Annotated in this window: 51 protein-coding genes (2 of these 51 only partly in view); 27 read left to right on the top strand and 24 right to left on the bottom strand. The window is 67.2% G+C overall.

The genetic code is table 11. From position 1 onward, the window contains the following. The 13 genes from FEK34_RS25355 to FEK34_RS25300 form a co-directional block, all read right to left on the bottom strand. Positions 1 to 969 carry the 5' portion of a glycosyltransferase gene (locus FEK34_RS25355; protein WP_138451725.1) on the bottom strand. It extends 63 nt beyond the left edge of the window, so only the first 969 of its 1,032 coding nucleotides appear in the window; the start codon lies at positions 967 to 969; its stop codon lies beyond the left edge, outside the window. Continuing rightward, positions 969 to 1,634 carry an FkbM family methyltransferase gene (locus tag FEK34_RS25350; RefSeq protein ID WP_138451723.1) on the bottom strand — a complete coding sequence of 222 codons (666 nt, stop codon included), beginning with the start codon at positions 1,632 to 1,634 and terminating at the stop codon, positions 969 to 971. The genes FEK34_RS25355 and FEK34_RS25350 overlap by 1 nt, the downstream gene beginning before the upstream one ends. Continuing rightward, positions 1,631 to 2,560 carry a glycosyltransferase gene (locus FEK34_RS25345; RefSeq protein ID WP_138451721.1) on the bottom strand — a complete coding sequence of 310 codons (930 nt, stop codon included), beginning with the start codon at positions 2,558 to 2,560 and terminating at the stop codon, positions 1,631 to 1,633. The genes FEK34_RS25350 and FEK34_RS25345 overlap by 4 nt, the downstream gene beginning before the upstream one ends. A gap of 92 nt (positions 2,561 to 2,652) precedes the next feature. After that, positions 2,653 to 3,495 carry a hypothetical protein gene (locus FEK34_RS25340; protein WP_138451719.1) on the bottom strand — a complete coding sequence of 281 codons (843 nt, stop codon included), beginning with the start codon at positions 3,493 to 3,495 and terminating at the stop codon, positions 2,653 to 2,655. A gap of 194 nt (positions 3,496 to 3,689) precedes the next feature. Continuing rightward, positions 3,690 to 4,067 (bottom strand): hypothetical protein, encoded by a 378-nt coding sequence (locus FEK34_RS25335; protein WP_138451717.1) that lies wholly within the window; start codon positions 4,065 to 4,067, stop codon positions 3,690 to 3,692. Positions 4,068 to 4,073: 6 nt separating this feature from the next. Beyond that, the gene (locus FEK34_RS25330; RefSeq protein WP_138451715.1) at positions 4,074 to 4,301 is read right to left on the bottom strand and encodes a holin; all 228 of its coding nucleotides are present in this window, start codon (positions 4,299 to 4,301) and stop codon (positions 4,074 to 4,076) included. After that, entirely contained in the window at positions 4,298 to 4,765 is a 468-nt protein-coding gene (locus tag FEK34_RS25325) for a hypothetical protein (protein ID WP_138451713.1), read from the bottom strand. Before FEK34_RS25325 ends, FEK34_RS25330 begins: the two co-directional genes overlap by 4 nt. Further along, the gene (locus FEK34_RS30190) at positions 4,765 to 5,526 is read right to left on the bottom strand and encodes a hypothetical protein (protein WP_171048384.1); all 762 of its coding nucleotides are present in this window, start codon (positions 5,524 to 5,526) and stop codon (positions 4,765 to 4,767) included. Before FEK34_RS30190 ends, FEK34_RS25325 begins: the two co-directional genes overlap by 1 nt. Before the next feature lie 75 nt (positions 5,527 to 5,601). Further along, the gene (locus FEK34_RS25315) at positions 5,602 to 7,302 is read right to left on the bottom strand and encodes a major capsid protein (protein WP_138451711.1); all 1,701 of its coding nucleotides are present in this window, start codon (positions 7,300 to 7,302) and stop codon (positions 5,602 to 5,604) included. Between the two features lie 158 nt (positions 7,303 to 7,460). Beyond that, entirely contained in the window at positions 7,461 to 7,637 is a 177-nt protein-coding gene (locus tag FEK34_RS30185; RefSeq protein WP_171048383.1) for a DUF7196 family protein, read from the bottom strand. Positions 7,638 to 7,643: 6 nt separating this feature from the next. Next, positions 7,644 to 10,088 (bottom strand): phage minor head protein, encoded by a 2,445-nt coding sequence (locus FEK34_RS25310; RefSeq protein WP_138451709.1) that lies wholly within the window; start codon positions 10,086 to 10,088, stop codon positions 7,644 to 7,646. After that, positions 10,085 to 11,959 carry a phage portal protein gene (locus tag FEK34_RS25305; protein ID WP_138451707.1) on the bottom strand — a complete coding sequence of 625 codons (1,875 nt, stop codon included), beginning with the start codon at positions 11,957 to 11,959 and terminating at the stop codon, positions 10,085 to 10,087. The genes FEK34_RS25310 and FEK34_RS25305 overlap by 4 nt, the downstream gene beginning before the upstream one ends. A gap of 42 nt (positions 11,960 to 12,001) precedes the next feature. Further along, on the bottom strand, positions 12,002 to 12,292 hold the full coding sequence (locus tag FEK34_RS25300) for a hypothetical protein (protein ID WP_138451705.1): 291 nt from the start codon (positions 12,290 to 12,292) through the stop codon (positions 12,002 to 12,004). A 49-nt stretch (positions 12,293 to 12,341) separates the two neighbouring features. On the opposite strand from FEK34_RS25300, the gene FEK34_RS25295 reads away from it, so the two are divergent. From FEK34_RS25295 to FEK34_RS25285, 3 genes are all read left to right on the top strand, one after another. Further along, a complete protein-coding gene (locus FEK34_RS25295; protein WP_138451703.1) occupies positions 12,342 to 13,139 on the top strand; it encodes a hypothetical protein in 798 nt (265 codons plus the stop codon). A 66-nt stretch (positions 13,140 to 13,205) separates the two neighbouring features. After that, entirely contained in the window at positions 13,206 to 13,961 is a 756-nt protein-coding gene (locus tag FEK34_RS25290; RefSeq protein WP_138451701.1) for a hypothetical protein, read from the top strand. A 68-nt stretch (positions 13,962 to 14,029) separates the two neighbouring features. Further along, on the top strand, positions 14,030 to 14,959 hold the full coding sequence (locus FEK34_RS25285) for a hypothetical protein (protein ID WP_138451699.1): 930 nt from the start codon (positions 14,030 to 14,032) through the stop codon (positions 14,957 to 14,959). Between the two features lie 31 nt (positions 14,960 to 14,990). Here the strand turns inward: FEK34_RS25285 and FEK34_RS25280 are convergent, their stop codons facing one another. Together FEK34_RS25280 and FEK34_RS25275 are read right to left on the bottom strand one after the other, a co-directional pair. Then, the gene (locus FEK34_RS25280) at positions 14,991 to 16,511 is read right to left on the bottom strand and encodes a hypothetical protein (RefSeq protein ID WP_138451697.1); all 1,521 of its coding nucleotides are present in this window, start codon (positions 16,509 to 16,511) and stop codon (positions 14,991 to 14,993) included. Then, positions 16,511 to 17,023, bottom strand: a complete 513-nt coding sequence (locus FEK34_RS25275) for a hypothetical protein (RefSeq protein ID WP_138451695.1) — start codon at positions 17,021 to 17,023, stop codon at positions 16,511 to 16,513. Before FEK34_RS25275 ends, FEK34_RS25280 begins: the two co-directional genes overlap by 1 nt. Positions 17,024 to 17,151: 128 nt before the next feature. Between FEK34_RS25275 and FEK34_RS25270 the strand changes: the two genes are divergently transcribed. Beyond that, positions 17,152 to 17,538 carry a hypothetical protein gene (locus FEK34_RS25270; protein ID WP_138451693.1) on the top strand — a complete coding sequence of 129 codons (387 nt, stop codon included), beginning with the start codon at positions 17,152 to 17,154 and terminating at the stop codon, positions 17,536 to 17,538. Between the two features lie 44 nt (positions 17,539 to 17,582). Here FEK34_RS25270 and FEK34_RS25265 read toward each other — a convergent pair whose 3' ends face one another. From FEK34_RS25265 to FEK34_RS25235, 6 genes are all read right to left on the bottom strand, one after another. After that, on the bottom strand, positions 17,583 to 18,320 hold the full coding sequence (locus FEK34_RS25265; RefSeq protein WP_212748822.1) for a DNA-methyltransferase: 738 nt from the start codon (positions 18,318 to 18,320) through the stop codon (positions 17,583 to 17,585). Positions 18,321 to 18,540: 220 nt separating this feature from the next. Beyond that, the gene (locus FEK34_RS25260) at positions 18,541 to 18,891 is read right to left on the bottom strand and encodes a hypothetical protein (RefSeq protein ID WP_138451691.1); all 351 of its coding nucleotides are present in this window, start codon (positions 18,889 to 18,891) and stop codon (positions 18,541 to 18,543) included. Between the two features lie 40 nt (positions 18,892 to 18,931). Beyond that, positions 18,932 to 19,225 carry a DUF4234 domain-containing protein gene (locus FEK34_RS25255; RefSeq protein ID WP_138451689.1) on the bottom strand — a complete coding sequence of 98 codons (294 nt, stop codon included), beginning with the start codon at positions 19,223 to 19,225 and terminating at the stop codon, positions 18,932 to 18,934. A 137-nt stretch (positions 19,226 to 19,362) separates the two neighbouring features. Next, a complete protein-coding gene (locus FEK34_RS25250; protein WP_138451687.1) occupies positions 19,363 to 20,364 on the bottom strand; it encodes an alpha/beta hydrolase family protein in 1,002 nt (333 codons plus the stop codon). After that, positions 20,361 to 20,543 (bottom strand): hypothetical protein, encoded by a 183-nt coding sequence (locus tag FEK34_RS25245; RefSeq protein ID WP_138451685.1) that lies wholly within the window; start codon positions 20,541 to 20,543, stop codon positions 20,361 to 20,363. Before FEK34_RS25245 ends, FEK34_RS25250 begins: the two co-directional genes overlap by 4 nt. Positions 20,544 to 20,729: 186 nt before the next feature. Then, positions 20,730 to 21,446 (bottom strand): MerR family transcriptional regulator, encoded by a 717-nt coding sequence (locus FEK34_RS25235; protein ID WP_138451683.1) that lies wholly within the window; start codon positions 21,444 to 21,446, stop codon positions 20,730 to 20,732. Between the two features lie 273 nt (positions 21,447 to 21,719). On the opposite strand from FEK34_RS25235, the gene FEK34_RS25230 reads away from it, so the two are divergent. The 9 genes from FEK34_RS25230 to FEK34_RS25190 all read left to right on the top strand — a co-directional run bounded on the left by FEK34_RS25230 (position 21,720) and on the right by FEK34_RS25190 (position 32,326). Next, entirely contained in the window at positions 21,720 to 22,172 is a 453-nt protein-coding gene (locus FEK34_RS25230; RefSeq protein WP_138451681.1) for a hypothetical protein, read from the top strand. Positions 22,173 to 22,222: 50 nt separating this feature from the next. Beyond that, positions 22,223 to 23,113: an ROK family protein gene (locus tag FEK34_RS25225; RefSeq protein WP_138451679.1), complete on the top strand. Its 891-nt coding sequence runs from the start codon at positions 22,223 to 22,225 to the stop codon at positions 23,111 to 23,113. A 288-nt stretch (positions 23,114 to 23,401) separates the two neighbouring features. Further along, positions 23,402 to 24,538: a GAF domain-containing protein gene (locus tag FEK34_RS25220; protein WP_138451677.1), complete on the top strand. Its 1,137-nt coding sequence runs from the start codon at positions 23,402 to 23,404 to the stop codon at positions 24,536 to 24,538. 74 nt (positions 24,539 to 24,612) lie between these two features. Beyond that, positions 24,613 to 25,602, top strand: coding sequence for a conjugal transfer protein (locus tag FEK34_RS25215; RefSeq protein ID WP_249359607.1), 990 nt, complete (start codon positions 24,613 to 24,615; stop codon positions 25,600 to 25,602). A gap of 19 nt (positions 25,603 to 25,621) precedes the next feature. Then, the gene (locus FEK34_RS25210; RefSeq protein ID WP_014349609.1) at positions 25,622 to 25,882 is read left to right on the top strand and encodes a hypothetical protein; all 261 of its coding nucleotides are present in this window, start codon (positions 25,622 to 25,624) and stop codon (positions 25,880 to 25,882) included. A 44-nt stretch (positions 25,883 to 25,926) separates the two neighbouring features. After that, positions 25,927 to 26,388, top strand: a complete 462-nt coding sequence (locus tag FEK34_RS25205; protein WP_249359596.1) for a hypothetical protein — start codon at positions 25,927 to 25,929, stop codon at positions 26,386 to 26,388. A 62-nt stretch (positions 26,389 to 26,450) separates the two neighbouring features. After that, entirely contained in the window at positions 26,451 to 28,913 is a 2,463-nt protein-coding gene (locus tag FEK34_RS25200; RefSeq protein ID WP_138451673.1) for an ATP-binding protein, read from the top strand. Beyond that, positions 28,910 to 31,366 (top strand): hypothetical protein, encoded by a 2,457-nt coding sequence (locus tag FEK34_RS25195; RefSeq protein ID WP_138451672.1) that lies wholly within the window; start codon positions 28,910 to 28,912, stop codon positions 31,364 to 31,366. The genes FEK34_RS25200 and FEK34_RS25195 overlap by 4 nt, the downstream gene beginning before the upstream one ends. A 57-nt stretch (positions 31,367 to 31,423) precedes the next feature. Further along, the gene (locus tag FEK34_RS25190) at positions 31,424 to 32,326 is read left to right on the top strand and encodes a hypothetical protein (RefSeq protein WP_138451670.1); all 903 of its coding nucleotides are present in this window, start codon (positions 31,424 to 31,426) and stop codon (positions 32,324 to 32,326) included. A gap of 16 nt (positions 32,327 to 32,342) precedes the next feature. Here the strand turns inward: FEK34_RS25190 and FEK34_RS25185 are convergent, their stop codons facing one another. Further along, positions 32,343 to 33,353 carry a transglycosylase SLT domain-containing protein gene (locus FEK34_RS25185; protein WP_249359594.1) on the bottom strand — a complete coding sequence of 337 codons (1,011 nt, stop codon included), beginning with the start codon at positions 33,351 to 33,353 and terminating at the stop codon, positions 32,343 to 32,345. A 221-nt stretch (positions 33,354 to 33,574) separates the two neighbouring features. Then, positions 33,575 to 35,131, bottom strand: a complete 1,557-nt coding sequence (locus FEK34_RS25180) for a DUF4226 domain-containing protein (RefSeq protein WP_138451668.1) — start codon at positions 35,129 to 35,131, stop codon at positions 33,575 to 33,577. 893 nt (positions 35,132 to 36,024) lie between these two features. Here FEK34_RS25180 and FEK34_RS25175 point away from each other — a divergent pair. From FEK34_RS25175 to FEK34_RS25130, 10 genes are all read left to right on the top strand, one after another. Then, positions 36,025 to 36,330 (top strand): hypothetical protein, encoded by a 306-nt coding sequence (locus tag FEK34_RS25175; protein ID WP_138451666.1) that lies wholly within the window; start codon positions 36,025 to 36,027, stop codon positions 36,328 to 36,330. 28 nt (positions 36,331 to 36,358) lie between these two features. Further along, positions 36,359 to 38,053 carry a hypothetical protein gene (locus FEK34_RS25170; RefSeq protein WP_138451663.1) on the top strand — a complete coding sequence of 565 codons (1,695 nt, stop codon included), beginning with the start codon at positions 36,359 to 36,361 and terminating at the stop codon, positions 38,051 to 38,053. 31 nt (positions 38,054 to 38,084) lie between these two features. Next, positions 38,085 to 39,626 carry a PPE domain-containing protein gene (locus FEK34_RS25165; protein WP_138451661.1) on the top strand — a complete coding sequence of 514 codons (1,542 nt, stop codon included), beginning with the start codon at positions 38,085 to 38,087 and terminating at the stop codon, positions 39,624 to 39,626. Next, complete coding sequence (locus tag FEK34_RS25160) at positions 39,623 to 39,967, top strand: hypothetical protein (RefSeq protein ID WP_138451659.1); 345 nt, start codon at positions 39,623 to 39,625, stop codon at positions 39,965 to 39,967. Before FEK34_RS25165 ends, FEK34_RS25160 begins: the two co-directional genes overlap by 4 nt. Beyond that, positions 39,964 to 40,704, top strand: coding sequence for a hypothetical protein (locus FEK34_RS25155; protein WP_138451657.1), 741 nt, complete (start codon positions 39,964 to 39,966; stop codon positions 40,702 to 40,704). The genes FEK34_RS25160 and FEK34_RS25155 overlap by 4 nt, the downstream gene beginning before the upstream one ends. Beyond that, positions 40,701 to 41,084 (top strand): hypothetical protein, encoded by a 384-nt coding sequence (locus FEK34_RS25150; protein WP_138451655.1) that lies wholly within the window; start codon positions 40,701 to 40,703, stop codon positions 41,082 to 41,084. The genes FEK34_RS25155 and FEK34_RS25150 overlap by 4 nt, the downstream gene beginning before the upstream one ends. Before the next feature lie 27 nt (positions 41,085 to 41,111). Beyond that, positions 41,112 to 41,420: a hypothetical protein gene (locus FEK34_RS25145; protein WP_138451653.1), complete on the top strand. Its 309-nt coding sequence runs from the start codon at positions 41,112 to 41,114 to the stop codon at positions 41,418 to 41,420. A 22-nt stretch (positions 41,421 to 41,442) separates the two neighbouring features. Continuing rightward, positions 41,443 to 44,154: a hypothetical protein gene (locus FEK34_RS25140; protein WP_138451651.1), complete on the top strand. Its 2,712-nt coding sequence runs from the start codon at positions 41,443 to 41,445 to the stop codon at positions 44,152 to 44,154. A 71-nt stretch (positions 44,155 to 44,225) separates the two neighbouring features. After that, the gene (locus FEK34_RS25135) at positions 44,226 to 46,259 is read left to right on the top strand and encodes a type VII secretion target (RefSeq protein ID WP_138451649.1); all 2,034 of its coding nucleotides are present in this window, start codon (positions 44,226 to 44,228) and stop codon (positions 46,257 to 46,259) included. Between the two features lie 138 nt (positions 46,260 to 46,397). Further along, positions 46,398 to 49,064: a hypothetical protein gene (locus tag FEK34_RS25130; protein WP_138451647.1), complete on the top strand. Its 2,667-nt coding sequence runs from the start codon at positions 46,398 to 46,400 to the stop codon at positions 49,062 to 49,064. A gap of 370 nt (positions 49,065 to 49,434) precedes the next feature. Here the strand turns inward: FEK34_RS25130 and FEK34_RS30180 are convergent, their stop codons facing one another. After that, on the bottom strand, positions 49,435 to 50,643 hold the full coding sequence (locus FEK34_RS30180) for a hypothetical protein (RefSeq protein ID WP_171048381.1): 1,209 nt from the start codon (positions 50,641 to 50,643) through the stop codon (positions 49,435 to 49,437). A gap of 186 nt (positions 50,644 to 50,829) precedes the next feature. Between FEK34_RS30180 and FEK34_RS25125 the strand changes: the two genes are divergently transcribed. From FEK34_RS25125 to eccCa, 4 genes are all read left to right on the top strand, one after another. Beyond that, positions 50,830 to 51,792 carry a C40 family peptidase gene (locus FEK34_RS25125; protein ID WP_138451645.1) on the top strand — a complete coding sequence of 321 codons (963 nt, stop codon included), beginning with the start codon at positions 50,830 to 50,832 and terminating at the stop codon, positions 51,790 to 51,792. Positions 51,793 to 51,899: 107 nt separating this feature from the next. Continuing rightward, a complete protein-coding gene (gene eccA, locus FEK34_RS25120) occupies positions 51,900 to 53,654 on the top strand; it encodes a type VII secretion AAA-ATPase EccA (RefSeq protein WP_138451643.1) in 1,755 nt (584 codons plus the stop codon). A 4-nt stretch (positions 53,655 to 53,658) separates the two neighbouring features. Continuing rightward, a complete protein-coding gene (gene eccB, locus FEK34_RS25115; protein ID WP_138451641.1) occupies positions 53,659 to 55,209 on the top strand; it encodes a type VII secretion protein EccB in 1,551 nt (516 codons plus the stop codon). Positions 55,210 to 55,268: 59 nt separating this feature from the next. Beyond that, a protein-coding gene (gene eccCa / locus FEK34_RS25110) for a type VII secretion protein EccCa (protein WP_249359592.1) crosses the window boundary here: on the top strand, positions 55,269 to 57,671 show its 5' portion. Its footprint extends 1,548 nt past the window's final position; 2,403 of the gene's 3,951 nt are visible here — the first part of the coding sequence; the start codon lies at positions 55,269 to 55,271; its stop codon lies beyond the right edge, outside the window.

Below are 57,671 nucleotides of genomic sequence, written 5' to 3'. Positions count from 1 at the left end.
TCGTTGCTCGGCTATCCACCGCGCCCGCTTCTGCGCGTCGACGAAAAACGCGTCGTCGCTGGCGAACTGGTCAATCTTGGCCGCCAACGCCCGGTGATCCACGGTGTACAGGTCGATCATGGAGCGGGCCCGGAATTCGCCGACCCGCCGCGCGGGCACCAGCCACTCGTGAGGCAGCCACGTGTTGTTGGGGCTGATGTCGGGCATGATCGTCGGCATGCCCGCAGCCAGGGCCTCGTTGATGGGCAGGAACAGGCCGCCGAAGCGGCGCGGCATCACCAAAACATCGGCGTGGTAGTTGTCCCAGTAGTTCGGGGTGTCGCTGACATCGACGGTCAGGGTGACGTTGTCGGGCACGAGGCCGAGCGGGAGCCGGGTCACGTAGGCGGGATCCTGGCATTTGATCGTGACCGTGATCGTCGAGCGCACGTACCGCAAGGCCTCGACGAAGTCGGCGGTGCCGTTTCGATCGTGGATCGCGGGGCGCCCGACGAGATGCAGGAACCGCGTTGCGTGGCCGGAGCGCTTGCGGGGCGGGAACCGCTCGAGGTCGACCGGTACCGGCAGCGGGACCGCGCCGTCGACGTCATCGATGTGCCACGGGCTGGGCGCGGCGAGGATGGTCGGGCGCGGGAGGTCGCGGCGTTGCAGGTAGTCGAGGAACTCGAAGTTGTACTGCAGCACGCTGCCCACACCCGCGGCGCGCGTGAGAGTGAACAGGTCGTAGTTGTACGGGGTCTCACATGTGAAGACCACGTCGAGGCCGTCGACGAACTCTTCTAAGTGAGCGCGGTCCGGTAATCCCTGAACAATTTTCGCGCCCGGGAATCGTTGCGGATACAGTTGGCGGCCCCGGCTGGTAGCGAGGTCGACGACCAGCGTCTTGGTGGGGTGCATGTGGCGGGCGAATTCCCAGGTCTGGGTGCCGAGTCCGGTGTTTTCGGCGCGGGCGATGAGTCCGATGCGCATCAGTACCGTCGCCCGTAGATGTAGCCGCCGCGCTCCGGTGAGCCGAGGATCTCGATGCCGAACACCTTGGCGAGCTTCGCGATCATCGGCCCGAACACGTGGTCGGCTGCGGCGTCGAATTCGAGGGCGATCGCCTTGATGCGCCACAGGGTGGCGAGGTCGGTGCCGGCGATGATGTCGTACTCGGCGCCCTCGACGTCGATCTTGAGGAAGTCGGCCTCGCGGACGCCGTGCTCGTCGAACAGCTCGGCCAGCGTCACGATGTGAACTCGGGTGCTGCCGGGCTCTTCGACGTCGGTGAGAGCGCTGTTGCCGTGTCGGGCGGCGATCCAGCCGGCGCCTGCCGCAGCGGACACGGCGACCGGGACCACGTACACCTGGCCGCCGACCTCGTTGGTGGCCAGGTTGCGCCGCAGGTAGCCGAGGTTGTCCGGTTCGGGTTCGACGGCGATGACGCGGGCCCGCGGGTTCCGTGATGCCGCGTAGACGGTGACGGCGCCGATGTTGGCGCCGATGTCGACGAATGTGGCGCCGTCGTGGGCGATGTCGCTGTCGTGGATGCGGTAGACGTTCTCGACCCACGTCTCGCGGATGACGGCCTCGTCGGAGGGGGAGCCGTCGCGGGTGTGGAAACGATAGCGCTGGTTTGGGGTGAGCACGATCATCGGCCCAGCACCTCCAGAATGGTTGCCCACCGGTCGAGGTAGGTGTGGTGGGTGCGCACCAGGTCGTGGCCGGCCTGCCGGATCTGCTCTCGCTCGTCGGCGCGGTCGAGGTAGTAGTCGACCTGTTCGGCGAGCTGATCGAATCGGCCGAAGTCGTAGAAGACGAGGTGTTTGCGGTCGGTGAATGTGCGGTCCATGCCGGGCACGCGGGGGTGGATGAGGAATCCTCCGCGGCCGAGGGTTTCGTAGACGCGGTCGGACCAGTAGTCCGGGTACTGGAATTGGAGGCACAGAGAGTCGCCGACGACGACGCGGGCGTCGGCGTAGACCTGGTTGAGCGCTGTGCCGCGGACGATGCCGCGCGGGCTGCCGCCGCCGTAGTGGCGGAACCGGTCCCCGTAGGTGTCCTGCAGCCAGCGGATGAGCTGCTGCCGGTACGGCCACTCTGGGTGGTATTGGCGGGATCCGACGAACGCCACATCGAACCGGTCACCCGGCACCGCTGGCACGCACTCCTGGTCGAATACCGCGGCCGGGAGGTAGTGGCCGCGGACCGCGGTGTTGTCGGTGAGCCACTCGGCCATCAGCCGGTCCGCGGTGAAGAAGTGCCCGATCTTCCAGTAGGGGTCGCGGCGCATGTCCCGCTGCCGCTGTAGCCCGCGCCAGAGGTCGAGATGGTAGGTGACGGTGGGGATATCGCGGCGTTTCAGCTCATAGAGAACACGGTCGATGCCGGGGGTCGACCAGCCGTGGGTGTGCACCCACACGAACACATCGGACTGCAGTGCGGTGTCGAGGATCTCGGCGGCCGAGGCCTCCGACTCCTGCAGCCGGTCGACGGTGTGGCCGAGGGCTTCGAGGCTGAGGGCGTGGTGGGTCTCGGAGGTGTAGTCGACCCGGAAGTTACCGAGGAACGTCAGGCGCATAACCGGGACGGTATGAATCCGGGGTGCACGCGAAACCGCACCCAGCCATGCGCCGAGCTGGGTGCGGTTCCGCGGCCCCGGGAGCCGGTTGATCAGCTACCCGGCAGCACCGCATCGCACGCGGGCTGGGCCGGTGCGATGTCGACGGCGACCTGGTCGGGGCCGTCGTAGTAGAAGTTCGGGTCGGTGAAAATGCTCTGCACAGCCAGGGTGCAGCAGCCGTCAGTCGGCTCCGGCGGCTTGATCGGCGTCACCTCGAAGTGGATATCGGAGATGCCGTCGACCAGCGAACCCACCGGCGCGATGAGACGACCCGCGGTGAGGTTGGCGTCGATCGGGACCACGTTGTACGGGCCGCGACCCCAACCCGAGATGTCCATGGTGATACCGGACATCGTGAACGTCGACACCTGCCGGCCGATTTCCAGCCCGCCGGTGAGCTGCCACTCCTTCACACCCATGAGGAAGTAACCGAACTCTTCGCCGGTGACGGCGTCGGACTGACCGAAGACATCGTCGCTGGTCGGGGTTGCGCAGGTGTCCGACGAGCTGGTGCCCGACCACAACTCCATCACCACACCGGAATCGGTGACCACCTTGCGGGAGGTCTCGAAACCGACCGGGTTACCGGCGTAGTCGACGACCGGCGCCCAACCGCCGAGCATCGTCCAGATGCAGGTGTTCACACCGCAGAACTCCAGCTGGACTTCGAACCACTTGATCTCGGGTGCGGTTCGGTCCTGGCCGCAGATCTCGCCGTCGGCGTTCTGCTGCTCGAGCTCTTCCGCGTCCTTGAGGACCGGGGTGACCGTCGCGGTCACGTAGCCCTTGGTGACGGCGTAGTGGCCTTCACCTTCGATGGGTACACCACACCGGTTTGCCTTGGTCAGCCGCAGCGATTTGCCGCGGACGATGCTGACTTCCTTACCAGCCATTTTGTTGCCTTCCTGCTACTCGCGCGCACGAGTGCTGGCAGGCCGTTTCCCTGGGCTCGGACGCTAGACGCCCGGGGTGCACGCAGGATTGGGGATGCTGGCCGGTCGGTGGCGTAGCGGGGGAAACGGCCACCAGCAGGGGTCGTGCTACATCACCGACCGGCCAGCTACTCGAGCACCGGCACGAAGGCCGGCTACTCGAGGGCAGGGGGAGGACCGACCGGTTGGCCGAGTTCGTCTAGTCGGCGTGCGACGTCGCGATCCCAGTCGGCGTGGCGCGCAGCGGCTTCACGGCGCCGCATCTCGCGCTTGAGGTCGCGCTGCTGATGTTCGAGCAGCTTGGTTTCGACGTTCTGCACTCGCTGCTCGGCGTCGGCGACCCGCCGGTCGGCCTGTTCCATGGCGCGGTCGGCGATCCGGCCGGCAATCGTTTCGAGTTTGTCGACGACGTCGGCGCGGGTGCTGCGCCGTAGAAACAGCCTGTCGACGATCCCGGTGACCACGCCGCCACCGAGGGCGGCGGTGGCGATCTGTTCCCAGGTCATGTCGCCCTCTCTGATGCTCGTGGTCATGGTCGGTTACTCCTCGCGGTGGCGGGCGAGGCTGGGATCGGTGTGATCCCCGAACTGGGCTGAGGTGATCGATGTCAGGACCGACACCAGCGCGGCGGTCCCGGAGATCGATGCCGCTGTACTCCAGTCGATGTCGGTGAGGGTGGCACCGATCGTGATCAGGGCCAGCATCGACTGCGCGAACGTCTTCGTCGCCCGCTCGGCGGTCTGGATCCAGAACTTCTTGGTGGTCATGTGTCACCTCGTTCGGCGTCCCAGCGCGCGATGAGCTCGGCGCGCTTGTCGTCTGGGTCGAAGGCGATCCCGAAGCGGCGCAAATGGTCCCGCCACACCTCGGTGCCGGATCCCGCGCCGGTGCGCGGCGGCTCCGTGCGCGCGAGAATCTCGGTGATCGGCGGGGACGACGCTGCGATGGCTTCGGCGGACAGGACGCCCTCGTCGGGCTTGAGCATGTAGAGGCGGTCAGCGATGCCGCCCTCGTCGAACGGGTGCGCCTCGTCGAGGAGCCCGGCCGCGCGCACGACGTCGACCGGGGCCCGGAACACCTTCGCGCCACGCACGGTCTGTACATCGACGCGCCACGGTTCCGGGCGTGCGGCCTCGACCAGCTGCCGCGCGATCTTGCGGCGCAGCACCGGATCCGGGACATGGACGTCGGCGGTCGTGTCGTCGACGTCGACAAACACCCCGGCCGGCATCAGCCCGTCACCGCCACGGAGAACACAGTGGTCGGGCACTCCCACCCGAACGCCACCTGCCGCTCAGCGACGGCCTGGCGCTCGTTGAGGGTGTGTTCCACCGCGGTACGGGTCGTGGCTGGTGACCGCCACAGCGTGACCGGGCCGGTCGCGTACAGCGTCTGGCCGAGCGCGTTGTAGCCGCCGCCGAACGACCACCGGTTCCCGAGCGACGTGGTGAGGAACGCGCCGGACCGCTCGATGTGGTCGTGGAGCGGTGCAGCGAGGCCTCGCCGGGCGTGCAGCACACCGGTGAAACCTGCGAGCCCGAGCTGCTGCTCCAGCGCGCCGACCGCTTCGGCCAGCGATCCCGCGGCGGGCAGCGCGGTCGCGCGGGCCGCGAGCTCCAGCGCGAAAGCCTGCTCGACCCAGAGCCGCTCGTGCAGGGTGAGCAGCTGCGTGGCGCGTGCCTCGTTGGCGCTGGTGTCGGTGGCGTACAGCTCGCACTCGTCGGTCGCCCACACCGTGACGGTCGGGAATGCGGCGTCGTCGGGGCGTGCGCCGGTCTTGGACTCGGTGGGCGGATCCTGGGGGTCGTCGCACAGGCGGACGTCCCAGGTGCCGGAGGGCCCGCAGTTCGACGGTGTCCAGTGCACGCCGCCCAACATCCGGGCGGGCGGATCCAGGTCGATGACGGTGGCGGCGGTGTAGAGGCCGAAAGGCTGTGGTGCTTGCGGGGTACCGGTGTGCTGCACACCGGCGGGGATGGTGGGCGTGGTCATCCGGGTCTCCTCGAGGTGGTGGGTGCGGCACCGCCGGGAGCAACCGCGGTGGGTTGCTCCCGGCGGGACTGCGGGTTAGGAGCCGCTGGCGCAGAGCACGTCCAGGCGCTGGCCGATGGCGCCGTTCGGGCAGACCGGGATGCTCACGAGGACCGAGTCGCCGCAGCGCTTGCCGACGTTGAGGCCGTCCTCGGTGAACATGCGGGTGTAGCGGTTGATCTGCAGCAGCTCACGCGGGTACATGACGCCCAGATCGATGACCGGCTTCACCAGCGCGAAGTACGCGCCGGCCTCCCACAGGGCGATGTCGACGGTGGCGGGGAACTGGGACCAGTTCGGGTTCCACTTCTGCCATTCGCCGACGAACTGCAGCTGGATGCGGCGGGCGTTGAGCCAGCCGATCACCTGCTGGTCGCTGACCTCGTTGGTCGCGATGCCCTCCTGGTTGGCGAGGTCGTTGCGGATCAGCTCGAACACCCAGGTGGGTGCCGCGCCGGCGACGACGGCGTCGCGGGCCAGGTTGCGGGAGGCGCGCACACCGATCGCCGCGATGTTCAGCGAGTTGAGAACGCTGGAGGCGGCGGCGATCTGGGTGCCGGCCGGGATCGTCATGTGCCGGGTGGTCGGGTCGGTGATGATCTTGGTCAGCATCCACATCGACCGCTGCCGCGCCTGTGCCGCGGTCAGCTTCTGCGTGAAGGTGTCCACGCGTTCGGGCCAGGCCTGGTCGCCGATGATGTCGGATTCCACGCACAGCGGCAGGTAGCACAGCCGCAGCTCGGGGAAGTCGTCCACGCACGGCACCGAGTGGCAGCGTTTCACCGTCGGCGGATCAGCGTCGAGCTCAGCGGCGCACAGCACCTGGAAGTCGAGGTTGATCTCGAACTCCGCCGGCCAGGAGATGGCGCAGCGTTCGGCTGTCACCTCCGGCAGCACGAACAGATCCCGCGCAGGTTCGACAGGGCAGAAGTCGTAGGTGACCTGCGGGGGCGGGCAGCACGCCGCGGTGAGCGACCCGTCGGGGTGGATCGACGCGGCGACCGCTGCGTCGAGTACCTCGTTGAGGGTCTCGTAGTCCTCGACCGCGGGCACGTCGCGCACGTACTGGCCCAGGTACTGCGGGGTGTGGCCGGACGGCTCGGTGGTGCCGTTGGGGCGAGCCATCGCGGACCCGGATCCACGTGCGGCTTCGGCCAGGCCCGCGGTGATCGCCGACAGCGGCTGCAGACCGGCGACGTAGCCGGGGGCGTCCGGACGCATCCGCCAGCCCGCGGTCGGCTTCGGCGCCGGATCCGCTGGCACCGTGGGGGTGCGGCCACGGTTGGCGCCGGCGAAGCTGGTGCGTCGCCGCGGAGCAGCGGCGGTCACCGTGGCGGTGGCGTCGCGGGTGGCGCGTTCGGCCTCCGCGACAACTTCACCGCCAGCGTCACCATCGCCGTCGGCGGGCGGCTCGGCTTCGTCGGCTGCGGGGGTGTCGCCCTCAGCGTCCTGGTCGGTGTCGTCGTCGTCGGCCGGGGCCTGGCGTTCGCGGACACCGGCGAGCAGGCGGGCTGCTTCCTCGCGGCGGGCGTCGGCGCCGTCGATCGCGTCGATGGCTCCGTCGATGGTGGTGATCGCTTCGTCGATCGCGCGGAGCTCGGCCAGGGTCTCGTCGGTGATGTCGGCGTTGTCGGCCTCGGTCGAGGACGCGATCGCCTCCATCGCCTCATAGGCTTGGGCGCGCAGCGCGGCGAGTTCGGCGCGGTCGGTGGGCAGCGGGTCGGGCAGCTTGAACATGGCTGGATCCCTTCAACATGAAACGGTCAGGTCGGTGGGTTCCTTCGGCCCGCAGCCAGCAAGGTCTCCAATCTCGGTAGTCGGTCCTCCGGCCCGCAGCCAGCGAGGTGTCCTTCTACGTGGCGGTCACGGTAAACACAGGGCGTGCACGGCCCGGTTCACGCGGGCTTCGGTAGCGGTTCGCGCACTGGGCGGATGGTGCCGCCGCCGGCGAGTGAGCGCTGCATCCGTGCTTCGGTGTCGCTGGTGTAGGTGGTGACCTCGCCGTTGGGTTTGGTGAGCTCGTATTTGGTGATCATCGGCTTGGTGGAGCTGCCGGAGCATCCGCATCCCATGACGTGTCATCCTTTCCGGTTGTTGAGTGCCGCGATCAGGTCCCGCGCCTGGGCCCGGCGGCGGCGAGCGATGATGGCGTGCGCGGCTGTCCGGCGCGCGGCGTCGAGGTTGTACTCCCGCACCGCTTCCCGGGCCACAGCGCGCAGCCGCTTGTCCTCGGCGTCCTGGCGGCGATACCGCGGGGCGAGCGACGCCACCAGCACCTGCGGGCGCCCGTACTCGTCTTCGCGGCCCCGCAGCACCGGGAACCCCGGTGTGTTCACCGACAGGGCAGCGACGAGCTCGAGGTTGCCGCCGATGTTGCGCCAGTCCCCGGACAGCGGCGCGGACAGGCCGTCGCGGATCTGTTCCTCGGTGGCGTCCGGGTGAGGGACACCGGACACCCAGGGCCCGAACGCATCCTCACCAGCGCGAACGTATGCCCATGTAGTGCAGAGGGTGTCGTAGTGCTCGGCTGCCGCCCGCGGCGACAGGCCGTGCCCGGCGTGGCCGGCGCCCACGGTGAGGCGGCCGACCGGCAGACGCACACCGTCGTCGAGGGTGATTGCGCTGGTGTGGAAGTGTGCGTACCCGGTGACCGATCGCGGTGGGGTGACGCATCGGTCGGCGATCCCGACGTGGCAGGTGCCGAAGGTGGCGAGGTGGCCGACGATGCGGCCGTCGTCGGTCATGTGCAGCGGTGTCGGCTCGGTGAACCCGGGGTCGGCGAACATCGTCCCGGACGGCCGGAACCGCGGCGCGGTCGCGGCAGCGACGAGCAGCTCGTGGTCGCGCTGCTGGTACTCGGCGGCGGCGAGCACGTCGGCGTCGACGTCGTCGAGGGTGATCGAGGTGTTCCCGAACGCCGGGATGCTGACGAGGGTGGCGGCGGTGACGATGCCGGATGTCATGACGGCCAGCAGTTTCGAGTCCTCGTCGATGTCGTCGAGGTCTTCGATCGGGCGGCCCTTCTCGTCGCGGATCTCCCACTCGACGTCGGCGAGGTCGATGCTCGGCGCGGTCACGCCCTCGCGGATCTGGAGGGCCGCTTCGGCGGCCTCTGCTGTGTCGAGCAGGTGGCCGCTGGCGACGATCTGGGTGCCCTCGATGCCGATCGTGTCGATGGCGGCGACGGTGAAGGCTTCGCCGTGTTGCTCGACCGCCTGGCGCTGCCAGCGCAGCGGTAGCGGGGTGTCCCGGAACCGCAGGTCCATGTCCGGGTCGAGGTAGCGGCCGTCGTCGGTGGCGACGCCCAGGTGGGCGAGCACCGCGGTGAACGTCTGCATGGTGGGGATCCTCTCGGGTGGGGGTGCAGCGGCGCTGATCTGTCCGACGCCGTCCGGGTCGTCGCGGGCGCGGACGATGCCGTCTTCCTCGCGGCGCCGGTCGATCTCGTCCTGCCGGGATCCGGCCCGGTTGCGGACGTTCGCGTCACCGGGGCCGCGCTCGGTTTGCCGGTCGTCCTCGGCGGGGATCTCCTCGTCCTCGGCCAGGATCATCAGCGCGCACCGGCAGTTACACACCTCGGACGCGGGCGCGCCGGGTTCGCCGGGCCAGCGCATCTTGACCCCGTTCGGCAGCTCGAACTCGCCATCGAGGGACGGGACGCGTTGCCCGTCGACGGCGAAATGAGTGGCGCGGGTGCGGTTGTCGATCGTCGCCAACCAGACCTTATGGAGCACTTCGCCGGTGATCTCGGCCTGCACGCGCGCCGATTCCAGACGCGCGGCGTTTAGCGCGCCGGCGGTTTCGGTGCGCGCGACGAGCGCGGGGCGCCGGCCGCCGAAGGTTTCGAGGTTCTCGGCGTCGAGGATCCGGGCAATGCGTTCGCCCTGCTGCGGGATCGATTCGCCTTCGGCCACCGCTTCGCTGAGGTCGTCGGCGATCAGCCGAAACGCCGTGTCTGGGGTGCGGACCATGCGGTTGTTCACCGCGGCGAGGTAGGCCTCCACCCACTCCTGCACGGACGGGATACGGGCGACCAGCTCGGGGGTGAGCGGGCCGTCCTCGTCGTCCCGGCGCGGCTCGGCACGTTCCTGATCGCCGCGCGGTGGCTGTGCGGTCGCGCTGTCAGATTCGCCGGCGCCCGGTTGGTCGTCGGTGTCGGGTTCGTCGCCTCCGGGCGTGGTGCCGGGCAGACCGGAGCGGGCGGCGGCTTCGCTGGCGAGGCGGATCACCTCGGTCGCGGTGATGCCGAGGTTGGTCATCTCCGCGGTGAGCTGCTCCCACAGGATCGCCGCCATGCCAGGCAGGAACACCGCAGCGAGGATCTCCTCCCACGCGGCCTGGGTGAGCGCGAGCTGCTCCGGCTGCGGGGGCGGTGGTTCCTCGGCGGCAGCGGTGAGACCGGGCAGGACCGCGGCCCGCGCGATCGGAAGCCAGCGGGCATAGGAGTCGCGGGCCAGGCGCTTGACGCGGCGCTCCATCTGGAGCGTGGTGAGCAGGGCGGCGCGGCGGGTCGGGGGGATCATCGCATCGCCGCCGTGATGTCGTCGCCGATGGACACGGTCCGGGCGGTGGTGAGGGCGAGGGTGGCGCGCTCGCGCACCAGCAGCCGTAGGCGGTGGGGGTCGAGGCCGACGCTGGTGGCGATGTCAGTGGTGAGCCCGGAATCGAACCCGGCGATCAGCTTCGGCACTTCCTCCGGCTGGGCGGGAGTGAGGCGGGTGTGGAGCTGCCAGAGCGGGATGTCCTCGTTGGCGGCCAGGTCGAGGTCTGCGCGGGTGGATCGCCGCTTGCTGGCCAGCTCGAGCGCGCGGGTGAGCAGCAGGGTGGCCACAGCGCGGGCCGGTTCGACCGATGCCGCGATATCCCGGTCGTCGCCCGGTTCTGCGGGCGCTTCGTCACGGGGCGCTTCGATTGCCCGCCGCGCGGGCGCCGGTTGCGCGGGCGCGCCGGCGGGCAGTTCCTGCGGTGCGCCGAGGAGCGGCGCGAGGACGGGGATGAGTTCCGGTTTGCGTGCTGCCTGGTCCCGGGCCAGTTGCTGCCAGCCCTCGGCGGATTCGAGGTTGTATCCGTCCTCTTCCGGGTTGAATCCGAGGTGCTTGAGCAGCGAGGTGTTGGTGAGGGCGCCGCGCTCGTTGGCTTGCAGCGCTTCGTCTTTGCGGTCGGGGTCCTGTGTGAGCGGGGTGGTATCGTACCAGACCACGAACGCGTCCGGGTCGAGGGTGGTGCCCTCGTCCTTGTTGATGCGCTCCAGGACCGGGCGCAGCAGCGCGGTGGTGACGGCGTCGGCGATCGTTTCCAGCAGCGGCACGATGTGGGTGGCGACGGTGTCCTCTCGCATCGCCCACGCGTTCCAGTGGTTCATCTCGGCCAGGCCGAGCAGCTGCTCCGGCGGAATGTCCATCGCGAGGGCGAGGCGGCGGATCGCGGCCTCGCGGATCTCGAGCTGCTCCTTGTTGATGTCGGAGTGCAGGTCGATCAGGTTGACCTTGTCGTTCCACTCGCCAGGCGTGGAGGCAACGATCGGCAGGTGCGCGGCTGCAGCGTCGGGATCGTCGGCGGCGGCCTTGGCGACCTCGAACAGCAGATCCTGCAAATCCTGCGGGGACGCGTCCACCAGATCCGGTGGCGGCGCGGGCAGGTTCGGGGCGTCCGGATCGACCGGCGCAGCGGTGGGCGCGCCCTGCGCCTTCGGCAGGCTCATCTCCTGAGGGACGAACAGGATCTTGCCGCCGATCAAACGGCTCTTGCCGGCATGCCGGATAGTGGTGGTGGTCTGCACGATCTCCCGCAGCGCGGGCAGCGCTGATCGGGTGGGGGAGTCGGCCTCCTGGCTGTTGCGCGGATGCGGCAGATACACCCGGAACAGCACATCCCTGGTCGGGTCGAAGTCGTGCTCGCTGCCGTCGGCGAGGACGAGCACGATGTCGCCGCCGGCCTTCGACTTGATCTCCGACCGGTCGAGCAGATGCCACTCCTCGATCAGCGCGTCATCAGCGTTGCGTGATCCGCTGCGGCGGGTGAGGACCGCGACCCAGCCCTCGCCGGGCACGGTCAGGAAAACACCGAAGCGTTTGAGGATCTGGGACTGCCCGGTGGGCCCGCCGGCGATGTCGCGGACGATGGCGTTCACTCGGGCGTTGGTGGTGCTGCCGGTGGGGCGCCCGGTTTCCGGGTCGATCTCGGATCCGACGAGCCGACACCGTGACAGGGCGCTCGATACCCAGGTGCAGATGTAGCGCAGCTCGCCGCACAGCTCGTACATCTCCCACGATTCCGGCTGCCAGGCGCCGGTGCCGGTCTTGCCGAGCTGGGTGCGGAACGCCTTGGCGGGGTCGCGGACCGGTTGCACGGCAGCGGTCACAGCGGGTTTGCGTCGCGCGAAGATCCGGGCCATGGTCGCGGACGCTAATCACCGGCCGTGCACGGCCCGCCGCGGTTAGTCGGCGTCGAGGAGCGAGCCGAGGCCGGTGAGGTGCGAGGCGGCGAGCGCGATGATCGGCAGCAGCCACCACGACAGCCCGGACAGCGCGATCGCGGCCGGCGCGGTGGCGAACGCGACCCAGATGCTGGAGCACCACGAGCAGTGCACCAGGTACGCGATCTGCGAATCGACACCGCGGCGGGTGACGACCCAGGTGCGGAACGGTTCGGTCAGCTTGTCACGGGTGACGAGGCGGGTGACGCGGGCGACGGCCAGCACCCACAGGACGAGGATCAGCACGGTCATAGCCCGGACGGTACGTACCAGGGGTGCGCGGCAGATCTGCTTGTATTACATGGTGGAGCGTGAGGAATGGGTCGGTACCGATAGCGAGATCGCGAAGGCGTGGAACGGGCTTGTCCCAGTGATTGAGGCTTGGCAGAAGCGGGTCGATACGCGTGAGTCGCTGGATATCGCTGCAGGATCCTCGCTCGCAGCCGACGACGAACACAGCAAGCCTTGCGAGGTCTCATACAGCGTGGACTCCAATATCCATGTGGCGGTAGACCACTTGCACGCGGTCAAGGTCCTGGTGCATGACAGCAAGGTGCTGCATACAATGGCGCCGTTCACGCTGGTTCGCGGTGCGCTGGAATCGCTTTCGGCGGCGTTCTGGATTCTTCATCCGACGAGCCGGACCGAGCGGATAACCCGGTCGCTGCTGTGGTCCGCCAAGAACTACAAGGACCAGAGGACTGCCTTTACTCCGCTGGAGTTGGATCCGTCCGCCTACGGCGGCCTCAAGCCGCGCATGGACAGCATCTTCGAGGTCGCGGCCCGGCGAGGCATCCCCAACGAGGATGTCGATCGCCGCCTATTCAGCACCGATGTGGTCCTCTACGTGGACGAGCGCATGGATGCGCTGCAAATCGCATTCATTTGGCGGCTGTGTTCGGGCTTCGCCCACGGCCGGCCATGGGCGATACTCGGCAGCTCGCACAAGGAAGAGCGTGAACCGCTGCGGCCCGACACAGTGGCATTGCGGCTCTCCGCCGATCCCGAGAGGGTCGTCATCGCGGTGGCGCAAGCAGTCGCATTGCTGAACACCGTGGCCGAGCTCCGGCAGCTGCGCGCGACAAACCACCTGGGTTAAGCAGCCGATCGTTCCTTCGACCGCAATCGCAAGTGCGCGAGCGGCGTCGGCGCCTAATGTGATCGTGTGGAGGACGAAACACTTGAGGAGCGTTCGAACCGCATCTACCACGAGATCGAACAGCGGGTGCGTAGAGAAGAGGCCGCCTGGTACCCATCACGAACGCTGGAACGTACGGCGTGGAGTGTCGTCGGTTGCTGGCAGATGGTGATTTCAGAGGTGAACGCGATCTACTTCCATGCGGCTGGTCCTGGCGCGCCACCTCTAGTCAAAACCGAACTGCCAGCCAAGATCCGGAAGGCAGCAGAGATTCTTGGTGTCAGGTGGCCGCATGATGAGTGGTCGGCAGCGGCGGAACGGACAAGCAAGGCGCGTCACAAGCTTGCGCACCTCCTGTACATCGACTCCATCTCCGGGAGTCGGCCACATCGGACAATGACGATTGGGCGCATGGGTGCACCTGGGGAGCCACACAAGACCTCGGATGGTCATCCGCGCGGCCTGTCATGGCGCCACATTCCCGATCCGGACAAGGAGCCGGACGGCGTCCCCTGGTCACAGACGACAATGCACTTGGACACGGTCACCGAGGACGAGATGGCGGATGCTCTGGGAGCGATGCGTTGGATGCGCGACTGCAGTCGCTTTCTCGACTACTTGGGCTCGGTGGCGAGGGAGGTAAAGCCGCGGCGCGGTCTCGTACTCCCGAAGACTGACGAGGAGTTACTGCCCTGGTGGTTTCCTGATTGGGGTGACCCGGCGAGTACTCGGCTCACGTGGGGCGATGTGCTGGTGCCCGGCCGCCGAGCTGGGCGCCCATAAGTTTCGATTATCGGCGCCCAGGGCGAGCGCGGGGCGGCTGCAGGTAAGCCGATTCATAGGATGCTGTCATGACTGGCGACACAGGTTCTACTCCGGCTGCACTAACCGACCTATCGATTCCTGTCCCTGCAGACCACCTTCAGAAGTGGGTTGCAAACACATACATGATCCGTGCTTGCGAGCTGGTCTTGGCCAGGACCGTGGACCCACGCCCGGGAAGCGCTCTAGCGCAGGTAGATACGATCTACCACTGGGAAAAAGTGTCGGTGTGGTCCCGTGCATATCTGCGCGCGGCTGCGGAGAACCTGGGACTGTGGGCTGATTACGTGGCGCCGTTCTCGTTCGCGCCCGGCATGAGCAGGATGGTTCGCGTCCGGCCTTACCTGTTGCTCGGACGCTCTGGGCTCGAAGCAGCCACGCATGCAGTGTGGCTGTTCGATGGAGACACCAATACCTACGAAGAGTGCGTCCAGCGTCATCTCCGACTGATGCACCGCGACTTCCGGTACCACCGCCAAGCTCTGGATGCTCACGGCGAAGAGACATCATTGATCGATCAGCGCATCGCCGATCTCGAACAGAGGGCCGCCACCCTTCCCTTTAGCACCGCGCCGCGGAACCAGCCGCCCGGCTACGAGAAACTGGTACGTCACGCGGCAAAGGTCACCGGAAACGACGAAAATTTCTGGGCGTACCTCTGGAATGCCGCCAGCGGGGCGGGACATGGCCAGAACTGGTTCGGCCTCGAGGCCTATAACCTGCTGCACCGCATCGAATACGAGCCGGATCACTACCGCACGCTATCCATCCCTGATCCGATGTTTGTCACCGAATTGATCGGGGCAGCTTCCCTTGCATTGCAGTGGGGCACACTGCGGTGGTTGATGTACGGCGGGCACGATCCAGAACTCCTCAGCCGAGCTACGGCCGAGACCTTCGCCAAGATGCCAAAGAAGGAGCGACACAGCGATACCGAGCCCGAAGAATCACCTGAGTGACAACGACGAGGCTCCCTGATCACTGGCACGGTCAGATCCGCTGTGAGAACCAAGCGCCGCCCGCGGCCGGTGCGTTGTTCTGGCGGGCCGGGGATGCGAGCTGTGCGGTCTTGCGGGCGGCGGTGCGGTCGTGAGCGATGATCGCGGCGGCGACCCGGTCGGGTTGATGCTGGCCGACCTGCCAGCCCACGGCCTGCGTTTCCAGGGTGGACAGCTGGTGGCCGGCGATGACACATCGCCCGGTCTCCAGGTCGTTGCGTAGGCCGACAGAGCGGGCGATGGCGTCACCTTTGCGGCGCCACATGTGGATCCGGAACGGTTGCGCGCGGCCGGGGTATTCGGCGTCGCGGATTGCTTTCCAGGCTTCGACCACGGTGCGTTTGTAGGTGGTGGGCACGGCGTAGCCTTCGACGGCGATTTCGTGGGCGCCGGTGGCGATGGCGAGTTGCACGGCGCGGGTCGCCCATTCGGCGGAGGTGAGGCGCGCGGACCAGTCGTGGGTGATGATGACGCGGCCGTCGACGGTGGAGCTCGCGGCGATGATGCCGGCCTCGTCGCCTTCGCCGGTGTCGGCCGGGTCGACCGCGACCACGCGCAGCCGGGTCTCCGGCAGGGGGCCGGTGAGCCGGTGGTCGTCGAACCATTCCTGCTCGAACAGGCCGCCCCTGAGCGGTTTCGGGTCGCCCTGGTACATGGCTGCCCAGACGCGTGCCGGGGTCTGGGTGCGGATCTTCTCCCAGTCCTGGCCGCGGGGTGATTCGAGGAGTTCGCCGGGTTTTCGGTTGAGGGAGTCGAGGATGCCGGGTTCGGCGATGGCGGGGAAGTTGAGGACGCGCCATTCGCCGGGCATCCGCTGCTGGAGGTAGGCGAGGGCGTCGTGTTCGTTCCAGCGGGTGGAGATGACGACGAGCGGGGCGTCGGCGCCGAGGCGCTGGAGGGCGACGGAGTCGAGCCAGGAGTTGACGCGGCGGCGGACCGCGGCGCTGTCGGCGTCCTCCATCGAGGCATAGAGGTCGTCGAGGAGCATGTAGTCGGCAGGGATGCCAGCGAGGGCGGTGCCGACACCGACCGCGGTGACCGAACCGGTGTGGCCGCGGAGCTTCCAGTGCTTGGCTGCGGATGCGGAGCGGGGGACCGAGAGGCCGAGGCGGTCGGGGAGCTGCTCGCCGGTGTCGGCGGTGGCGGTGGATCCGAAGGCCTGGATGAGGTTGCGGATCTCGGTGGAGTGCTTGAGCGCCAGGTGCTCGGCGTGGGTGGCGAGGACGCACCGCCAGTCGGGGCGGCGCATCAGTGCGCGCAGGGTGCCGGCCACCGCGACCCGCTGGCTTTTGCCGGTCTGCGACGGCATGGAGATCATGAGCCGGGCGGCTGGGGTGTCGATCGCCCATTCGAGATTGGCGTCGATCATCTCCAGCGCGGCGGTCTGCTGGATGCTGGGGTCGAGGTATTGGGCGAGGGCGCCGGCGGTGGGGTAGTCGCGGACGCAGCGCAGGCGGGTGAGTTCGCGCCGCAGGAACTGCTCGTTGGCGGCGGTCTGCATGAGTGCTGGCATCAGAACAGGGCCAGCTGGTCGGCGGGTGCCGGGGCTGCGGGGCGGCGCGACCGGGTGGCGCCCAGGTATTTCTGATAGACGGCGACGCGGTGCTGCTGCTCGCGACATCGGGCGCGGAGTGCGCGGATCTGGTCGACCGCGCTGGCGAGCTGCTCGCGGGTCTTGCTGGATGTCTGCTCGCAGCGGGCGATTGTGGTGGTGCACCAGCGGTCGAGGGCGTCGGCGCGCTGGGCGGCTGCGTCGGCTTGGGCTTGGGCGACAAGCCAGTTCGTCATCATCGTCGTGAGCGGGTCGGCGCGCACGTAGCGGATCTTGCGGAGGCGGCAGCCGGTGCGGGCGGCGATCTCCTCGGCGGTGAGGCCTTCGACGGTGAGGGACGCGACGAGCCAGCACCTGTCGACGGGTTCGAGGTCGAGGAGCCGGACACCGCCGGCGCGGGCGGCTGCGGCGAGCATCGGATCCGGGGTCCACGCCATCGGTTTCGCCAGGGGCTGTACGACGGCGGCGGTCATCGCTGGGCCGCCGGTTCGAGCGCTGCGGCGGGTGCCGATTGGAGGGCGACGTATTCGGCGAGCGCGGCGCGGAATTCGTCGGGGCTCATCCGTTGGTCGTTACCGCCGGGTGTTTCTCGGTTGAGGCCGTGGAGTTTGTTGATGGCTTCCATTACACGAAGGACGATGCCGGCGGCTTTATCGTCGGGGTCGTCGTCGTGGGTTCCGGTTGCGGCGGGCCACCATGCGCGCAGGAGCGCGAGGTAACGCTGATCCTGGACGGTGCGGTATTCGTCGACCGATTCCGATTCCCATTTGTCGAGCAGGGCGCCTACGGCTCGGCGGACTCCGGCTTCGGTTTTCCAGTCGGTTCGGTCGGCGATTTCTTGCCAGGTGTGGCCGTTGATCCGGAGTTGCAGAGCGGCGAGGGCGCGGGCTCGTTGGTCGGGTCGGTGATGGTTCGCCATGTGGGGCGGTCACCTCCTGCTCTGCTCGAAGGCCACCTGGTGGTTCGGCGATTATTGTACGGCGATTGAGTGGTGTGGTTCTCCGACTATTTGCTGGTGGGGGGTGATGGGAATTACTGGCGTGCTTCGGCGAGTCGTTGTGTGGCGATGTCGGCGTATTCGGGTATGCCTTCGATTCCGAGGAATTGGTGGCCTTCGAGTATTGCTGCGACTCCGGTGGTGCCGCTGCCTGCGAATGGGTCGAGGATGCGGGATCCGGCGGGTACCACGCGGACGAGTTGTTGCATGAGTTCGACCGGTTTGGCGGTGATGTGGTGGCGGTTGTTTCCGCGTGGTGTGCTGTAGCTGTAGGTGCCGGGGAGGATTGGGGGTTTGTGTTCGGTGGCGATTTGCCCGTGTGATGCCCAGAGGACGTATTCGCTTTCGTTTTTGAATCCTGGTTGTGGGCGGGCGCCGGGTTTGTTCCAGATGACGATGCCGCGCCAGCGCCAGCCGGCGACTTGGAGGGCGTCGGAGAGGGCGGGGAGTTGGCGCCAGTCGGTGAAGATGCAGGCTTGGCCGCCGGGGCGGACGAGGCGTAGGGCTTCGGTGAGCCAGATGGAGCACCAGATGGTGAAGGACCGTTGGTCGCGTTGGTCGGGGAAGTCCGGCATGGCGAGGCCGGACTTGGAGTCGGAGGAGACGTATTTGTCGCGGGCGCTGCGGGTGGTGCGGTCGGCGCTGGTGGTGCCGCCGCTGCAGTAGGGCGGGTCGGTGATGAGGGCGTCGAAGGTGGCAGTGGGTAGGGATCGCATGGTGGCGAGGGCTTCACCACACACGATGCTGTGATCAGGCAGGCGTGAGTCGCACATGTGTTCGACGATATCTCGAATGACCTGCGCAAACATGGATAGAGCGCCCCGGGAAATTCCCGGGGCGCTCGGATGTGCGCGAGCTACTCGTCGTCTGGGCAGTCCGGTTGCTTGGATAGCCAGTTCACCCAGGTGCGCGCGCTGTCTTCGCTCGGCGCGGTGTAAGGCTCCGCCGGCGGTTCGTACTGCGGGATTGGCTCAAGCTGAATGGGTTCCATGCTCACTGTGACGCGGTAGGGCCGAGTTCGGTTCCATCCCTGATTGCGCGTTCCGCGCGTCCGTCGAAGTCATGCTGCTGGCAGTGGTCGGTGGCGGACGGCCACTGCACGACACCGACCATGCCGGCGGCCTCGCAGTCGAGGCATGTGTAGGTGCGGTGTGTGCCGCAGTGGATGCACACATGGGTGCCGACGATGCAGTGCCCGCCCCGGTAGCGGTGCCCGTTCGGGCACTCGACCGGGGACGGGACTTCCCAGCGTTCGGTGCGTGGGTTCTGGTAGAGCCGGGAGGGGTCGACGCCGGTTCGGCCGGTGATCCTCCAAGTGGGCTGCCACTCATCTTTCGAACGCACGTTCGAGATGCTAGTCCGGGGCAGCGGACCCCTGAAGAACCTAGCCGTGATCGATTGGTGGTGGCAGGTAGCGGACGATGCCGAATTCGTCGACGTAGATCTGGTACCGGCGGATCTTTGCGGTGTTCATCTGGATCAGCCACACGATCAACCAGAGCCCGAACGTGACGATTGTGAGCAGCACATGCAGGATGTGGTTCGTCTGGTCGATCTTGAGCATCACCGCGGAGGTCTGCGTCATCGACAGAACCTGAGAGCCCTGTGCGGTTTGCGCTGACACAGCCATCATCAGCACCTGCTGCCGGTGCTCCAAGCTCACCGCCTGCATCGGCATACCCGGGTTCGCGGGTATGCCCTGCGTAGGGAAGTGCGATGGGTTCCCGGGCGGTTGGGGATTCATGGGGCTCCTCGTCCTGGATTTCTCCATGTGCATCCGCACCCGGACAGGGTCCGTTACCAGGCCGCCGGTCATCACCGCCAGCGCAGCACCGGATCCTCGGGCATCGGCGTGCCCTCGATCCACGCCGCCACCACATTGCGCGTGAGTCGCGCCCCGACGGCTGGATCGATCGTCCCGCAGAACTCCGCCCTCCCACCGAACCATGGCAGGTCCGTCGGCGTGTAGTGCCCGGCACCCTCAAGCGTGCCGATCACCGCGTCGGTGCCCAGCCATGAGGCGTGCACCATCATCCCGTTTGCGAGCAGCAGTACCGGCCGGTCGATATCGGGCGCCGGGCCGACACCATCCCACGCGGCTGACCCGTCGAGCACGATCACCGACCGCACCCGGGCATCGGCCGCGGCGGTACCGACCGCGGTCTGCCCGCCGTAGCTGTGCCCGGCCATCGCGACCCGGCTGTGGTCGAGATGGCCGCCGACGACGGGCAGCGCGTCGAGCTGGTCGAGCACGAGGCGCGCGTCGGCGACGCGGGTGTCGAGCTGGGTGCGCATGTAGGCAGGATCGCCGGACGTCGGCGGGGTGCCAGTGCGTATCTGGCCGCGGATCTCGACCGCTGGAGACTCGCCGGTGTGGTCGATCGCGACGACGACGTACCCGCGTGAGGCGAGGTCCATCAGCAGCCCGGACGCGAGCCAGCGTGGTGTGCCCATGCCGGGCGACCAGACGATGGCGGGCAGGCGGTCACCGGCGAGCGGGCCGCCCTCCGCGACGGGCAGCACACTGGTCGCCATCGTCGGAGCGGCGGCAGGGGTGTGCAGCCACAGCGCAGCCTCGGCCGCCAGCTGCGCGCGCACGACCGCGGTGCTCGCCGGAATGTACGGCGCGGTGCCGGTCGCGGTGGTCGGGTACCAGATCGACACTGGTATCGGTCGGCCGTCGCGGTCGAGCACGGTGTCGACGCGGCCGACAGGGTGCGGGCCAGTCGGTGCGGGGACGCCGGCGCGCGCCGTGCCCGCAGTGAGGGCGAGGAGACCGGCGGCGACGAGCGCGGCGGCGAGGATGCGGGCGATCACTGGGCCGCCGCCTCGGCGCACGGCAGGAAGCGGAACGTCTGCACACCGTGCTCGCAGTGATCACCTGTCGGCACCCATGGGCCCGACTCGTCCCCGCAGTCGATGCAGCGGGGCCGGTCGTGGCTGTGGAAGCGGGGCGGCGCCTCGGCGGGTGCGGGCGGTTGGGCGGGCTTGATCATGGCCGGTTCCTTGTGGTCGTAGCCCACAACTTGGACTACAACTCACGACGAAAATGGCTCTGACCTGGTGCTGAGGTTCTTACAGTCCCGCTTTGGGAGCGGAGGGTCGCAGGTTCGAATCCTGTCACCCCGACCATCGAAACAAGCCCCTGACCGGTGTGGTCAGGGGCTTTTTTGCGGTCGAGGTCAGACGCCGTCGGTGGCCATCGGCGCAGGCAGTTCGGCGTGCCGGGCGAAGGCCTGATCGATCAATTCGGAGGCGGCGCGGGTGGCGATCAGGCGGGCGATGGCCAGATCGGTTTCGAGCTTGGTCCGGTCCTTGGGGGTGCGGGCCGACTGTTCATAGCTCTGGCCTGCCAGCAGGTAGAAGACCTCCGAGGCGTACCGGTCGGCGATCCGGTCGCAGTCGGCACGCAGCCGCTCGACGAACTGGAAGGTCGCGTCCACCGCGAGCCCGGCGTCGCTGAGCCGGGTCGCCAGATCGCAGCAGCGTGGATTGGTCACCCGGTAGGCGTCGAGGGGGTCGTCGCTGGCGGCCAGGGCCTGCTTCACATAGTCCGGTAGCTCCGGTTGCGGCTCGCGTTCCTTCGGCTCGTCGGGCGGCCGTGAGCCGTTCGACGGCTCGGCGGCCGGCTGATCGGCGACCCCGAGCACGTCGGCCAGGCCGTCGCCGCGATCCCAGGCATCGAGCAGTTCGCGGATGCCGTTGAGCTTCATGCCCCGCCCGAGTAACCGGCTGATCGTTTGCAGCCGGTTCAAGTGGTCGGACCCGTAGTAGCCGATCCGTCCCCGAACATCGGGTGACGGCAAGAGCCCCCGTTCGTGGTACACGCGCACGCTGCGCACGGTGGTATCGGCTACCCGCGCCAGTTCGTCGATCGTGTACTCCGCCTCTGCTGCCATGCCTACTAGGAAACCACAATCGTGCCCGTAGAAAAACGGACCGTGGCGAAATGTGCCGTTACATGCCGGTACGGAAGGTAACTAGTTGATCAATGTCCCGTTACCTGACGGCAGATTCGCTTGCTCCCAGACCAACCGTCGGTTAACGTGCGTTGACCGGCTCTCGAGCTGGTTTCCGGAGACTGTCGAGCAGCTCCGATGACTCCCCAGCGCGCTCGCGCGACCACGGACACGCGTCGATATCGGCGTGCCCTCGGCTTCCCGGAGATTGCCATGACAACTGCTCGGACAGATCTGCTCGACCGCGATGATCTCGCGGCGCCGCGGATCACCACCATCCCCGCCAGGTCCACCACCCGCCCGCCATGCGCGGACACTCCCGACAACTGGGATCTGGACGCGGGCACGCCCGAAGCGTGGCGGACCGCGGTCAACACCTGTAGCGGGTGCCCGGTGCTGGCGCAATGCCGGCAATTGGCGGAAATGCTCATCGCCCGTGGCGATTACCCGCGTTCGATGATCTGGGCCGGAACCGCGTACGACGCGTCCGGTCATGTGGTAGACGACTTGGACAAACACCGTGTCGCGGCGCTGGACAACAAGCGTCCGATGCGGATCATCCGAAATGGTCCACGTCCGAGCCGGATCGAATCAGCGACCGGCGCGCCGCGTCGGCACCTGGTTCTCGGGCGTCCACTGCGGCCGGCCGGGACCGGCGCGCACTGATCATCCTGCCTCGTTGTCAGGGCCGGATACGTTGTAGGAGAACGTAGTTCATGACCTATGTGGCATTGGAAATCGGCACGTCCAGGTTCGCGGCCACCCGCGTGGACCCGGACGAGGGACTGATGGAGATCCATGAGATCCCGGTGCCTGCTCGTGCCGCGTGGGATCGGTGCGCTGAACTACTCGCCGAGGTCGTCGCCGGTGGCGACGTCGTCGGCGTCGGTATCGCCTCCACCGGGCCGATCGATATGGCCGCGGGTGTCGTTGCGCCGAGCGATGTTTCGGACTGGCAGTCGGGGTTCGGCATCCTCGGCGCGGTGGAGGAGATGTTTCCAGGGGCGGGGATTCAGCTCGCCTTGGACGGGGTGTGCCTGGCGCTGGCCGAACGGTACCTCGGCGCCACCGCCGAGGTACCGGACGCGCTGTCCATCTCGGTCTCGGATCGGATCGCGGGTGGCGTGCAGGTCGGCGGTCTGACCGTCGTCGGACGTACCGGTAACGGCGGGCACATCGGTCACGTGCTCGTGCCCGGCTTCGACGACGCCTGTGACTGCGGCGGAAGGGGCTGCCTGGAAGCAGTCGCCGGCGGCAAATCCGCCGCGCGCTGGGCGCGGGCGAACGGCTGGAGTGGCGAGGGTGCCGCGCAGTTGATCGCGGACGCCGGCGCGGGCCAGGAGGTGGCTGTAGCCGCCCTCGGCCGCGCCGGAACCGCGCTTGGCCAGGCGATTTCCTCGGTGACTGCCCTGCTGGACATCGATCTGGTGGTGCTGAGCGGTAGCCTCGCCGCGCCCGGCTCGGCGCTGTGGAAACCCATGAATGCCGCGGTGGCCACCCATGCGCGGCTCAGCTTCCTGCCCGGCTTGCGGGTCGTGCCCTCCGACCTGGGGGAGAACGCGATTCTCTGCGGCGCGGGCGTTCTCGCCCTGTCCGCACAGGGCTGATCATCTCAGGCGGCGCAAGCCCCTGTCACGTGACACGGAATTCCCGTGGCGTGGTTCGCTGTTGACTACGCCATGGCCGGTGGTTGAACGGGTGGTTCCGTCGAAGTGAATCACTCGTTTGGCAACGCTCACGCCCAGTTGTACGGCACACTGGGTGAACAGACTTGCGAAAGTCATTGAACGGCCCGCTATATAACGGTACATTGTGCAGTGTGACAACGGTGCGTTCGGGAAGTCCATCCGAGGTGCGCACGTGGTACTGGCGAGTCGGATGAGGGAAGTAGCGCAGTGATCCCGTGGGTGACGGTCGAAACATTGGCGCCGGACGTGCAGACGGTGGCATCGGTGGGGGACGAAGCTCGGGGGTTCGCAGGGTGGCGACGGGTGTTGCAGCGCATTCTGTCGAAAACGCCTGCGCTCTATGACAGTTTGTCCACCCGGGGCATCGGGGAAGCGATCGATGCGGCGCAGAAGCTCGCCGAGGATGTCGACCTGACGATCCCCACCGCGTCCGGCCCGCACCGGCTGCTGATCCGGCCGGTTTTCGGGCCTGCGCGCCAGGTGCACGCGCTGCGGATCTGGCTCGGGCCGGGATCGGAAACGGTGCCCGACCTCCGCCCGGCCGTCGGCGTGACCTGGGATCTGGACGCGCAGATGATCTGTCAACCCAATAGCATCTCCGGGCTGCCGGGGATGGTGGCCGAAGAGTATGTGCCGCGGATGTCGCTGGCCGAGATCTTCCATCGCTTCACCGGCTTCGACCAGCACGCCGAGGTCCTGTCGCTGCTCTACGGGCCGCAGTCCGGTGACAAACTCCAATTCGAGGCCGCCGTCCGCACCGGCTCCGGCGAGCCCGCGAAACTGCTGATCACCATCCGCGCCCGGGTCGACGCGCGGGCCCGCGGTGCCTGGTTGCTGATCGAGGACATCACCTCCGAAACCACGACGGTGAGCGCGCCGACGCTCGAACATGTCGGTTTGCGCGAGGCGCATCGCCGGGCGGGCACACATCTGGCGGTCATCCAGATCTCGCACGCCAGCATCGCGCATTGGCTCACCGACCCCGCGCCGTGGATCCGGTGGGACTATCTGTTCCGGCCGGTCGATGTGTTCCATCCCGACGATCGCGCCCGCCTGCCGATGGTCGCCGAGCGGCTGCTGGCCGGTGAATCGGCCGGGTTGACCATGCGCACCCTCGACTACGGCGGCGACTACCAGTCGACGTCGCTGCTGCTGCACCCGTATCCAGGGCCCAGGCACCGCGATCTGGCCATCGGGCAGCTCGTGCGCGCCGCCGGCGAACGGCCCATGCTCGACGATTCCCGTTATGGTCTGCCGGTGCACCGGGTGCGGACCCCGATCGGCTACGACCATCAGCTGCGGCACTGGCTGGCGGGTCGGCAGAATCACAGTCCCGCATTCTGACCGACTCCCCAAGCCTGGGAATGGGCGGCGGGTCGGAATCGGCAATGCTCTCTACGATTTCGACTGTGCGCACAATGGCCGGTAGCTCGGTGGATTCGGGTGAAGCGTTGCTTCGCCGGATGGCCGCGCGACGCCGCCGCGACAATGCGGTCATCGCCGTACTCGCCGTGCTCGCGGTGCTCGGCGGTGGTCATGCGATCTTCAGTTTCCTGTTCAGCAAACCCGTTCCGGACACCAGCGGTCAGGAAGCGGTGACCATCGTCGGACGGGCGCAGCTGGCCGGCACCTTCGCCCAGGAATTCGTGGTCACGTACTTGAGTTCCAACGACAGCCAGAAGGAGCGGCTGGCCGAGTTCGTCGCCGATAGTTCGACGATGCGACTACCGAAAACCGGTCGCCAAGTGACGGATTCGGCGGTCGTGTTCGTCCGGCGCACCGATGTCCAAGGCGGTCTCGACGTCTGGACCGTCACGGTGTCGGTACGGCTCGGCGGTTCCGGGAACACCGCCGGGGCCAGGCAGTTCTATCGCGTCGCGGTCTCGCTGACCGAAGGCAGGCTGCGCGCGCTCGGACTACCGGCCGCCGTCACCCCGCCGGGCCTCGGCCTCGATCTGGCCACCACCTACAAGACCACCTGCCCGGCCGACGCGCCGGTCTCCACGGTGGCCTCCGGTTTCCTCGCCGCGTTCCTCACGGGTTCGGGCGATATCACCCGCTATATCGCGCAGGGTTCGGGCATCACCGCGCTGGCGCCGCCGCCGTACACCAAGGCCGACCTGGTCTCGGTCAACGCCGACGATTCCGGTTGCGGGAAAAGCGGTTCGAAGATCCGGGTGCTGGCGTCGGTAACCCCGTCGGCCACGGGATCAGAGGTGGCCGCCCTGGAATACCCGCTGACCATGATCAACAACGGCGGCCAATGGCAGGTCCAGACGATGGACCAGGTGCCCGCGCTCGTAGAACCCTTTGCCGTGATCGCCGAAGGCTCGAAGGAGCAGGCGGCCGGCCCCACCACGTCAGCGCCGTCGTCCACGGCGGCCATCCCACCAGCGACGCACAAGTGATCGGCGAAATGAGTGCACAATGGGTAGCAATCTGACCGGCGTTTTGCTGGTAATCCTGCAGTTCGTCCGCGCCGCCGGACTCATCCTGATCGCCATCATCGGCATCGGCACCCTCATCAGTGAGGGCGCCAAATCCAAACTGTCACCCGCCAAAGTGCTGACGGTGGCAGGTTCGGCCATCCTGGCCGGCGTGCTGATCTGGCTGCTTCCCACCCTGATCAACCACGCCCGCTGGGAAGTGAACACGGTGGTCCCCGATTCCCCGGTGGGCGCGTACTGATGGCTCAGGTCATCAAGGTTTTCACGCCGATCAAACGCGTCCCGGTGGTGGTCGGCAAGGCCCAGAACGGCCAGAAACTGCCCTTCGGGCCGTACACCTTGCCGCAGGTGGGCGCAGGGGTCGTGGTGATGGCGGTGACGGGAACGTTCGCGATGAGCCTGCCGGTGAACCCGGCGGTGACATTCTTCGCGGGCACAGCTGTCGCGATCCTCGCGGTGTTCTTGTTCGGATTGATCCCGTATACCGGCGTCCGGCTGACGTCACGGGCGCTGTGGTTCGCCCGGCTCATCTTCATCCGAAAGCCGGTGTCGGCGTCGGGGATGCCGGTGACGGAGGAGTCGTCGCGGAATACGGTGTTCGTTTCGGAGACGGTGGTGGTGGTGTTTCCAGATCGACCTACGCATGAGCGGCGTCCGCAGCCGGCCCTGCCTGCCGGCGGCTGGTTGCGCGAACTGGTGGATGGCAACCGGAGAATAATTTCGGGCAACGGTGCAGAGGCGGTCTGATGGGGCTGGGTCAAGATCTACAGCCGACCGCAGCGATCCGGGGGAACCTACAGTTCACCACGATGGGTCTGGTCACGGCGACCTACTTCATCAGCCCGCTGGGGTACGGACTGCGTAAGGCCAGCGACAAGCATGACGTCAAGATGGCCCATCATGCCTTGATCAACAATCTGCCGGACGGCTCGTTGCTGCTGGGCATTCAGGCGCAACTCAACACCCGCGACGTGTTGAGCAAGATGGTGGAGGGTGTGGACCTCGACGAATGCGAGGACTACGCCATCGAATCCGTCGCGGCATACGAGCGTATCCGCGCGATTCGACCTCGGACACGGATCCACATGCTCTCCATCCCGGTAGGCACTGTTGGTACGCCGATGTCGGCGCTGTCGCGCATGTGGAGCAGCGGCGCGACGGTTGATCCGTCCGCGATATCGCGGGCCGACATGGACTCCTACGATTCCACCGCAGCCGACATCCTGTCCCGGATCGGAGACGACTTCGACCCGGTCCCGGTCCCGGCCGCGTTGTTCCAATGGCTGTGGGAGCACTACCTCTCGCGCGGCGCGCTCAGCGAACCGGTGGCGCCGACCAGGATCGGGGCACTGGAGGACGCGACCGCCGCAGTGTTCCGTTCGGCGGCTCTGGACGAGGGCGCACAAGCCGATAGCGGCCGTCGGCTGCGTCCGTCGTTCAGCCCGGTGATCAAGGTCGTGCAGCCCGATGAAGCGGCATGGCCGTCGTATCAGACAATCTTGACGCCGCTCTCATTCCCCTACGGGGGGATGACATTTCCCGGTGGCAGCGAGTTCCTCAACCTGCTGGAAGGTATCGACGAGGTCACCGTCGACTGGGCCATCCGGGTGTCGACCCGGCCCGCGGATCAGGTGTTGAAGAGCAATGAACTGAATCTGCGCCGTCTCGGTGAGCAGATGGATCAGCGCGATCAGGAGGTCTCGTTCGCGCAGAACACGCTGATGGCCAAGGCGCAGCTACTCAGCGAATACAACAACCATTTCGAGGTCAATGGTGGTGAATCGGAGGTTTCGTTCACCACGGTGATCGCGGTTGGCAGCGGTTCGCGTGATACCACGCTCAATGCCGTCAACCAGATCAAGCGGCGCTACAAGCGTTTCCAGGTCGATCTGACCGCGCCGGTCGGCGCTCAGGTCGACCTCTGGTCGATGATGATTCCGGGCAGCCCGGCGCGGCGGGCCTATGACGACTTCGCCCACATCGTCCCATCGGATATGTGGGCCGGCTTCGTACCGTTCACCACCAATCAGATCGGTGACGACAGCGGGCCGGTCATCGGCGTCAACCTGCTGTCCGGCAACTTCGAACCGATCCATTTCGGGATCATGGAAGCCGCGCTGCACGACCTCTCGGCATCGTTCGCGGTAACGGGCGAATTGGGTTCGGGCAAATCGTATTTCCTGAAGCTCATGGCCGTTCTCGTGCATGACATGGGCGGTCAGTTCCTGGCCCTGGATCGAAGCCAGGTCGGGGAGTGGGAGTATTTCGCGTCGACGATCGACGACGCCGTGATCGTCGACCTGACCAGTCCCACGGTGTCGCTGGATCCGCTGCGCTTGTTCGATCCCTCGGTGGCGGGGGAGCGGACACTGGACTCGATCCTGCCGCTCTTGGATCTCTCGCCCACGAGCGGTGCAGGCGCTGCGGTCAGTAGCTTGTTGACCCCGAAAGGCATTGTCGAGCACAATATCCGCAGCTTGCTCGACCTGTTCATGGTGGCGCGGCGACTGCGCGAGGATCGCGGCCTCGGCGATGAGTACGCCGATCTGGCGGCGCGTCTGGCGACGATCGTCGATCGCGTACCGGTGCTGTTCGATCCGGATCTCCCACCGCTGCGCTTGGACGCCGCGGCGACGGTAGTGCGCAGCCACAAGCTCGCGCTTCCGACCGCGGAAGAGCTCACCACACCCCATCTGTACAACCGATTGCCGTTGACCAAGCGTCTGGGCACGGCGCTCTACGAGTTGGTCGGCGTCGCAGCGCGAGAAGCATTTCTCTCCGACAACGGCCGCTTCGGGCTGCTCGTCGGAGACGAAGCCCACCATTTCACCCAAACCCAGGTCGGCGCGGCAGTGACCTCGGACTTCAGTCGAGACGGACGTAAGCACCTCGCGGCGATCGGTCTCGCTTCCCACGACCCCGCGACCGACTTCCAAGGCGCGGCACACAATCTGATCCCGAACCGATTCGTCTTCCGGCAGCGCGACGAGACCTTGGCGCGCAACAGCCTGGAATGGGTGGGGGTGGATCTGAAGGAAGCGCCGTTCATGCTCCAGGTGTTGCGCGAGGAGACATCTCCTCCGGTCGGACAGGGACGACAGGTGCCCGAGGAGCGACGCGGTGAGATGTTCATGCGCGATGCGCTGAACCGGATCGGGCGCGGGAAGGTGCTCGGGCCGGCGCGACCGGATCGCGCGGCGGCGATCACCAGTACGCCGATGGCGGCGGGCCCCAAGCAGATGGCCGCGCTGGAACGACAGGCCGTGCCGTGATCGGCTGGGACCTCGCGGCCTGGGACATCAGCCGCTGGCGTCCCAGCACTGTCGCTGCCAGGGGCCGGAAGTGGGTCTGTGCTACGCGGCGCAGACGATGGACGGTCTCGCTGCTGGGGGCGCTGTTCGCGCTGTTCGTGTTTCCGGGACTGGTCGGTGCCGTGGCCACGGCGGGGACCAGCAACCTGGCCGCCAGCTCTGCTGCCAACAGCGCGCTGAGTTCCCTGGGAGTGCGCGATTCTTCGGGCGTCGAACTGGCCGACTACATGTTCGTCGTCAACATCGGCAACAGCCTGTTCAACCCAGCGAAAGCCGCAGTCGGTCTGGTGATCGGACTGATCTTCGCCGGCTGGCTCGTCATCGTCGGCGCAGTGTTGTGGCTGCTCGGCTGGGTGCTGAGCTTCGTCTGGCTGGACCTGATCGGCAACGTGATGAAGGGGGTCGCCAACAGTTTCACCAATCAGATCGCGACATCGATCATGCTGGTCACGGCGGTCACGATCGGCGCGGTCATCGTGGGCGTGTTCCTGGCTCGTGGATTGCACGCCAAGGCGGCCTCCCAGATCGTGACGATGGTCGGCGTTGCGATGCTCGGTCCGATCTTCTTGGCCGATCCGCTTGCCGACATCCTGTCTTCGCACGGAGTGCTGATCCAGGGGCGCGATCTCGGACTATCGGTAGCTGCCGGTCTGCACGGTAACTCGGCAGCCGATCCGGACCAGTTGGTGGCGAGCATGAATGCCGATGCGGTCGACAATTTCGCCAGGAAACCGTTGCAGGTGTGGAACTTCGGCTATGTGCTCGATACCATTCCTGGCTGCAAGCAGGCGTGGTCCGACGGGATCCGGTCGGGCAGCGGCAACACCACGCGCGACCTGCTGGAGAACTGCGGTGACGGTGGCTATGCCTACGCGATGTCATCCGAGCCGACCGTCGGGCAGGTGGGCGCGGGTATTCTCATATTGCTGTCCGCACTCATCATGATGTATTTCGCGGCGTACATGGCGATCCGCATCATCTGGGCTGCCCTCGATGCGATCTATCACGGATTCATGATGATCTTCGGACTCGCCGCCGGCGGGTTCATCTATGGTCCTACCCAAACATTCATGGCACGCAACGCCGCCGACGCTCTGATAGCGGGCGCGCGAATGGCGATCAACACGGTGTTCCTCAGTCTGTACCTGCTGATTCTGGGCAAGGTTTTCGAGCAGGCGGGAGGCCAGGTGATTCCCGTCCTGGTTATCGGATCAATAGTTCAGGTCGTCGGTGTCGCGCAGCTGGGTAGGTTGAACAACAGTCTTACGCGCGGCAACGAATGGATCGCTCAACGATTCTCGAGCGTCATGCAGGGCGGGCGCAGCGGTGCCGGTGCAGGAGGTGGAGGCGGTTCCGGCGGCTCGGGAATGGGGCTCGCCGGAGTCACCAACTCGATGGGGCCCGGTGCGGCCTTGCTCGCAGGCATGGGCGCGGTGTCAACGATCAACAACTCGCCCGTCGCCGCGTGGCTGTTAGGCAGTGTCAGCCCGCTGAACCCGGCGGCACGCAGAGCGGAGCGAATGCGAAGGACTCAGATCGCCGGCTGGACTCAATCGCATATGGCGGGAGCGTATCCGGCGAGCTTCCTCAATCGTGTCCAGTTCGCGGAGGCGGCGCGGGAGGGCTTGGAGTTGCATGCGGCCGAACGTATTCGCGGCTGGAACACGACGGCGAATACTCGCACACCCGACCGTATCAACATTCCCAGCGGGGTCGACACTGCTCGTGGTGCTGCTATCGCCATCCAATGGGCGGTCGAGAAGGGTGGGGCCGGAGAGGGCGATCTGCTGGCCGCGCTAGAAATGAGCGGTTTTACCGATCATCAGATCATGATGGACGCCATCGGTGCCCACGTATACGGCGAACGGCGCACGCAGGACGAGCCGGCGAAGGCCAAACCGCTCGCGAAGGTCGAGGCGCTGACCCGTCAATTCGAGAGCAACCCGACAGAAGCGAATCTGTATGCGCTGGAGATGGCCGCGGTGAACTTGCGTACCCAGCGAAGTGGTGGTGTTGCGTTGACCCCCGCCGAAGAAGCAATCGCTAATCAGTACCTGGCGGACCCGGATCTGTGGCGCATCAAAGAACTCCAGCGCAGGCAAGACGGGCTCATGCGGGATCAGGACGGCAATGAAGTCGACAACCCGTACAGCACTGAGGAGGGCCGCATCAGTGCAGGCAGAATCATGTCCTGGCTCGATAACGGCTACGCGATGGACATTCTGCGCTCAGTCGATCGGATCAATGAGACTCCGCTTCGGGATATCCAGGAAGGCGCGGCGAGGCGCCAGGCCCACGATGCGGTTCGCGAGCTTCGCCGGCAGGTCGGTGGCGCGAGACGACTCGAACGCCACACTCAAGGCGAGGGAGCGACGGGTACCGATATCGCCCCGCCGCGTCCCCGGGTTCCGTAGCGCAGGTCGAGTCGGCATGCACAACGAGGTCACGCGACGTCAGGATCGAGCGAGCGTATGAAATGGCTATTGATGGCCGTTGTCGCTGGCATTGCGGTGGTCATAGGGTTCCTCTTCGTTGTGGTTGCGTCATTCGCCGGGGTGAGTTCGAGCTCGGGCGAGCGGTTCTTCAACTGCCAATGTGACAGCGCGATCGGGCCGGATCCTTCGGTGACCACCACATCGACTCCCAACTCCACTGTGTGCGATTCCGAGGGAGACTGGGATCCCTCGGAGGTACCGACGACCAACCCATACGCGTCGGTGACGGTTGCTCCCGACGACACCGAGATCTCCGATTGGCATCGTGACTGCCTCTCGGCGATGACATCCGCCCCGCTACAGACGCCGGCGAGCCGGAAGACGAATACCGGGTTTGCGGTCGAGTGTGCCCGCGAGCTTGCCCTGGCGCGGGTGGGTGCCCGCGCGGACGGAGCCACCTCGGCTCCTGCGGAGATGACCCGGGAGGTCGTCTACGAGGCGTCCGCGGCATTGTCGACGGGCCGCTGCGTCCTGCCTTCCGGAGGTGATGTGTCCGGCAGTGAAGGTGCGGCGTCACTGACAGAACAGTCCAGATATACGTTGCCGACGGGATCTTGCGCCCAGACCGCTGACCAGATTGTTGTCGATCTGCCCAACACCATTGCCGGACAAGGGCGGTGCGGCCAGCGCGTTCGGCTCGACGCGGTATCGCCGGGCGATCTGATCTTCTGGGACTACCGCGATCACGCGCCCACTCGGGTCGGAATCGCGGTGAACTGGACATGCGCCGCCGTCGACCCGGCCACCGCACAATGTACCGCGGTGGTCCAGCCGCGTGTTGTCACCGCTGACCCGGCGTCCGGCAGATTCGCGGTGCTGGAGATTCCTGGCGACGGAGATGCCAGGGCGAAACGGGTTCTTGCCGGTGTAGCGAACTGACAGACGGGATCCGAGCTCAGTAGCCCATGTACGCCCCACCCTCGCGCATGCTCGCGATGCCAGGCACGTTGCTGACCGATCCGTAGCGATCGATGGAGTAGCGCACCCCAGCGATGATGTTGTCCACCGGATTCCAGATATCGCGGTGCCCCGGCAGCGAATAGGCGTCGAAGGTCGGGTCGATGGTCTGCATCAATCCCTTCGAGGGGATGCCGGCCGCCGCATTGCTGTCCCACAGGTTGATCGCGTGCGGATTGCCGCTGGATTCGTGCTGGATTATCGCCGCGATCGCGGAGCGGTCGATCTGGCTGGTGTCGTAGCCGTTTTCGGCCAATACGCGCATGGCCTGGTCGATCCACTGGCTCTGTTGCCCGGTAGGCATCGTCCGAGGTGGCCCGGTCCCGGCACCGCCGCGGCCCGGCCGGTTTCGTCGGCGCCGACGAGGTGTAGGTGGCTGGGGCCGTGACTCCCGGACATATCGGCCGGCGAGCGCGGCTACACGGTCCGCGGACACCGCAGCGTTGGCCTGACCATTTCCGAGAACGGCCCCAGCGCGCTGTAGCGCCGAGCCGAGAGTGGCGATCACCATCTGCTGGCCCTCGGGCGTGTCCGCCACCGGCCCCAAGGCGGTCAGCGCCGTGTTGACATCGGCGATGAGCGCGCTGATTGCCGCCCGGCCTTGAGCCGTGGACTTCGCGGCGTCGCCCAAGATCCGCTCTAGCTCGACGTTCAAATTGCCGAGCGCCTCGACTCGACGAGAAGTATTGCCCTCGTGGAGGCCGTACTGCGAGCCCATTTCGCCGCCCAAACGCAAGGGTCCGGTCGGTGCTCCGGTGCTGACGAGGGGTGGCGCATAGCTGTGGCCCGTGGACGTGGAGGGTGTGCCGTCTCCGTACCGGCCGGCGATGGCGGCGAGCGCCGCCATCGCCGGCGCGGCCACCCCGACCAGGGCGGCGGGTAAAGTGCCGACCTCCGCACCGGTCGCCGCGACGCCAGCAGGCCGGGCGTCCGGGACGGCCGAGATCACGCCGGGCGCGGTGGAAGGCGGTGTCGGAGTGGGTGTGCCGCCTGACTGCGGACCCGGCTTGGCAGGTGCCGCCCCGGTTGCAGAGCTCGGCGCTAATGCACCGGCGTTTCCCGCGGGCGCTCGAGGAGGGCCCGAGCCCGTGCTTCCCGCGCGTGGGCGGCGTTCTCTGCGCCCAGGTGCCGGTTCGACAGGGCCGGTATCGACAGTGGGCACTGCCACGGTCAGTACCCTACGTACCGGCCGCCGGCGCGGACTGCCTTGACCCCGGGAACGTTGCCTAGCGAGCCATAGCGGTCGAGCGAATAGCGCACGCTTGCAATGATGTTGTGTACCGGATTCCAGATGTCGTTGTAGCCGGGCAGCGCGTACTGGCGGAACGTCCCGTCGACGGTTTGCATCAAGCCCTTCGACGGCGTTCCCTTCGCGGCATTGCTGTCGGTCAGATTGATCGCTTGCGGATTGTTGGTCGACTCGTACTGGGCGATGATCGCAATCGCGGCAGGATCCACCTTGCTCATGTCCGTGCCCGACTGGCGCAGGATATCCATGGCCTGCTGGATCCACTGGCCGACCGAACCGCCTTGCCCGACAGTGGACGGGCTGTACCCGGATCCGGCGGCACCACCCACGGACGGCTGTTGCTGCCCATTGATGTTCCAGAGGTACTGGGCGGTGAGGCGTTGGACGTGGGCGGCCATGTCCTTGGTGGCCGACTGCCCGGCCGAGACGATCGTATGGGCCTTCTGCAAAGCGCGCGTGAGGATTTGATGTACCTTGGCATGGCCTTCGCGCGTATACGCATGCGGGCCGAGTTCGGCCAGCGCGACATTGACCTCCCGGATGAGCTGCGTCAGCTTCTTCCGGTCGACCTTGTGGTTGCCCGCCAGACTCGAGACGTACTGGGCGAGCTGGTTGTCGAGGTTGTTGAAAGCAGTCGCGGCGGTGCGTTGGAACAGCTGCTGGGCGCGGCTTCCGGTTACTGCGCCGCCACTACCGGGAGTGAGCCCCAGCATTTTTCGTAGTTCGATCACCTCGGGATCGGTCGGATTGCCATCGCCGTAGGCCGCTGCCAAGAGACGTAAAGCCTTGATCGCACGCTGAGCCTCGGGCGAAAGGCTCCCCGCGATAGCGTCGGCGGTGGTGGCCGCCGTGCCTGCGCCTTCGGTGCCGGCGGTGGAGTCGCGTTCGCCCGGCTTTTCGCGAGTGACCGTAGCCGGTGCGGCAGCCGCGTTCGTCGTCGTCGGTGCGGACGTTGTCGCTGCGGTTTTCCCCGTGGAATCGCCGTTGTTGTTGCCGGTAAGGCCCGACAACGCCGAAGCGAGCATCGGCAGCATCTGTGAGCCGGCGGAAAGGGCAGGCTCGAGCTGGGCGAGCAGGTCCGGACCGTCCTGCGCCGAGGACTCTCGCTCGATTGCCGGCTCTCCAGAGGTGGTGCGGCCCGTTTCGATCGGGATATCAGCCGGTAAGCCCGCCGAAGAAGCCGGCGCCACGGTGGCTGTCGGGGAGGACACCGATCCGGCTGATGGGAGGATTGCCGATGGCGCGTTCTCGCGCGGGGTGGTCGCGGCAGACGTGTCGCGGCCGGCCACCGCGCTCGGGCCGGCCGGATTCGCGGGTGCGCCGTCGGTACCGGTTGACGCCGGTCGTGTGCCTGCCCCCGCGCGTGAGCGGCCGGATGGCGGCGACCAGGGACTCGGTGTAGCGAGGCCGTCATCGGTGTCGTGTTCTACGTTCGTAGCCGGCATTTCGGCTGTCGGCCACACTTCCGCACTGGTCATCGTGCGGCACCCGTCGAGCGGGCACACCGGCGGCGCTTCCGGTCCACGGCGCGGGTGTGTGGTCGCTGGTGGACGTCCATTCCGGCTGCCCTCCCATGTCCGTCGGTGACCGGCGAGCCTCGGCAGGCAGCATCACCGCCTGCCAATGCTGTGGTCTCCGAACAATCCTCACCCGTGCGCCCACGATAAGGGTTCCCAGCATTGGGGATCTTCGACAATGAGTGGGTTCGGAAGGGTATATGGCGCGTGGACTATCACTCGAGCGTGGAACAGGGAGTTGCGGCCACCACGGTGCTGTCGAACGCGCCCCTGTTCCGCTCCGATGACCTTGGTACGCGAGCACCATGGCTGCCGACTGATAGTGGAGGCCTCTGATGTTTGGGTGGTTGAAGAAGGCGGCAGTCGCCTCGGCTGGGGTTGTTCTGCCGTTGGCCGGCGGAGCTGTTGGTGCGTATTTCGGTGGTCCGATCGGAGCCAGGATCGGGGCGGCCGTAGGCGGAAGTCTCGCGAGTTGGGCTCAGACCGGGAAGTTCGACGGGTCGACCATCGTCGCAGGTGTGGCCTCGAGCGTCGGCATGAGAGCGGGCGGCGGACTGGCAAGGGGGGGACTGGGTTTCCTGGGCGGTGCTGCGGGGCGAAATGCGGCAGCCGCCGGGCGGCGCGCAGCCCGCAACTATACCCTTCCTCCGAGTGCCGCCACCCCCCTGTTGCGGGGCGGCCGATTGGGAGCCACCCTGCGAGGTAGAGCGCAGGCCGCACGGCGTGTGGAACAGGGGAACTTGGCCAGGAACCGTCAAGATTCGTGGCGTAATCACTTGACCCCCGGTCAGAACGGATGGCGGTTCAGTCACCGCAACAACAATTTGCGGAGGACGGGCGCCGGGTATGCGGGAATGGCCGGCGCGGGCGCGGTAGGTGGTTACTACGCCGCCAAGCCACTGAACAACTTCCTCTTTGGGGACGCTCCCAAGAAGCCGGGTGAGGTTCCCGGGGGCAAGGGGCCCGGGAATGGTGGTGGGCCAGGCAATGCCGGAAAATATGTGGGTGGCTACGTCGCGTCGGCGAAGAACGGCGACTTTACTCAGTACACGAATCCGGATAACACCAAGGGGTTCATCTGGCAGCCGGACGGATTGACTCGCGGTTTGAAGGAATTGTATTCCAAGGACACCGGAGCTGCGGCCGCAGTGACCATCTGATGTTCTCGCTAGTTGGGAGGTCGACGTAGTGGCGGAACCTTCGGAGTCTTCGGAAACCGCGACTCCTTCGAGCCCTTCGCTGGTCGAATATCTCGACATCACGTATCGGATGTTCGGCCAGGACGAGCCTGCCGATATGGAGTTACCCAAACTGCCGAAGATGCATCTGGCGAACCCAGGAATCGACGAGTATACGTATGCGTCCGAAGGCCTCATGCGTGTTGCCGATGCCTATGAGTCGGTGCAGCAGAAGGCATGGGAGGAGGTCGTTTCCAAATCGAAGGAAACGACGAAGAATGGTCGCGCCAACGTGCTCGACTTGATCGACGGAATCAACAATTACGCCAAGATGGCGAGTGACGACGCTTCGTTTTTCGAGATTCTGAAGACCGGATTCCAGAGCGTCGATGGTGTTCTCGAGGCATCGAACGAGAACAACCAGAAACTCGGCACCAACATGCAGGAAATCGCTGAAGAGCAGCGGAAAATCATCGCGGATGCTGGAGCGAAGGCTGCAGAGGACATTCGGAAGGCGGCAGAAGAAGCCAAGGGGAAGTACGGGATTACGCCGCCAGCCGGACCGGGGGCCCCAGGCGCTCCGTGGGCACCGGACGCGAACAACCCGGGACAAAACCCGCCCCCCTGGGTCAACGACAATGGCCCCAAGCAGCCCGGCGCCACCCCCGACCCGACGCGGCCGGGTGGGATCAACCCGCCCGGAACCATCACCCCGCCGGATACGAAACCGCCGGCTTCGGGTGTGAAGCCGCCGATTTCCGACATCAAGCCGCCGACCGCAACTCCGCCGATCTCCACGCCGCCGCGCGTGAATCCGCCGATCTCCTCGCCGAGTTCGCCGGGCTTGGGTGGTATGCCGGGGATGGGCATGCCCGGGATGGGGATGGGTATGCCGGGCATGGGTATGCCCGGTATGGGCATGGGGTTGCCCGGGATGAACGATCAGTTGGCGCGGCGCAACGAGTTGGATCGGGATCTGGCGCGCCGGCGGGAGGAGCTCGAGGCTCGGCGGGATAAGGACAAGCCGCGTGATGTGGTGCCGCCACGGTCTGCGGCGCAGCCTGCGGTGGCGCAGCAGGGTGCACCGGGTGTTGCGAATGGGCAGCAGGTGAACGCGAATTCGGGTGCGACTGCCGCGCCCGGTGCGGGTGCGCCGCCACCGCCCGGTCAAGCTGCGGGGCCGGTGCCGAATGAAAAGGGGCTCGTGGAGTACGACAAGTTCAAGCCCCTCGGCCGACCTTCGCTGTGGGTGTCGCCGGTGGTCTACGGCGCTTTGGATGCCGCGGTCGCCAACAAGAAGGGCATCGATGCCAAGGCCGCGTACGCGAATACGCCGGCGAAGTGGAACGACGACAAGAAGATCGGATTGCGGGTCGATCCGAGCCAGTTGATCACCGGCGATGTCGTGAGCTGGAAGGACGGGACGGCGATCGCGGTGGTCTGGGACGGCGTCGATGGCGGTGCCGGGGCGGTTCCCGCAGCCGATGGTGCGACCCCGGCGGCGGGCGCGGAAGGCAAGCTGGAGATCATCGCCAATGGCGAGCTCCAGGCGCTGACCGGCGACATCATGAAACAGGACGGGCCTTACGGCGAGTTCATCGGCTTCTTCCATCCAAATGGAATCGACGCGGTGCCGTCCACCGATGCCGGTGCGGCGGCGCCCGTGCCCGCCACGGCTGATCAGCAGCCGACGGTGGTGGCGTGATGGGTGCGGGTTGGTGTGAGGGGAGACGAATATGGGCCTTAACGTCGATCTGAGTGCCTTGGTGAAGGCGGCGTCGGGGTTGACCGATGCCGCGCGCGACACCGGGTTGGCGTTGCCCAGCGGCTGGGTGGTGCCCGCCGGTGCCGACCCGATCTCCGGTGCGAAGGTGCCGCAGTTGAACGCGCAGACCGCCGCTGTCGTGAACGGCATGATCGATGTGCTCAACGCGGTGGCGATGGACGCCTACAAGATCGGAAAATCGGCCCAGGCCTACAGCACTCAGGACGACGCGGGTGCCCGCACGATCGGTGGACGCGGCGGCGAGATCATCGCGAACCCGATCGCCGAGCCGGTCCCGATGCCGCATCGCAAGCCACCGGTGTACTCCGCGCCGAGCAGTACGGCGATCGACCCGCTGACCTTCGCGAAGCAGTTGCAGGCGGGACCGGGGCCGGGTCCGGCGAAGGAATTCGCGGAGAAGGTACGAGGATTCGCCCGCGACATCTCCCCGATCGCGAACCAGGCTGTCGCCGATTCGGCCGCAGCGATGGCGCAGTGGACGCCGGTCGGGGAGAAGGTCGCCGACAATCTCACCCGGTACGGCGGCTGGATCGGTCATCTGGTCACCGGAATGGGGTTGCTCGCCGATTCGATCGACTCCTACAGCGAGGCATTCCGGATCGCGAAGTCGACCCATCCCACACCGGAGGAGATCATCGCGGCCCGCAAGGAACTGCTCGCCGCCATGCGTTCCAAGGACGAGGCGCGGACTGCGTTGGCGCTGGCGAAATTCGAGGAGCAGAACGCGCGCTCGGCCGAAACGGTAACCGGGTACAGCGCCGCCACCAACACACCGCTACCGGGTGAAGACGCTGCGGAATCAGCCGCGGGTCAGGCCGCGAGTCAGGCTGCGGGCGGTCAGAGCGCAGGCGGCGGTGAACAGGGCTCCGGTGAGCAGGCCATGGATCCCAGCATGCTCGCCAACCTGCTGCCCGCCATGATGAACGCGATGTCCAGCATGGGCGGTCTGCCGCTGGACCAGTCGTCGGAGGAATACCTCGACGACTACGCCCTGGGCGACGAGCTGTACGACGACAGCTACGGTTTCGGTTCGCCCGGCGGTTACGGCGGCTTCGGCGGCGGTGGAGGTGGCGGCGGAGGCTTCGGCGGTTCGGTGGGCGGCTTCGACGCGGCCGCGGTAGCCGCGCCGACGCCCCTGACCACGTCGGCTTCGGTGCCCGCGGGCCTGACGCAGGGTTTGCCGCGTGCGCCGGTGATCGAACCGCTGTCCACGTCGTCGCCCGGCGGATCCAGCAGCGGAATGCGCGGCGCGGGCATGCCGATGATGCCGTACATGCCGATGGCGCCCGGCGCCGGCGGGGCCGGTGGTGGCGGCGAGGACCGCAACCGGGTCGTCGCCTGGCATCCCGATCGCCTCATGTACGTCGACGACACACCGCATACCGAGATGGTGATCGGCGAACGGCCGACCATCGCGCCAAGCGTCACCCCGCCGACCCCGAATTCGGCCGGTGGCAACCAGCATTCGAGTCATTCCGGAGGTTCTGCATGACCGATATCCATCCCGAGGTGCAGGCCGCCCTCGATATGGCGCGCGACCTGCGTCACCGCATCGCCGATATGCGGGAGAAGATCGATGCGATCCGGGCGCGGCGCCCCTCGCCGAGCGGTGCGGTCATTCCCGAGGTGGACGCGATGGGCAGGCTGACCGGCCTATACCTCGCGCCCGGCACGGTCGACCGGTTCAGCAGTCCGGAACTGGTCGAGGAGATCATGGCCGCGATCCGCGACAGCGCCGACGACGCCGGACGCCAATATCGCCTGATCATGGACGGTCCGCTGGAGCCCGCCGAGTCCGAAGTGACCGCGGGTGCGTCAGGGGAGCCGTCGTGACGCAGGCCGATACCGTCAGCCCGGGCGAGGCGATCCGCTGGCTGCACGATGAAGGACTGTGCAGGCTGGCGGGCACCGCCACCAATGCCGCCGCTCCTTTCGGTGCCTTCACCGTGGACGTCGCTACCGGCGCCGTCACCGCATACCCGGTCGCGAATACGGGGGCCGGCGCGCAACTGCTGACGCTGTCGGCCGACGAACTTCCCCCGCCGGTGGGTTCCGCCCCACGATTGGTCGTTGCCGGAATCACCATGGCGAACGCGATTCTCGTCATCGATCTATCCGCGTACCTCACGGTCGCGATCAGCGCCGATCACGCGGTGGCGGTGGCGCGGTCGTGGGTGATGCAGTTGCTGCTGGATCCCGAAGTCACCATCACCACCAACAGTGAGGAGGTGACGGCCGGCAACAGCCCGCGGTGTCGTCGGGGGTTCTTCCCTGGCGGGGGAGCGCCGATCATTCATGTCGACGACAAACGCCCGCCGGTCACGACCATCGTCCTCGATGCGGCCGACGACGGCACCGATCGCATCGAGGTAGGTCCGGACGGCACCGGAGAGGTGTACCTGGGTGCGCGGTTCTGGCCGCTGAAATTCGTGATGACCATCGACGACACGATGTGGTCGGGCCTGGTAGCCGGGCTCTCCGGAACCTCGGACACGCCTGGCCCGGCGCCCAGACCCACCGCGGTGGCGGCAGCCGACACCACCGAACGACCCCCGGAGATGAGCCGATGACGCACCCGAACGCAACCGAGCTGGCCGATTTCGACGATTTCGACGAGGACGGCTACCACGGCGACGTCCCCGCCGCCCCCGACTGGCAGAGCATGATCTACGAAGTGGTCAACCTCGACCACAGCGTCGGCGTCGCTTGCAACCGTGACGGTGAGGTGGTCGGTCTGCACCTGACCGATGAGGCCAGGGAGAACGGCGACGCCTGGCTGTCGGCCGAGATCCTGCGGATCGCTCGGCTGGCGCACATGAAATCGCGGGTGGGTCTGCGTGCCGAGATGGAATACAACGGCGCCCGCCCCTACACCGTCGACGCCTTCGACCTGCCGACCGAGGCCGCCTACCGAGCCATGGAGAACGCCGAGCTGGGCCGCACGCCCTGACGGCCGCATCCGAGACAAGGACCTGACATGTTGGACCGCGACAGCACGCCCGAAGTCCTGCGCCAGGTCAAGGCATACGTGCATGCTATGACTTCCGGGGCCGGGCAGGTCGGCGCGACGGTAGGAAATTTCACGCTCCCGTGCCGTCCGTCGTCCTCGCTGGACCATGCGATGGTCGGCGAACTCGACTGGATTACCGAGACTTTCGGCAATGCCGTGCGCCAGTGCATCGGCCGCGCCGATGTCGCCTTGCGGGAAGCGGTGGATGGCACCAACGCTCACGACATCGCCGACATCCTCGGTGCGGCCGCGGTGCGTAGCCACGGGCCGGCCTGATCGCCGCGGACAGACGAACACCATGGAGCCGGAGCGTACGAGTCCCTTCTGGGACGCCATCGTCGGCGACGACTGGCCCGAGGTCTCTCCGGCACACTGGAACGCCCTGGAAACCCGGGCGCGGGCCGCGGCCGCCGCGCTGAACACCGGCGACGCACCACAGGCTCGGCTGGGTTTCGAGAACGCGGTGCGGGCCAGCGAGCGGCTGCAACCGATCAAGGACGAAATGCTGCGCCAGCAGGGCATGCCGCAGGCGTTCGCCGATGCGCTGCTCGCCGCGAGCGAGGTCTTCCGTGGTTTCGGGGAGCTGGTCTATCGGACTCGCAACCGGATTCTCGACATCGTCGACGATGCCACGGCTCGGATCGTGGCGGTACGCCGCAGCGCCGAATCCGAAGATGGCGCAGAAGGTTCCAGCGACGATGCGAGTCGTCCCACACCGGAAGAGGCCGAGGCCTCCGTTGCCTCCATCCTCGCCACCGCGCGCGACGACGTGCGCGATGTGGTCGCCGCCGCGCTGGCTTCGCTGAGCCCGTCGGGTGTGCCTGCGCTCGCCAGGATCGCTGAAATTCTCGGGCAGCCGGGGCCGTGGGAGAAGGGGCGTTCGGGAGCGCAGGATCCGCCGCGGGGGCGGGCGCCGTCGACGGCGGGGCACGACCAGGTTCGTCAAGCGCCCCCCGCGGCCTCTGGGCCTGACCCGCGTGGTGTTCCTGTGCCTGGGCGGCTGCCGAATCCCGAGGCGCCGCCCGTGCTTCCATCACCGATGGATGAGGGTGTCGGCGAGATCGGGCAATCGCCGGATGCTCTGGGGCCGAACGACATGGTCACGGGCCCGGCCCCTGCGGCCGGGCCGGGTGAGTCGGGCGGGGAACGCGAGCCGGCCGGGCAGGGTGAGCCGGTCGGGCAGGGTGAGCCGGTCGGGCAGGGTGAGCCGGTTGACCGCAACCCCCAGGGCGAAGCCGGCTCGACACCGATGGGCGGTGCGGTCCCGGTATCGAATTCTCCCGACGGTCCCATCCACGCCGGTCCAGTGGGCCGCGGCTCTGCTGGTCAAGTGCCGACCCCGTGGGGCGCGGCAACCCCGGACACGGCAAGAGGGGCGTCAGGTACCGATCCTGGCGTCGACCGGTCGACCAGCGCCGACGATCGGATCTCCGACGACAGTTCGGATCGATTGGCCGGTGCGAGTGCTCACCGTTCCGCCGGTTCGGACGAACAGCGCTCCGACACTGAATCGACACGTACGAAAACGGCGGGTTCCGATACCGATCCGGCCGCGGATCCGGCAGATCCCGTAGCCGACACGGCTATTCGTGCTGCCGGACAGAGGAGTCCGGACACCGATCTCGCGGACAGCGATACCGGGTCGGATGCGGCCGCCGCGGCAGCCATGGGTGCGATGCCGCCGCCGATCCTGCCGGCCGGGCCACCGCCGTCAGCGGTTTCGGCGGCAGCGCCTGCTTCGCCGCCACCGCCCGTGACCAGCAAACCCGCTGTCGCGTCGAGCGGAGTCGCGGTGCCGCCGGCACCATCGTCGGCTACGCCGCCCGCACCTCCTGTCGCGCCGGCCAAAGCTCCCGTAGTGGGCGCGCAGCCATCGCCCGGCCCTTCCGTGGGCCCGGTAGCGTCGCCCAGCAGCCAGTCCACATCCCGCGCCGACTCGCCGCAACACGAGCAACCCGCGGAAGCAGACGATTCCGGCGATATGGTGCGCAATGTCGTCGGCGCGGCGATGGCGGCAGCGGCCGGGCCGTCGTTCGTCCTCGGGGAGAAGGTCGATGGCGATCTGGTTCTCGCCCGCACGCTGCTGGCAGGTGTTCTCGCCGCCGCACCCCTTGTCGTCGGGCACGCCACGGCGGTCGCGGTCATGCGGCATTCCGGCGGAGTGAGCGCGTTCCTCACCACCAATGAGGGCAGGGGCTGGCTGCCCGCCGGGGTGTTCGTTCCACCGGAACTGTCGACGCCGTGGATGTGGTCGGTCTCCGACGGGTCGGCATGGGAGGGCCTGTCGGATCCGGCGCGGGTACTGGCCGAGTTCGGCGTGGCGTGGGGACGCAAGTCCGGGGCACGACTGACCGCGCTCGCGTCATCGCTGCCGATCGCGGGAATGCTCGCCGCCCAACTCGGTGAGGTGGCCACGCTCGGCGAGGTGCCCGCCTCACCGGAGATGGACTTGAGCGCGCGCACCGGAAAGCTGGTCGACCGGCTCGAACTGACGGCCTCGCCACGCATGCTGGCCAGGGTTGCGGCAATCCTTGAGGACGAGATCCATGGCAGGTGCGTCGATTTGGCCGTCGACGCACATCAGCGGGTGACTCGGGCGCTCGGAAAGGCCGCCGATGCGCTCGGTGCGTCCGCGCAGCGCGAGCGGATTCTGCGCGCGATCCAGGAGGGCCGGGAGGTGCCGGAGCAGTGGTACGACGAGCTGCGTGATCTGGATGACCTGCTGGCCGCGTCGATGGTGTCACGGCGGTTCGACGCGTCACGGGTGGCGTTGGGGGAGCTGCGATCCGAGCACGCCGGTGCCGAAGGTGCCGCGTTGCGGGCCATGGTGTTCGAGCGCCGATGCGATGAACTGGTGCTGCTGCTGGCCGGTGAACCGACCCGGCAGCGGCTGCGCGATGCGATGTATGCGCACGCGCAGGTGACCGGGCATCCTGCCCTGCCCGAACCTGCCGCGCCGCGGCCCGGTGCGCACCGGCCATCCGCGGTGTCCGCGCCGACCATCCGCTGACGCACTCGGATTCCCAGCGGTGGGAAGCGTCGAAAATGGACGGGTCAGTGGTGTGGAAGGAGTGATCAGGCGTGCCGGAAGGTCTGAATCTCGACCCCGCGGTGTTGCGGCAGCTGGCCGCACAGCACCGGCGCGTCGCCGCGGACACCCGGGAATGGGCGAAACCGCCCGAGGATTGGCTCAACGACTTTCCACGGACCTACGGCTCGATCGCGGACCCCGTCTACAAAGCGCTGCTCGAGTACTACAGCGAACGGCAGAAGGCCGGCAATGCCCTGGCCGATGATCACGACAAGACTGCGGACTATCTGATCAAGTCCGCCAACGACTACGAGGCATCCGACGCACAGGGTGCGCAGAATATTCGCAACAGCGGCCAGGGCCTCGATACGCCAGGCGGAGGCGGGACGGAAACCCCGCAGACACCCGCGCCCACACCGGTCGGGCCCGCGCCCGACGCGCCGTCGGCAGGCGGACGCGGACCGGACGCCACGACACCGGACACCTCCACTCCAGGGGGCACAACGCCCGATCCGGTGGTCCCGGGCGGTACCGCGCCGGATCAGGCCGACCCCACCGGTACGGCACCCGACCAGCCAGCGTCGAACATCACCACGCCGCCGCCGGTCACGCCGGGCGCCGGAGTGCCCGGCGCACCGGAAACCACTGCGCAGCAGCCTGGTTCCGGCGTGACGCCGCAGGTTCCCGCAGCGGCCGGTGCAGGCGCGGATACCGGAGCGAACACCGGTTCGTCCGCGCCGGCCCAGCAGACGGGGGCGTCGGCGCCGGCCGGAACGACACCGCCTCCCACCGGGGTGCCCGGCGTCGCGCCGATGGCTCCGGTCATGGGCGGAATGGACGACCGGTCCACCACCGCACCGCCATCGCAGACCGGCGGCCGGGCCGACTCCACACCGTTCGTGGCCCCCATGCCGACCCCGTTCGCGGCTGCCGTGGCCGCCGCGAAGGAGAAGGCGGCCGAGCCCTCGCATGTGGTCGGCGACGAGGTCGACGAGGATCTGGTGATCGCGCGGACGCTGCTGCGTTCGGTGCTGGCGGCGGTGGATTCCTCGGTCATCGGCCTGACCTGGGCGGTTTCGGTGATGCGCGGACCCGCCGGTGCGGGCGTGTTCATCACCACCAACGAGGGCCGCGGCTGGATGCCCGCCGGGTTGTTCCTGCCCCGTGAAGTGTCCTCGCCGTGGGTATGGGACGAGCTGCTCGGCACCGATACCGACGAAGGCTCGCCGTGGGAAGGCGTCACCGACCCCGCCCGGGTATTGGCCGAATTCGGTCTCGCGTGGGGCGCCAAGGCCAACGCCAAACTTTCGGCCCTGGTGTCGTCCGGGCCGATCGACCCCGGCCTGCGCGCACAACTGCGTGACGTGTCGACCGAAGGCAATGTCCGCGCCGCGGAGGAAGTGGATCTGCGGGTGTTCACCCCGGATACCGCCGATCGCCTCGGCTTGTTCGGGACAATGAGCGCCTTGGAACACGTGTCCGCTATGACGGATGCGCAGGTTCCCGGCCGGTGCATCGAGCTCGCCGTCGACGCACACGTACGCGTGGGTCGTGCCGGGCCGGTGCCGGTCGAAGCTGCGGAAGCGCGGTCGGTGCGTGAACGCATCCTGGCGATGGTCCAAGCCGGCCAACCCGTCCCCTCCCCCTGGTGGGACGACCTGCGCGATGCCGACGACCTGCTCGCGGCCTCGATGCTCTCCCGTCGCGTCGATCCGGGCCGCGTCGGCATCGGCGACCTCCGGGTCGACAGCTCGGATTCCTCCTTGCGGGACATGGTGTTCGAACGCCGCTGCAACGAGCTGGTGCTGCTCCTCGAGGGCGAGCCGAGCCGCCAATCATTGCGCGACGCCGTCTACGCCCACGAGCAGATCATCGAGCATCCGTTCTTCGTGGAGGCGCCGTCCGCGGTGTCCGCCGCCGACACCGGCCGCGTCGACCGTCCGGTCACCACCACCGGAACCGTCTCGGCACCAGGCACTTCGGTCGCGCCGCCGACCGGAATCTCCGGGCCGCCAGGGGTCTCGGCTGGTCCGCCGCCGGTCGCCCCGCCACCGGTCCCGAGGAGTAGCCAGGATGGGTCCTGAGCGCCTTTCGAGTCACGAGGGCGAGCCTCGGCAGGCCTTCGCCGTATGGCCGAGTTCGACAGGAGTAGCGATGTCCATAGTCGTCTCGACGGGTAGCTGCAGTGCCGGGCTCCCGGCTGCGCGCGATCGGGCGCACTGATGGCCGACCCGGAACCGCGATACGCACTCGAGGAGTGGCAGCAGCAGCAAAATGAGGCCGCCGGAATTCTTCCGCCCGATAAGCGGCCGCCGCCAATTGTCGACACCACCCAGGCCAAGGAGGACGCCGGGTCGTCCGGCGGGGGTACCGGTGGCGGAAAGGAAACGCCGAAACCGGCTCCGGAAAAGTCCGATGACGGCGGCTACACCTACGTCCAGAACCCCAACGGTTCGTACCCGGCTGCGGTCAAGGTAAAGAACGAGGGCGATGGTGGCGGGACCCAAGGCGGCCCGTCCGACAGTGGGAACAAGACGGGTGGCGGAGACAAGCCCGCCGATGAGAAGAAACTCGATGGCACCGCGCCCATCAAGGGGGCAGTCGAGCCTGAATTCGATGCTCCGTCGACAAAAGACATCAAGCTCGACGCCGCCACCGGCAGCAATACCATCAAGGTCGGCGATACTCTCGGGCCGAACGATGAACTGGTCTCGGACAATGGGCGTTACGCCGTGCGATTCCAGGACGGCAACCTGGTCTTCGTCGACAAGGAGCTCGGTCAGAAAGCTCTGCAATCCGGCACCGAGAACGGCACCAGTTCGGTTACGGGTGCGCGGTTCGACAAGGACTCGATCGACATCCTCGGCGGCCAGCACCTCGCCAAGGGGGACAAGGGCCGGGCTCTGTGGTCGCAGGGATTCGAGTTCGACAAGTCGATCGCCGACAAGATCAAGGCCTACCGGATCAATGACGACGGAACGATCGTCGCGCTCGGCGGTAAGGACAACAAAGAGGTCCTGGGTGTCGCCTATTACATGGGCGACCAGAAGAAGCACTTCATTCCCGTCGACTTCCCGGTGCCGCCGGGCGGTAGCGAATTTTTCTATGACACCGTCGAAACAATGCGACGGATCATGCAACTCCAGGTCGACACGCTCGGGTCTGGTAAGCCCTCCGCCGCACCGGATCCGCTCCAGGAATTGAAGAACGCGGGCCTGCCCACCGGAAAGTTCAACTCGGAAATGGTGAAGGCCTACCGGAACAACCACGAGAAGATCGAAAGCCTGAACCTGGCCCTCGACAAGCGGCTCAAAGACGTGAAGGTCTTGACCAAAGATCTCGCTACCGAGGTGCGCGACGCGAAGACCTACATCGTCGGGAAGCTCGACGACCTCGGCCAGGTCATGCGGTCGCCTATGTGGGTGAGCGCGCGACCGTGGGGCCAATCCCTGGAGGAGTTGGAGGAGGAGAAAAAGACCAGGGTGCAGCGCAAGTACGACAAGGACGGCAACGTCACGTCGTTCGAGCTGAGCAAGGAGCTGGAGCAGAAGCTTCTCGATGCTCTCCGCAGCACCTCCATGGATATCTCCAAGAGGATCGACCAAGTCAACGACGTCGTCGGCAGCAAGAAGCCTCCCAAGGACCCCGACGGCAACCCGAAGGGCGATGCGAGCGGCGGCAAAGACGACGGTAAGGGCAACGGGAACGGAGGTCAGCAGACCACACCCAACGGACCCACACCCCAGGGTCCGGGCACTCCGGGACCGACGCCGACCGGGCCTGGCCCGAATCAGAACGGGAACAACACCCCCGGCGGTCTTCCGCCCGGTCCCACCGGCCCGGGCGGCACGACGGCGCCCGGTGCGACGGATCCGAAGCTCGCCAAGTTCTTCAACGATCTCGCCAACGACATCGAGAAGATCGGGTCGGGTGCCGGGGGCGGTACCGGCGACGGGTCCGGTAGCGGCGGCGGGACGGGGTCGTCCGGCGGGGGGATGTCGGGTGGGCAAACGCCTGGGGGAACGGACAAGCCGGGGGGTCAGAACCAGCCCGGGTCTCCGTCTGGAGGCACGGGACAGCCCCAGCCGCAACCTGGTCAGCAGCAGGGGGGTGGCGGCGGGATGAATCTCGGTCTCCCGCTGATGATGATGCTCGGCACCTTGCCGCAGATGATCGGGCAGGCGGCGCAGATGATGATGGCGCAGAAGGCCGAGCAGGAAGAACGCGAGCGGCAGGAGGAGGAGCGCAGACTCGAGCGGGAGGAACGCAAGGCCGACGAGGAAGCCGCGACGGCGCAGGCGTCGGCCGAGGCGCCGGGTGGGGCGCCGGCTCCGGGCGAGGCCGCGCCGCCGGTGGCTGCCGCGTCCTACGGTCCTGGTGCGCCGCCGCCGGTGGTCATGCCCGGTGGGAGGACCGATGCGCCGCTGCCGGATGGGACCACGCAGAACGTGCCGACCGCGGTCGCGCAGGCGTTGAACAAGGAGATCTACAACACCAATGGCAGCGACGCCAACGCGGCGTATGCCGGTACCACCGGGCAGCAGACCCCGAGCAATCCGTGGACAGCTGTCGATCCGAACACCACCGATCCCGAAAAGAAGCTGCGCACCGGTGATGTTATCCAGTGGGAGAACCGCTCCGCGCTGGTCGTGATGAACGAATCCGGCCTGAATGTCCTGCTCAACGGTCAACTGGTGCAACTTGATCCGCACAATCCACCCGACGACGGCCACGGCCCGTTCGGCAGGTTCCAGGGCTTCTTCCACCCCAGTGGAATCGACAAGGCCGGCGGCGATCTCGCCGCGGGCGCTCAACCGACGGTCGATGTCGCTCCGGATGGTGGTGCGCCACCGCAGCCGAAGCCGGTTCGGCCGCAGGTGTACACCTGAGCAACCCATCGAGGCGGGTGTGAGAGTCGAGGCGGCCCTCACCTGACCAGGGCTGGAATCAGCCCACTTTCGTTCGTGGGTTGGCCGCGAGGTGGGATCGCGCACCGTTCGTTCGCGGCGAATGCACTCGTCGGCGCGATCGCATCTCGCATGCAGCGGGTTTCAAGTCTGGATGCAGGTCGGAGTCCGGATGCGGATGGCCAGATATCCTTTCGCCCACCTTGGAGCGACAACGCCGGCGAATTGTCGATCAGAGGTGGGCGACAAGGGACGGGGGACCGACCGCCCTGCACGCGAACCGTTCCGGCACACCGAAATCGCCTTTCGCATGTGCATGGCACATCGATGACCCGGCCGGGACCGTCCGGGCTCAGGCCGTCGCGGCCTTCGGTTCCTCGCTCTTGGCAGGCTCACCGGTCGGCTTGTTCGGATCGTTCGGCTTCTGGTCGCCCGGCGCCGCAGCGCCGTCGGCGGGCTTAGCGGGATCGCCCGTCGGCGGCGCCTGGGCCTCGGGCGGCTTTCCCTCACCGGGTGGCGGTGGCGGCGGCGCACCTTCGGGCTTCTTCTCCTCGCCGCTCTTGGGCTCTTCGGGCGCGAACATCTCATGCAGCATCGGCAGCATGGGGATCAGCGACATGGGAATCATGCCGAGCATGGGCAGCATGCCGAGCAGGCCGCCGAGCCCGCCGTCGCCCCCACCGCCCTGGCCGCCGCCCGGTTGCTGAGCACCGCCAGCACCCGGAATACCACCACCGCCGCCCGCGCCACCGCCGCCACCGTCTTTGCCGTGCGCGATGTCCCAGTTGTAGTCGGCGGCGGCGACGATCTTCTCGCAGATCTTCCGCAAAGCCTGCGCGACGAGCTTCATCACCGCGTAGTCCTGTGCGGCAGTGAGCTTTTTGACCGGGAAATACGGTTTCAGGCCATCCTTCAGCTCGCTGACGATCGTCTTGATCGCCGCCAGGTTCTTGGATTTCTCGTCGGCCATCACCGTCGAGGTCTTGGCGACCTTGTCGTCCATGGCCAGTAGGGAGGTCTTGGTCTGGCGCGATTGGCTGGCGATCTTGTTGTAGGCCTCGACCATCTGACCGTTGCCGACATTGTCGGCTTTGACCGTCTTGAGCAGTGCGCTCACTTCAGGCGGCGGTGTGACGGTGTATTCACGGCCCAGCAGGTCGACGGCGAAACGGATCGCCTTCTCGGCCTGCGCGATCAACAGCTTCGTCTGCGGCGAAGCACCGGGCGGAGGAGTGATTTTCATCCAGTCGCCGTTGCTGGGCGGTGCCGTCCGTCCGGGATCCTTGGCGGAGATCGGCCGCACCGAATCGGGATCGCCCGAATCCTTTTTCCCGTCGGCAGGCAGGGCTGGGCGTACAGGGCGTGCCTCTGGCTGCGCCGCATCCTTGGCGGCCGTTGGGTCCGCGGAGCCTGCTGGCCGAGCCTCCTCGACGGGCTGCGCGACCACCTTGCCGACTTCGGGTTCAGCGGGTGTGGCGCTCTGCCCGCGCGGGGCGGCGACGACCGCAGCCACCTCTGCGGGCTTCGCGCTCTGTGTCTGTTGAACTTCGGTGTCCGCCACACCTGCCACCATTCTGTCGACACCGCCTCCCGCTGTTATCGCCCCTCATTGTCTTGCCTTCCCGGGGTTGGGAAGTTCGGAGCCGATCGCAACGTCCCATTGCTGGGAAGATGCTCGATTCGGCTGCCGGGACAATGGCGGGGAATCGGAAAGGCGGTCGATGATGCGCGACGGTAGGTCGGTCGGATGGCGCCGGGACTGACGACAGACGCCGAGGGCGTCCTGCGTAAACTGGCCGGCCTCTACGGCGAAGGCCAACCGACGGCAGGGACGAATGCGGCGATCGCCAAGGCCGACCTGGCGGCGAATGCGTTGCGCGGCGGCCAGATGCAGGTCGGTTACTCCGAGGCGCGCAGCAGGCACGAGTCCGTGGTCGAGGCCCATGCGGGCAGGGCCGGAGTGGTCGACAAGGCGGTCGCCGGCTCCGGCGACGGCACCGTACTCGGCCGCCGTGCCCTCGACCGCGAGATCGCCGACTTCCAGTCGCGGGCCAAGGCGCTCAGCACCCTGGGTGACCTGCGGTTCAGTGGTCCGGCGCTGCTCGATTCCGCGCAGAAGGCGGTCGCCAACGCCACCAAGCAGGTCAATGGCGATCTCGACGCGGCCCGGCGACAGGCCGCCCAGATCGTTCCGCCCGAGGTGCCGAAATCGCGTGTCCGCGGCCAACCGCCGATCCAGCGGCGTAGGCGCCGTCGGCCGTCGAGGTCGAGAGCTTCCGGGGTCAGCCGGCGCAGCAGTGGTGACAGGCGCCGGGTTCCCTCGGACGGGACCCTCGGCGGACGTGCTGTGAGCGCGGCCAGCGCCTGGCTCGGTGCTCCCTATATCTGGGGCGGCGGCGGCGCGGGCGGCCCTACCGGCGGTGGTTTCGACTGTTCCGGGCTCACGCAATACGCGATCGCGCAGGCCACCAATGGCGAAGTGATCCTGCCGCGCACCACGTACGAACAGATCTACAGCGGCACCCGGGTGCATCCATCCGAGGTGCAACCGGGCGACCTGGTGTTCCCCGGTAGCTCGTTCAGTTCCCGCGGCCCCGAACATGTCCAGCTCGCCGCGGGCAACGGGATGGTGATCGAGGCGCCGACCTTCGGGCAGACGGTGACGTGGTCGCAGATGTCGAGTGACTCGGTCGTCATCCGGGTGCTGTAGAACGAATCACCGCACCTATTCCCAATTTTGGGGACTATGACGAATTCAACTGATCGCCCCCGTGGCTAACCTGCACTCAGGCGGAGATCGGCGGAAGGGAAGTCCGAGTGTCAGCGGCCGAGGACGCGTTCTACACGGGTGTACAGAGTTTGGGTCTTGTCGCCGGAGGGGTGCGCAACGAGCAACACGCGGCCGCCGCCTTCCGTACGGCGACCGACCTCGATCCGGACATGTGCGATGCGTGGCTGGGCCGCGCCATGGCCGGTGAGGTGACCTCCGAGGTTATCTACGGGGCCTACCGCTCCGTGCACAACCTCTACCGCGACCAGCAGCGCGCCGGCCTGGCCGATCGTGCGCTGTGGTGTCAGGTCGAGGTGGGCATGTACGGGCTGCGGGTGGCGATGGCCGACCGCGCCCAGATCGCCATCGCGCAGGCCTGCTTCTACGCCGACGCCGGGGAGTGGCGCGAAGCCGCGGCGATTCTGGACGAGGTGCCCGGCGATGACGTCGCCGGATTCGTCCGCATGTCGCTGTACTACCGCACCGAACGCTGGACCGATGTGATCGCCGCGCGCACCGCGCAGCCCTCGCTCGAGGACGGCCTGCTCGATATCGCGGCCGAATTGATGACCACCTCGGCGCTGGCGCATCTGGGCCGGTTCGGCGAGGCGATGCCGCGAGCGCAGCGCATTGTCGAAGACAGCTCCTCGGGCAACCTGTCCTACATCTGGGCCGATGCCCACTTCCTGCTCGGAATGCTGTTGCGGCACAATGGCGATACCGAGGCCGGTGACAAGGTGCTCGCGGGACTCCAGGGGTCCGGCCTGTGGGGTGAGCGGGAGGAGTGGCAGCGCGCGGTCCGGGACAAGAGCTACCGGTTCGCGATCACCACTCCGGAACTGATCGCCTCCCGCTCCGATATCTGGGATCCGCGCTCCGGTGACGACCCGGTGCAGCTGGCCGCCACTGCGGCCAAGGCCGAACGCGAAACCCTGCTGACCGACGCCTCGGACCTGCTGAACGCCCAGATCGGCATGGCCTCGGTGAAGGAGCAGGTCGATCGTCTGAAGTCCGGCGTGCTGATGGATCAGGTGCGCGCCAAGCGCGGACTGGCCGTCGAATCGAAATCCCAGCACCTGATCTTCTCCGGCCCACCCGGTACCGGTAAGACCACGATCGCCCGGGTGATCGCGAAGATCTTCGCCGGGCTCGGTGTGGTGCAGAACGCCGAGGTCATCGAGGTCTCGCGCAATGACATGGTCGGCACCCATCTCGGTCACACCGCGCCGAAGACCAATGCGCTGATCGACTCCGCGCTGGGCGGCGTGCTGTTCATCGACGAGGCCTACACCCTGATCCAGGAGGGGCTGTCCGGCGGCGACGCGTTCGGCAAGGAAGCCGTCGACACCTTGCTGGCCCGGATGGAGAACGACCGCGACAAGCTGGTCGTGATCATCGCCGGCTACGAAGACGAGATCGACCGGTTCCTCGCCTCCAACGACGGTCTGGCGTCTCGCTTCACCAAGCGGATCCGGTTCTCCAGCTACGAGGCCGACGAGCTCGTACAGATCGCCGAACACATTGCCAAGAAGAAGGATTCGATCCTATCCCCGGAGGCGATGGAGATCCTGCGTGCGCGTTGCGAGGAACTGGCGGTGCAGAACCGCGACGGCAGGCGGCTGATCGACCTCGCGGGTAACGGCCGATTCGTCCGCAATGTGGTGGAAGCCGCGGAGGCCGAACGCGATTACCGCTTCACCCGCGATAACCTGGATGTGTCGACCATGAGCGATGAAGAGCTGATGACCGTCGACGCCTCCGACATCACCTCCGCGCTAGCGGGCTTGGCACCCACCAGGTGATGTGATGGCACGTTTCCGGGTGGTGACCAAACACCAGATATCGGGCTGGCGTTTTCTCCTGCACCGGATCGAGCACGCACTGGTGCGTCGCGATGCCTCCATGATCGACGATCCCCAGCGCGGCCGGTCGACCGCGCTGCTGATCGGCGTCGCCCTCGCCTGCGTCTGTGTGGCCGGTGCCGCGGTGATGGCCTTCTTCAAACCGGCCAAGAACGTCGGCGATTCGAAGATCGTCGCCGACAAGGACACCGGTGCGCTGTATGTCCGTGTCGGTGATCGGCTGCATCCGGCGTTGAATCTGACGTCGGCGCGGCTGGTGGTCGGTTCGGCGGACAATCCGGTCCGGGTTTCCGGTGGAGAACTGTCGAAGTATCCACGCGGGCCGTGGGTCGGTATTCCCGGAGCGCCGGGCAATATCGTCGATTCCGGCTCGAAGGATTCCTCCTGGGCGGTCTGCGACACCACGCGTTCCGGGGCCGCGGCGCCGGTCGATTCGCGCACCGGCCTGCCCACGGCCACGCTCACCGCACCACGAACCACCGCCATCGGCGGGCCACTGAAGATCGATGGCGAAACCACCCGCGCGCTGGCCGGTGCCGAGGCGCGCCTGCTGCGCGATGAATCGACGACCTGGCTGGTTTACGCCGACCAGGAGCAGGGATTCGTCCGTGCGGCGATCGATCTCGCCGATTCGGCGGTGGTGCTTGCCCTCGGCATCGACCCGACGGCGACAGTGGTCGCCGCGTCCAAGGGCCTGATCAACGCCATCCCGGAGGCCCCACCCATCCGGGTACCTGCCGTGCCTGGCGCGGGCGAGATGACGACGCTGTCGACCGGTCTGACCGTGCCGGTCGGCTCGGTGCTCACGGTGTCGGGGCGGGCGGGCGAAACGTATGTGGTGTCGCAGTCCGGGGTCGTGCAGGTGAGTGCGGTGCTCGCGGACATGATCCGCAATGCCGATTCACAGGGCGCCATTTCGGTGCGGACCGTCGGTCCGGACGTGATCGCGGCCAACCTGCGCCCTGGTGCGTGGCCGGGCACCGCGACCTATCCGGCGACCCAGGTCGACATCGTGGAACCGGAGCGGTTCGGCGTCACCTGCTATCACTGGTCGCGTGCGGCGGGTGACGCCGCGGCGACCACGCAACTGGTGGCGGGGGACCGGTTGCCGCTGCCGGCCGAGGAACAGTCACGCACCGTGGCACTGGTGACCGCGCAGAATTCGCAGGGCAACACCGCCGACGCCGCCTACATGCCTCGCACGACGGGCCGATTCGTGCAGGTCAGCGGTTCGGATCCGACCTCACCGCTGCGGGAGGGCCTCTACTGGATCTCCGATAGCGGCGTGCGTTACGGCATCGACGTCGACGCGGCCAACGAATCCGATGCCCGCTCGACCCTGTCCGCCCTGGCGCTCCGCGCGCCCGTACCCGCACCCTGGAGCATCGTGTCGTTGTTCGCTGTCGGGCCCACCCTGTCCCAGGCCGACGCCAAAGTCGTGCACGACGGCATCCCGGTCGACAAGGCCGGACTCGGCTTCGGCGGCCCGTCGTGACCGCCACCCGCCGATTCGTCCGGCCGGCCCGGATGATCCGCGGGCCCAAAGCTCCCGCGGTGACCGAACTCCGGTTGCAGCCGCCGACCGAACTGCCCAAGCCTGTCCCGCCGTCCAAGCTCAAGATGATTCTGCCGGTGGTCATGGTCGCGGCCATGGTCGGCATGATGGTGATGATGTTCCGCAGTGGGATGCCGACATCACCGATGATGCTGTTCTTCCCGCTGATGATGGTGGTGTCGATGTTCGGCATGGTCGGCGGCCAGTTCTCCGGAGGCGGCGGAACGTCCGCGGCGAGCCTCAACGAGGAACGCAAGGACTACCTGCGCAGTCTCACCGACAACCGCAAGACCGTGCACGACGCCGAAATGGATCTGCACGCCTTCCTGCGCTATACCCACCCGGGTCCGGCCGAGATCGCACGGCTGGTCGGCGGCAAACGTATGTGGGAAGTCCAGGTGGCCAGCCCGCAGTTCCTGCGGGTGCGGATCGGCCGCGGTCGCATCGCCAACCAGGTGCGGGTGATCGTGCCCGAAGCGGCGCCCACTTCCGATCTCGATCCGGTCGGCGTCGTCGAATTGACCAGATTCGCCAAGGCGTACTCGACCGTCGGCGGGATGCCGGTGGCGATCAATCTGCTATCCGCGCCGCAGGTCGGGTTCGATGGTGACCGGGCCGCGGTGGCGGGTTTGATCCGCGCGATGATCGCCGAGGCCGTCGTCTTGCACGGTCCGGACCAGGTGGCCGTCGCGGCGGCCCTGCAGGATCCGGATGCGCCCGAGTGGGCGTGGCTGAAATGGCTGCCGCATACTCAGCATCCCACCGCCACCGACGCGGTCGGCCCCGCAAGAATGGTGTATCGCAGCGTCGGCGAATTGCGCGCCAAGGTGCTGGCTGATCTCAACCGAGGCCCGTTCTCTGCCAACAGCGAGCCCGCGCTCGACCGCAAGCATCATCTGCTGATCGTCGATGTCGGCGGCCAGGCGAATGAGCGCGATATCTCCGGTATCGACGGCTGCACCTGGTTGCGGCTCGGACCAGCCGAGCAGTCACTGCCACGAGCGCTGAAATTCACTGTCGAGGAAGATCGTTCGCTCCACGAGGTGACGCCCCGTGGGCTGCGCCGGGTGGGCGTCGCGGACTCGATGTCCCTGCCCGCGATGCTGGCGCTTGCACGACGGGTGGCGCCGTTCCGGCTGTCCACGGTGGTGGAGGCGGTTGCCGCCGAACAGGCCAGCACCGGTACCTCCTGGGAGGAGATGGTCGGCGTCACCGACCCGGGCGACATTCGCATCGACCAGCAGTGGCCGGTGCGCCGGGACAGCGACCGGGCGCGCCTGAACATCCCGTTCGGGCATGATCCGGCCGGCGCGGTCGTGCACCTCGATATCAAGGAATCGGCCGAAGAGGGTATGGGCCCGCACGGCATGTGCATCGGCGCGACCGGTTCGGGTAAGTCGGAATTCCTGCGGACCCTTGTGCTCTCCGCCGTCGCCACCCACTCACCGGACCAGCTGAACCTGCTGCTGGTCGACTTCAAGGGCGGTGCGACCTTCCTCGGCTTCGACCGGCTCTCGCACGTGACCGCCGTCGTGACCAATATGGAGGAAGAATCCGACCTGGTCACCCGTATGGAAGACGTGATCAACGGCGAAATGGTGCGCCGCCAGCGCATTCTGCGCGATGCGGGCAACTTCGCCAATGTCGCCGACTACGAACGGGCGCGCGAGCAGGGCGCGGATCTGGCGCCGCTGCCGACGCTGTTCATCATCCTCGACGAGTTCGCCGAACTGCTCGAGCACTACCCGGACTTCTCGAAGCTGTTCGTCGCGATCGGCCGCCTCGGGCGATCGCTACGCATCCACCTGCTGCTGTCGTCGCAGAAGGTGCCGGCGAACCGAATGGGTGAACTCGAGGCGCACCTGTCGTATCGAGTCGCCCTGCGCACCAACCAGACCAGCGACTCGCGAGACGCCATCGGCACCGCGGACGCCTACCACCTGCCGAAGAAGCCGGGCTCGGGCTATCTGCGGGTCGGCTCCGGTGATCTGCAGCGATTCCAGGCCACGTATGTGGGTGAGGCGTATACGCCGCGAGCGCTGGCATCGGCCACGAACGCCTCGAGCAGGGCCCGCCGCGCCGGTGGCGGATACCGGCCGCCGCAGCGATTCACCACCGGTCCGGTCGCCGATGTGCGACCCGCGGTGGTCGAGCGGGCGCCGGTGGCGGCCCAGCAACCGGACGCGACCGAGACCGAGCAGGTCACGGTCATGGAGACGGTGTTGCAGCAACTGGCCGGGCACGGCAGGCCCGCGCACAAGATGTGGCTGCCGCCGCTGAATACTCCACCGACCCTGGACCGGTTGCTCGAGGGGGCCGAACAGGGCTCGCTGAGCATCCCCGTGGCCCTGATCGATAAGCCGCGTCAGCAGCGCCAGGACAGCTGGACGGCCGATCTCTCG

It is taken from the genome of Nocardia cyriacigeorgica, from assembly GCF_005863245.1.
GTDB lineage: Bacteria > Actinomycetota > Actinomycetes > Mycobacteriales > Mycobacteriaceae > Nocardia > Nocardia cyriacigeorgica_C.
Note: the sequence above shows the minus strand (reverse complement) of the source record. Positions and strands in the feature narration are given on the sequence as shown.

What these genes read in the sequence shown, in the direction of transcription:
- FEK34_RS25350 (WP_138451723.1), bottom strand. Translation starts at nt 1,634, where the DNA reads ATGATCGTGCTCACCCCAAACCAGCGCTATCGTTTCCACACCCGCGAC.
- FEK34_RS25345 (WP_138451721.1), bottom strand. Translation starts at nt 2,560, where the DNA reads ATGCGCCTGACGTTCCTCGGTAACTTCCGGGTCGACTACACCTCCGAG.
- FEK34_RS25340 (WP_138451719.1), bottom strand. Translation starts at nt 3,495, where the DNA reads ATGGCTGGTAAGGAAGTCAGCATCGTCCGCGGCAAATCGCTGCGGCTG.
- FEK34_RS25335 (WP_138451717.1), bottom strand. Translation starts at nt 4,067, where the DNA reads ATGACCACGAGCATCAGAGAGGGCGACATGACCTGGGAACAGATCGCC.
- FEK34_RS25330 (WP_138451715.1), bottom strand. Translation starts at nt 4,301, where the DNA reads ATGACCACCAAGAAGTTCTGGATCCAGACCGCCGAGCGGGCGACGAAG.
- FEK34_RS25325 (WP_138451713.1), bottom strand. Translation starts at nt 4,765, where the DNA reads ATGCCGGCCGGGGTGTTTGTCGACGTCGACGACACGACCGCCGACGTC.
- FEK34_RS30190 (WP_171048384.1), bottom strand. Translation starts at nt 5,526, where the DNA reads ATGACCACGCCCACCATCCCCGCCGGTGTGCAGCACACCGGTACCCCG.
- FEK34_RS25315 (WP_138451711.1), bottom strand. Translation starts at nt 7,302, where the DNA reads ATGTTCAAGCTGCCCGACCCGCTGCCCACCGACCGCGCCGAACTCGCC.
- FEK34_RS30185 (WP_171048383.1), bottom strand. Translation starts at nt 7,637, where the DNA reads ATGGGATGCGGATGCTCCGGCAGCTCCACCAAGCCGATGATCACCAAA.
- FEK34_RS25310 (WP_138451709.1), bottom strand. Translation starts at nt 10,088, where the DNA reads ATGATCCCCCCGACCCGCCGCGCCGCCCTGCTCACCACGCTCCAGATG.
- FEK34_RS25305 (WP_138451707.1), bottom strand. Translation starts at nt 11,959, where the DNA reads ATGGCCCGGATCTTCGCGCGACGCAAACCCGCTGTGACCGCTGCCGTG.
- FEK34_RS25300 (WP_138451705.1), bottom strand. Translation starts at nt 12,292, where the DNA reads ATGACCGTGCTGATCCTCGTCCTGTGGGTGCTGGCCGTCGCCCGCGTC.
- FEK34_RS25295 (WP_138451703.1), top strand. Translation starts at nt 12,342, where the DNA reads ATGGTGGAGCGTGAGGAATGGGTCGGTACCGATAGCGAGATCGCGAAG.
- FEK34_RS25285 (WP_138451699.1), top strand. Translation starts at nt 14,030, where the DNA reads ATGACTGGCGACACAGGTTCTACTCCGGCTGCACTAACCGACCTATCG.
- FEK34_RS25280 (WP_138451697.1), bottom strand. Translation starts at nt 16,511, where the DNA reads ATGCCAGCACTCATGCAGACCGCCGCCAACGAGCAGTTCCTGCGGCGC.
- FEK34_RS25275 (WP_138451695.1), bottom strand. Translation starts at nt 17,023, where the DNA reads ATGACCGCCGCCGTCGTACAGCCCCTGGCGAAACCGATGGCGTGGACC.
- FEK34_RS25265 (WP_212748822.1), bottom strand. Translation starts at nt 18,320, where the DNA reads ATGTGCGACTCACGCCTGCCTGATCACAGCATCGTGTGTGGTGAAGCC.
- FEK34_RS25255 (WP_138451689.1), bottom strand. Translation starts at nt 19,225, where the DNA reads ATGCCGATGCAGGCGGTGAGCTTGGAGCACCGGCAGCAGGTGCTGATG.
- FEK34_RS25245 (WP_138451685.1), bottom strand. Translation starts at nt 20,543, where the DNA reads ATGATCAAGCCCGCCCAACCGCCCGCACCCGCCGAGGCGCCGCCCCGC.
- FEK34_RS25235 (WP_138451683.1), bottom strand. Translation starts at nt 21,446, where the DNA reads ATGGCAGCAGAGGCGGAGTACACGATCGACGAACTGGCGCGGGTAGCC.
- FEK34_RS25230 (WP_138451681.1), top strand. Translation starts at nt 21,720, where the DNA reads ATGACAACTGCTCGGACAGATCTGCTCGACCGCGATGATCTCGCGGCG.
- FEK34_RS25225 (WP_138451679.1), top strand. Translation starts at nt 22,223, where the DNA reads ATGACCTATGTGGCATTGGAAATCGGCACGTCCAGGTTCGCGGCCACC.
- FEK34_RS25215 (WP_249359607.1), top strand. Translation starts at nt 24,613, where the DNA reads ATGGCCGGTAGCTCGGTGGATTCGGGTGAAGCGTTGCTTCGCCGGATG.
- FEK34_RS25210 (WP_014349609.1), top strand. Translation starts at nt 25,622, where the DNA reads ATGGGTAGCAATCTGACCGGCGTTTTGCTGGTAATCCTGCAGTTCGTC.
- FEK34_RS25200 (WP_138451673.1), top strand. Translation starts at nt 26,451, where the DNA reads ATGGGTCTGGTCACGGCGACCTACTTCATCAGCCCGCTGGGGTACGGA.
- FEK34_RS25190 (WP_138451670.1), top strand. Translation starts at nt 31,424, where the DNA reads ATGAAATGGCTATTGATGGCCGTTGTCGCTGGCATTGCGGTGGTCATA.
- FEK34_RS25180 (WP_138451668.1), bottom strand. Translation starts at nt 35,131, where the DNA reads ATGACCAGTGCGGAAGTGTGGCCGACAGCCGAAATGCCGGCTACGAAC.
- FEK34_RS25175 (WP_138451666.1), top strand. Translation starts at nt 36,025, where the DNA reads ATGGCCGGCGCGGGCGCGGTAGGTGGTTACTACGCCGCCAAGCCACTG.
- FEK34_RS25165 (WP_138451661.1), top strand. Translation starts at nt 38,085, where the DNA reads ATGGGCCTTAACGTCGATCTGAGTGCCTTGGTGAAGGCGGCGTCGGGG.
- FEK34_RS25160 (WP_138451659.1), top strand. Translation starts at nt 39,623, where the DNA reads ATGACCGATATCCATCCCGAGGTGCAGGCCGCCCTCGATATGGCGCGC.
- FEK34_RS25150 (WP_138451655.1), top strand. Translation starts at nt 40,701, where the DNA reads ATGACGCACCCGAACGCAACCGAGCTGGCCGATTTCGACGATTTCGAC.
- FEK34_RS25145 (WP_138451653.1), top strand. Translation starts at nt 41,112, where the DNA reads ATGTTGGACCGCGACAGCACGCCCGAAGTCCTGCGCCAGGTCAAGGCA.
- FEK34_RS25140 (WP_138451651.1), top strand. Translation starts at nt 41,443, where the DNA reads ATGGAGCCGGAGCGTACGAGTCCCTTCTGGGACGCCATCGTCGGCGAC.
- FEK34_RS25130 (WP_138451647.1), top strand. Translation starts at nt 46,398, where the DNA reads ATGGCCGACCCGGAACCGCGATACGCACTCGAGGAGTGGCAGCAGCAG.
- FEK34_RS25125 (WP_138451645.1), top strand. Translation starts at nt 50,830, where the DNA reads ATGGCGCCGGGACTGACGACAGACGCCGAGGGCGTCCTGCGTAAACTG.
- eccB (WP_138451641.1), top strand. Translation starts at nt 53,659, where the DNA reads ATGGCACGTTTCCGGGTGGTGACCAAACACCAGATATCGGGCTGGCGT.